Source organism: Pseudomonas sp. O39 (assembly GCF_045447295.1).
In the GTDB taxonomy this organism is placed as follows: Bacteria; Pseudomonadota; Gammaproteobacteria; order Pseudomonadales; family Pseudomonadaceae; genus Aquipseudomonas; species Aquipseudomonas antarctica_A.
In genome coordinates, this window is record NZ_JBJGXV010000003.1 from 341353 (window position 1) to 397396 (window position 56044).

At 60.1% G+C, this 56044-nt stretch carries 57 protein-coding genes (2 of these 57 running past the window's edge); 27 read left to right on the top strand and 30 right to left on the bottom strand.

Going from position 1 to position 56044, the window contains the following annotated elements; all coding sequences use genetic code 11:
* The 6 genes from ACI77D_RS06410 to arcD (ACI77D_RS06435) all read right to left on the bottom strand — a co-directional run.
* Positions 1 to 1380, bottom strand: the 5' portion of a protein-coding gene (locus ACI77D_RS06410; RefSeq protein WP_064453907.1) for a sigma-54-dependent transcriptional regulator. The gene continues 129 nt to the left of window position 1, outside the view; the window shows 1380 of its 1509 coding nt (coding positions 1–1380); its start codon is at positions 1378 to 1380; its stop codon lies beyond the left edge, outside the window.
* A gap of 185 nt (positions 1381 to 1565) precedes the next feature.
* On the bottom strand, positions 1566 to 1928 hold the full coding sequence (locus ACI77D_RS06415) for a DUF5064 family protein (RefSeq protein ID WP_064453906.1): 363 nt from the start codon (positions 1926 to 1928) through the stop codon (positions 1566 to 1568).
* A gap of 18 nt (positions 1929 to 1946) precedes the next feature.
* Positions 1947 to 2876 carry a carbamate kinase gene (gene arcC / locus ACI77D_RS06420; RefSeq protein WP_064453905.1) on the bottom strand — a complete coding sequence of 310 codons (930 nt, stop codon included), beginning with the start codon at positions 2874 to 2876 and terminating at the stop codon, positions 1947 to 1949.
* 163 nt (positions 2877 to 3039) lie between these two features.
* Entirely contained in the window at positions 3040 to 4050 is a 1011-nt protein-coding gene (locus ACI77D_RS06425) for an ornithine carbamoyltransferase (protein ID WP_064453904.1), read from the bottom strand.
* 179 nt (positions 4051 to 4229) lie between these two features.
* Positions 4230 to 5486: an arginine deiminase gene (gene arcA / locus ACI77D_RS06430; RefSeq protein ID WP_262666162.1), complete on the bottom strand. Its 1257-nt coding sequence runs from the start codon at positions 5484 to 5486 to the stop codon at positions 4230 to 4232.
* A 23-nt stretch (positions 5487 to 5509) separates the two neighbouring features.
* Positions 5510 to 6937, bottom strand: coding sequence for an arginine-ornithine antiporter (gene arcD / locus ACI77D_RS06435; RefSeq protein WP_064453902.1), 1428 nt, complete (start codon positions 6935 to 6937; stop codon positions 5510 to 5512).
* Between the two features lie 445 nt (positions 6938 to 7382).
* Between arcD (ACI77D_RS06435) and arcD (ACI77D_RS06440) the strand changes: the two genes are divergently transcribed.
* Together arcD (ACI77D_RS06440) and ACI77D_RS06445 are read left to right on the top strand one after the other, a co-directional pair.
* Positions 7383 to 8810: an arginine-ornithine antiporter gene (gene arcD / locus ACI77D_RS06440; protein ID WP_407016257.1), complete on the top strand. Its 1428-nt coding sequence runs from the start codon at positions 7383 to 7385 to the stop codon at positions 8808 to 8810.
* Complete coding sequence (locus ACI77D_RS06445) at positions 8807 to 9670, top strand: DNA-3-methyladenine glycosylase family protein (protein ID WP_407016258.1); 864 nt, start codon at positions 8807 to 8809, stop codon at positions 9668 to 9670. Before arcD (ACI77D_RS06440) ends, ACI77D_RS06445 begins: the two co-directional genes overlap by 4 nt.
* 115 nt (positions 9671 to 9785) lie before the next feature.
* Here the strand turns inward: ACI77D_RS06445 and ACI77D_RS06450 are convergent, their stop codons facing one another.
* The 7 genes from ACI77D_RS06450 to ACI77D_RS06480 form a co-directional block, all read right to left on the bottom strand.
* Positions 9786 to 11135, bottom strand: a complete 1350-nt coding sequence (locus ACI77D_RS06450; RefSeq protein ID WP_407016259.1) for a CoA transferase — start codon at positions 11133 to 11135, stop codon at positions 9786 to 9788.
* Positions 11136 to 11175: 40 nt separating this feature from the next.
* Positions 11176 to 12519: a HAMP domain-containing sensor histidine kinase gene (locus tag ACI77D_RS06455; RefSeq protein ID WP_064453898.1), complete on the bottom strand. Its 1344-nt coding sequence runs from the start codon at positions 12517 to 12519 to the stop codon at positions 11176 to 11178.
* A 67-nt stretch (positions 12520 to 12586) separates the two neighbouring features.
* On the bottom strand, positions 12587 to 13051 hold the full coding sequence (locus tag ACI77D_RS06460) for an LTXXQ domain-containing protein (protein ID WP_017139156.1): 465 nt from the start codon (positions 13049 to 13051) through the stop codon (positions 12587 to 12589).
* 145 nt (positions 13052 to 13196) lie between these two features.
* Positions 13197 to 13874, bottom strand: a complete 678-nt coding sequence (locus ACI77D_RS06465; protein WP_064453897.1) for a response regulator transcription factor — start codon at positions 13872 to 13874, stop codon at positions 13197 to 13199.
* A gap of 7 nt (positions 13875 to 13881) precedes the next feature.
* A complete protein-coding gene (locus ACI77D_RS06470; RefSeq protein ID WP_064453896.1) occupies positions 13882 to 14289 on the bottom strand; it encodes a hypothetical protein in 408 nt (135 codons plus the stop codon).
* Between the two features lie 120 nt (positions 14290 to 14409).
* Positions 14410 to 14709 (bottom strand): YciI family protein, encoded by a 300-nt coding sequence (locus tag ACI77D_RS06475; protein ID WP_015885584.1) that lies wholly within the window; start codon positions 14707 to 14709, stop codon positions 14410 to 14412.
* A 1-nt stretch (position 14710) separates the two neighbouring features.
* Positions 14711 to 15307 carry a septation protein A gene (locus ACI77D_RS06480; protein ID WP_064453895.1) on the bottom strand — a complete coding sequence of 199 codons (597 nt, stop codon included), beginning with the start codon at positions 15305 to 15307 and terminating at the stop codon, positions 14711 to 14713.
* Between the two features lie 87 nt (positions 15308 to 15394).
* Here ACI77D_RS06480 and ACI77D_RS06485 point away from each other — a divergent pair, with 87 nt between their 5' ends.
* The 6 genes from ACI77D_RS06485 (at position 15395) to rluB (ending at position 20414) form a co-directional block, all read left to right on the top strand.
* Positions 15395 to 16258 carry a PHP domain-containing protein gene (locus tag ACI77D_RS06485; RefSeq protein ID WP_064453894.1) on the top strand — a complete coding sequence of 288 codons (864 nt, stop codon included), beginning with the start codon at positions 15395 to 15397 and terminating at the stop codon, positions 16256 to 16258.
* Between the two features lie 13 nt (positions 16259 to 16271).
* Positions 16272 to 16901: an L-threonylcarbamoyladenylate synthase gene (locus tag ACI77D_RS06490; protein ID WP_064453893.1), complete on the top strand. Its 630-nt coding sequence runs from the start codon at positions 16272 to 16274 to the stop codon at positions 16899 to 16901.
* Between the two features lie 120 nt (positions 16902 to 17021).
* Complete coding sequence (locus ACI77D_RS06495) at positions 17022 to 17720, top strand: ScpA family protein (RefSeq protein ID WP_169875663.1); 699 nt, start codon at positions 17022 to 17024, stop codon at positions 17718 to 17720.
* 12 nt (positions 17721 to 17732) lie between these two features.
* Positions 17733 to 18707, top strand: a complete 975-nt coding sequence (gene scpB, locus ACI77D_RS06500; RefSeq protein WP_053257719.1) for an SMC-Scp complex subunit ScpB — start codon at positions 17733 to 17735, stop codon at positions 18705 to 18707.
* Between the two features lie 126 nt (positions 18708 to 18833).
* Positions 18834 to 19025 carry a DUF1289 domain-containing protein gene (locus ACI77D_RS06505; protein WP_005790815.1) on the top strand — a complete coding sequence of 64 codons (192 nt, stop codon included), beginning with the start codon at positions 18834 to 18836 and terminating at the stop codon, positions 19023 to 19025.
* Between the two features lie 144 nt (positions 19026 to 19169).
* Positions 19170 to 20414 carry a 23S rRNA pseudouridine(2605) synthase RluB gene (gene rluB, locus ACI77D_RS06510; protein WP_262666156.1) on the top strand — a complete coding sequence of 415 codons (1245 nt, stop codon included), beginning with the start codon at positions 19170 to 19172 and terminating at the stop codon, positions 20412 to 20414.
* A 195-nt stretch (positions 20415 to 20609) separates the two neighbouring features.
* Here rluB and ACI77D_RS06515 read toward each other — a convergent pair whose 3' ends face one another.
* Positions 20610 to 21569, bottom strand: coding sequence for a hypothetical protein (locus ACI77D_RS06515; RefSeq protein WP_064453889.1), 960 nt, complete (start codon positions 21567 to 21569; stop codon positions 20610 to 20612).
* A 73-nt stretch (positions 21570 to 21642) separates the two neighbouring features.
* A complete protein-coding gene (locus ACI77D_RS06520; protein ID WP_003175756.1) occupies positions 21643 to 21780 on the bottom strand; it encodes a hypothetical protein in 138 nt (45 codons plus the stop codon).
* Between the two features lie 647 nt (positions 21781 to 22427).
* On the opposite strand from ACI77D_RS06520, the gene ACI77D_RS06525 reads away from it, so the two are divergent.
* The 3 genes from ACI77D_RS06525 (at position 22428) to arfB (ending at position 25065) form a co-directional block, all read left to right on the top strand.
* A complete protein-coding gene (locus ACI77D_RS06525; protein WP_064453888.1) occupies positions 22428 to 23849 on the top strand; it encodes an amino acid permease in 1422 nt (473 codons plus the stop codon).
* 106 nt (positions 23850 to 23955) lie between these two features.
* Positions 23956 to 24639, top strand: a complete 684-nt coding sequence (locus tag ACI77D_RS06530; protein ID WP_407016260.1) for a pentapeptide repeat-containing protein — start codon at positions 23956 to 23958, stop codon at positions 24637 to 24639.
* A 12-nt stretch (positions 24640 to 24651) separates the two neighbouring features.
* Entirely contained in the window at positions 24652 to 25065 is a 414-nt protein-coding gene (gene arfB, locus ACI77D_RS06535) for an alternative ribosome rescue aminoacyl-tRNA hydrolase ArfB (RefSeq protein ID WP_017847165.1), read from the top strand.
* Here arfB and ACI77D_RS06540 read toward each other — a convergent pair.
* From ACI77D_RS06540 to ACI77D_RS06550, 3 genes are all read right to left on the bottom strand, one after another.
* Positions 25062 to 26258 (bottom strand): MFS transporter, encoded by a 1197-nt coding sequence (locus ACI77D_RS06540; protein WP_128589816.1) that lies wholly within the window; start codon positions 26256 to 26258, stop codon positions 25062 to 25064. The genes arfB and ACI77D_RS06540 overlap by 4 nt on opposite strands.
* 103 nt (positions 26259 to 26361) lie before the next feature.
* On the bottom strand, positions 26362 to 26556 hold the full coding sequence (locus tag ACI77D_RS06545; protein WP_064453885.1) for a hypothetical protein: 195 nt from the start codon (positions 26554 to 26556) through the stop codon (positions 26362 to 26364).
* Positions 26557 to 26954: 398 nt separating this feature from the next.
* Positions 26955 to 27266, bottom strand: coding sequence for a DUF962 domain-containing protein (locus ACI77D_RS06550; protein WP_064455004.1), 312 nt, complete (start codon positions 27264 to 27266; stop codon positions 26955 to 26957).
* Positions 27267 to 27426: 160 nt separating this feature from the next.
* On the opposite strand from ACI77D_RS06550, the gene ACI77D_RS06555 reads away from it, so the two are divergent.
* Positions 27427 to 28485 (top strand): AraC family transcriptional regulator, encoded by a 1059-nt coding sequence (locus ACI77D_RS06555; RefSeq protein WP_407016261.1) that lies wholly within the window; start codon positions 27427 to 27429, stop codon positions 28483 to 28485.
* On the opposite strand, the gene ACI77D_RS06560 is transcribed toward ACI77D_RS06555, so the two are convergent.
* The 7 genes from ACI77D_RS06560 to ACI77D_RS06590 form a co-directional block, all read right to left on the bottom strand.
* Positions 28442 to 29896 (bottom strand): TrkH family potassium uptake protein, encoded by a 1455-nt coding sequence (locus ACI77D_RS06560; RefSeq protein ID WP_064453883.1) that lies wholly within the window; start codon positions 29894 to 29896, stop codon positions 28442 to 28444. The genes ACI77D_RS06555 and ACI77D_RS06560 overlap by 44 nt on opposite strands.
* A gap of 248 nt (positions 29897 to 30144) precedes the next feature.
* Positions 30145 to 31479 (bottom strand): imelysin family protein, encoded by a 1335-nt coding sequence (locus tag ACI77D_RS06565; RefSeq protein ID WP_064453882.1) that lies wholly within the window; start codon positions 31477 to 31479, stop codon positions 30145 to 30147.
* Positions 31480 to 31606: 127 nt separating this feature from the next.
* Positions 31607 to 33658: a putative bifunctional diguanylate cyclase/phosphodiesterase gene (locus ACI77D_RS06570; RefSeq protein WP_407016262.1), complete on the bottom strand. Its 2052-nt coding sequence runs from the start codon at positions 33656 to 33658 to the stop codon at positions 31607 to 31609.
* Positions 33659 to 33829: 171 nt separating this feature from the next.
* A complete protein-coding gene (locus ACI77D_RS06575; RefSeq protein ID WP_156526303.1) occupies positions 33830 to 33997 on the bottom strand; it encodes a hypothetical protein in 168 nt (55 codons plus the stop codon).
* Positions 33998 to 34154: 157 nt separating this feature from the next.
* A complete protein-coding gene (locus tag ACI77D_RS06580) occupies positions 34155 to 34751 on the bottom strand; it encodes a superoxide dismutase (protein WP_003212997.1) in 597 nt (198 codons plus the stop codon).
* A 178-nt stretch (positions 34752 to 34929) separates the two neighbouring features.
* Positions 34930 to 35529 carry a LysE/ArgO family amino acid transporter gene (locus ACI77D_RS06585; protein WP_064453880.1) on the bottom strand — a complete coding sequence of 200 codons (600 nt, stop codon included), beginning with the start codon at positions 35527 to 35529 and terminating at the stop codon, positions 34930 to 34932.
* Positions 35530 to 35534: 5 nt separating this feature from the next.
* The gene (locus tag ACI77D_RS06590; protein ID WP_407016263.1) at positions 35535 to 35936 is read right to left on the bottom strand and encodes an ACT domain-containing protein; all 402 of its coding nucleotides are present in this window, start codon (positions 35934 to 35936) and stop codon (positions 35535 to 35537) included.
* Between the two features lie 100 nt (positions 35937 to 36036).
* On the opposite strand from ACI77D_RS06590, the gene ACI77D_RS06595 reads away from it, so the two are divergent.
* The 10 genes from ACI77D_RS06595 (at position 36037) to ACI77D_RS06640 (ending at position 47141) form a co-directional block, all read left to right on the top strand.
* Positions 36037 to 36933 carry a LysR family transcriptional regulator ArgP gene (locus ACI77D_RS06595; RefSeq protein ID WP_064453878.1) on the top strand — a complete coding sequence of 299 codons (897 nt, stop codon included), beginning with the start codon at positions 36037 to 36039 and terminating at the stop codon, positions 36931 to 36933.
* 98 nt (positions 36934 to 37031) lie between these two features.
* On the top strand, positions 37032 to 38030 hold the full coding sequence (locus tag ACI77D_RS06600) for an NAD(P)-dependent oxidoreductase (protein WP_064453877.1): 999 nt from the start codon (positions 37032 to 37034) through the stop codon (positions 38028 to 38030).
* Between the two features lie 127 nt (positions 38031 to 38157).
* Positions 38158 to 38982 carry an ATPase gene (locus ACI77D_RS06605; protein ID WP_407016264.1) on the top strand — a complete coding sequence of 275 codons (825 nt, stop codon included), beginning with the start codon at positions 38158 to 38160 and terminating at the stop codon, positions 38980 to 38982.
* A 115-nt stretch (positions 38983 to 39097) separates the two neighbouring features.
* Positions 39098 to 40357, top strand: coding sequence for an AGE family epimerase/isomerase (locus ACI77D_RS06610; protein ID WP_407016265.1), 1260 nt, complete (start codon positions 39098 to 39100; stop codon positions 40355 to 40357).
* Between the two features lie 104 nt (positions 40358 to 40461).
* The gene (locus tag ACI77D_RS06615) at positions 40462 to 41748 is read left to right on the top strand and encodes an ABC transporter substrate-binding protein (protein WP_221295545.1); all 1287 of its coding nucleotides are present in this window, start codon (positions 40462 to 40464) and stop codon (positions 41746 to 41748) included.
* Positions 41749 to 41849: 101 nt separating this feature from the next.
* On the top strand, positions 41850 to 42758 hold the full coding sequence (locus ACI77D_RS06620; RefSeq protein WP_053257700.1) for a carbohydrate ABC transporter permease: 909 nt from the start codon (positions 41850 to 41852) through the stop codon (positions 42756 to 42758).
* Positions 42751 to 43596: a carbohydrate ABC transporter permease gene (locus ACI77D_RS06625; RefSeq protein ID WP_053257699.1), complete on the top strand. Its 846-nt coding sequence runs from the start codon at positions 42751 to 42753 to the stop codon at positions 43594 to 43596. The genes ACI77D_RS06620 and ACI77D_RS06625 overlap by 8 nt, the downstream gene beginning before the upstream one ends.
* A gap of 2 nt (positions 43597 to 43598) precedes the next feature.
* On the top strand, positions 43599 to 44759 hold the full coding sequence (locus ACI77D_RS06630; protein ID WP_407016266.1) for an ABC transporter ATP-binding protein: 1161 nt from the start codon (positions 43599 to 43601) through the stop codon (positions 44757 to 44759).
* An 86-nt stretch (positions 44760 to 44845) separates the two neighbouring features.
* Positions 44846 to 46192, top strand: coding sequence for a carbohydrate porin (locus ACI77D_RS06635; RefSeq protein ID WP_221295543.1), 1347 nt, complete (start codon positions 44846 to 44848; stop codon positions 46190 to 46192).
* A gap of 103 nt (positions 46193 to 46295) precedes the next feature.
* A complete protein-coding gene (locus ACI77D_RS06640; RefSeq protein WP_064453870.1) occupies positions 46296 to 47141 on the top strand; it encodes a D-hexose-6-phosphate mutarotase in 846 nt (281 codons plus the stop codon).
* A gap of 130 nt (positions 47142 to 47271) precedes the next feature.
* Here ACI77D_RS06640 and ACI77D_RS06645 read toward each other — a convergent pair whose 3' ends face one another.
* Positions 47272 to 48132: a MurR/RpiR family transcriptional regulator gene (locus tag ACI77D_RS06645; protein WP_169875662.1), complete on the bottom strand. Its 861-nt coding sequence runs from the start codon at positions 48130 to 48132 to the stop codon at positions 47272 to 47274.
* Between the two features lie 219 nt (positions 48133 to 48351).
* Here ACI77D_RS06645 and zwf point away from each other — a divergent pair, with 219 nt between their 5' ends.
* From zwf to ACI77D_RS06660, 3 genes are read left to right on the top strand one after another with little or no spacing between them, the layout of a single operon-like run.
* A complete protein-coding gene (gene zwf, locus ACI77D_RS06650; protein ID WP_064453869.1) occupies positions 48352 to 49818 on the top strand; it encodes a glucose-6-phosphate dehydrogenase in 1467 nt (488 codons plus the stop codon).
* Positions 49805 to 50518, top strand: coding sequence for a 6-phosphogluconolactonase (pgl, locus tag ACI77D_RS06655; protein WP_221295541.1), 714 nt, complete (start codon positions 49805 to 49807; stop codon positions 50516 to 50518). Before zwf ends, pgl begins: the two co-directional genes overlap by 14 nt.
* Positions 50519 to 50535: 17 nt before the next feature.
* Positions 50536 to 51201 (top strand): bifunctional 4-hydroxy-2-oxoglutarate aldolase/2-dehydro-3-deoxy-phosphogluconate aldolase, encoded by a 666-nt coding sequence (locus tag ACI77D_RS06660; protein WP_078738792.1) that lies wholly within the window; start codon positions 50536 to 50538, stop codon positions 51199 to 51201.
* A gap of 218 nt (positions 51202 to 51419) precedes the next feature.
* Here ACI77D_RS06660 and ACI77D_RS06665 read toward each other — a convergent pair whose 3' ends face one another.
* Both ACI77D_RS06665 and ACI77D_RS06670 read right to left on the bottom strand, forming a co-directional pair.
* Positions 51420 to 52595 carry an aminotransferase class V-fold PLP-dependent enzyme gene (locus tag ACI77D_RS06665; protein ID WP_407016267.1) on the bottom strand — a complete coding sequence of 392 codons (1176 nt, stop codon included), beginning with the start codon at positions 52593 to 52595 and terminating at the stop codon, positions 51420 to 51422.
* Between the two features lie 11 nt (positions 52596 to 52606).
* A complete protein-coding gene (locus ACI77D_RS06670) occupies positions 52607 to 52843 on the bottom strand; it encodes a DUF3820 family protein (RefSeq protein WP_017139191.1) in 237 nt (78 codons plus the stop codon).
* Between the two features lie 204 nt (positions 52844 to 53047).
* Between ACI77D_RS06670 and ACI77D_RS06675 the strand changes: the two genes are divergently transcribed.
* The gene (locus ACI77D_RS06675; RefSeq protein WP_083357075.1) at positions 53048 to 53515 is read left to right on the top strand and encodes a PA2169 family four-helix-bundle protein; all 468 of its coding nucleotides are present in this window, start codon (positions 53048 to 53050) and stop codon (positions 53513 to 53515) included.
* A gap of 137 nt (positions 53516 to 53652) precedes the next feature.
* Here the strand turns inward: ACI77D_RS06675 and ACI77D_RS06680 are convergent, their stop codons facing one another.
* Positions 53653 to 54123, bottom strand: a complete 471-nt coding sequence (locus ACI77D_RS06680) for a MaoC family dehydratase (protein ID WP_024077080.1) — start codon at positions 54121 to 54123, stop codon at positions 53653 to 53655.
* Between the two features lie 71 nt (positions 54124 to 54194).
* A complete protein-coding gene (locus ACI77D_RS06685; protein WP_407016268.1) occupies positions 54195 to 55139 on the bottom strand; it encodes an alpha/beta hydrolase in 945 nt (314 codons plus the stop codon).
* A gap of 222 nt (positions 55140 to 55361) precedes the next feature.
* Between ACI77D_RS06685 and fadD2 the strand changes: the two genes are divergently transcribed.
* Positions 55362 to 56044: the 5' portion of a long-chain-fatty-acid--CoA ligase FadD2 gene (fadD2, locus tag ACI77D_RS06690; RefSeq protein ID WP_221295539.1), read on the top strand. 1006 nt of this gene lie beyond the right edge of the window; the window shows 683 of its 1689 coding nt (coding positions 1–683); its start codon is at positions 55362 to 55364; the stop codon falls past the right edge of the window.

Sequence of the window (56044 nt, forward strand, 5' to 3'; positions counted from 1 at the left end):
GAAGTCTTCCACCGCCTGTTCCAGGCTGTCGACCTCGCCGTCGTTTTGGCGGGCTACCGAGGTGCCGGCGATGTCCAGGTCGCCGATGTCCACCAGGCTGCTTTCGCAGATGGCGGCGGCGCGGAAGATCACGTTCTGCAACTGGCGCACATTGCCCGGCCAGCGGTTGCCCAACAGCGCCGGGTAAGTGCCCGGTGCCAGACGGCACACGGGGCGCTGGATCTGTGCACAGGCCTGCTGCATGAAGTAGCGGGCGAGCAGCAGAATGTCCTGGCCGCGTTCACGCAGCGGCGGGACTTCGACGTTGAGCACATTGAGGCGGTAGAACAGGTCTTCGCGAAAGGTGCCCTCGCTGACCATCTTTTCCAGGTCGCGGTGGGTGGCGCTGAGAATGCGCACATTGACCTTCACTTCGCGGTCACCGCCCACGCGGCGGAAGCTGCCGTCATTGAGAAACCGCAACAGCTTGGCCTGCAAGTATGGCGACATTTCGCCGATTTCATCCAGGAATACGGTGCCCTGGTTGGCCAGTTCCATCAGCCCAGGTTTGCCACCGCGTTGCGCACCGGTAAAGGCGCCCGGGGCATAACCGAACAGCTCGCTTTCGGCGAGGTTTTCCGGCAATGCCGCGCAGTTCAGGGCCAGGAACGGCGCACTGTGGCGTGCGCTGATGGCGTGACAGGCGCGCGCCACCAGCTCTTTGCCTGTGCCGGTTTCGCCTTGGATCAACAGCGGGGCATCCAACGCCGCCACCCGTTGCGCACGCGCCTTCAGGGTGCGAATTGCTGGCGACTCGCCCAACAGCGCGTCAAACCCTTCGGCATGGTCGTGGTGCAGCGCCGACAACTGTTCGCCGATCCGGTTGGGTGGGTACAGGGTGAGCAGGGCGCCGGCGTCGGTGATCGGCGTGGCGTCGAGCAGCAGGGTCTGGCCATTGACGCTGATCTCGCGCAGAGGCAGGCGAAAGCCTTGCTCCAGCAAGGTGTCCAACAGCGCCGGGTCGTTGAACAGTTCGCTGATGCTTTCCCCGGCCGGCTCGCGGCCGTACAGGGCGATCAGCGCCGGGTTGGCCAGCAGGATCTTGCCCGCGCTGTCCACGGCCAGCACCGGGTCGGTCATGGCGGCCAGCAGGGCATCGAGTTGCAGGTGGCGGCGTTGGCCGGGGAGGATATCCACCACGGTGACCGCCTGCACGCCGTGCACGCTGAACAACGCGTCGCGCAGTTCCTCCAGCACCTCGGCGCTGAGGGTCGGCGCGTCGATGTAGACGTTGGGCGGCACCATCTCCACTGCATCCAGATTGAGATTGCGCCCACCGAGCAAGGCCAGGACTTCCTGGGTAATGCCGACGCGGTCGATGAAGCTGACGTGGATACGCATGGGGTGCTGGCAATTCTGGGGAGCGAGAGGTGGCAAGTATGCCTGACAGGCGATGGAGATCAAAAATGTGGGAGCTGGCTTGCCTGCGATCGCGGTAGGTCAGCCACCAGAATTAGTGACTGAAAGTGAGCTATCGCAGGCAAGCCAGCTCCCACATTGGAACTGTTTTGCCTGTTAAAAGGGGCTTACCCCAGGTGTTCCGGCTTGATGGGGTCTCCCGCCTTCACATCCAACTGATGCCGCACATCTTCAAACATCAAATCGTACTGTTTATGCATCGTGCCATTGAGCGTCGCAACCTTCGGCATCCCATAGTTCTGCGCGATTTTCATTGCGTGCCTGGCGAAGTCGAAAGATTGATCCTTGGGCAAGAAGAACTCCTCCTTGAGCTCCTTGCCTTGCACCGAGCCGTGCATCTTGAAGAGCATTCCCTTGCCTTCCTCTGGATCCTGGCTGACTTCGTAGTCGATACACAGGTTGTAGCTGTAGTCGTCCTTGTTGAGCGCGTGGCGTTCGATGTGCAGGTGACCAGGTTCAAAGGTGGCCATAGGCATTTCTCCTCTACTTCACAGGTAACTGATCCCGGGTTTGGCCGTGCTGATGCGTGTGCCGGCGCTGCCCTGGACGATGGCTTCGATGTCCGAGAGTGAACCGATGACGGCGGTTTTGCCAGTCTGGCGGGCGAACTCACACGCCGCTTGCACCTTCGGCCCCATGGAGCCGGCGGCGAAGCCGAGTTTTTCCATTGCGTCGGGGTGAGCCTGGGCGATGGCCTTCTGGGTTGGCTTGCCGAAGTCGATAAAGGCCGCGTTGACGTCGGTGGCGATCACCAGCAGATCGGCGTCCAGTTGCGCGGCTAACAGCGAGGAACACAGGTCTTTGTCGATGACTGCCTCAATGCCGCGCAGTGTGCCGTCTTCGCCATACATCGTTGGAATCCCGCCGCCACCGGCGCAGATCACGATGGCGCTTTTTTCCAGCAACCACTTGATTGGGCGAATTTCGAAGATGCGTTTCGGGCGCGGGCTCGCCACCACGCGGCGGTATTTATCGCCATCGGGGGCGATGGCCCAGCCTTTTTCGGCAGCGAGCTTTTCGGCTTCGGCTTTGGTGTACACCGGGCCGATAGGCTTGGTGGGGTTCTTGAAGGCCGGGTCTTTGGGGTCCACTTCCACTTGGGTGAGCAGGGTCGCAAACGGCACTTCGAAGTCCAGCAGGTTGCCCAGTTCCTGTTCGATGATGTAGCCGATCATGCCTTCGGTTTCAGCGCCCAGCACGTCCAGCGGGTAAGGCGAAACCTGGGTGTAGGCAGCTGCCTGCAACGACAGCAGGCCGACTTGCGGGCCATTGCCGTGGGCGATCACCAGCTCGTTGCCGGGGTGGATCTTGGCGATCTGTTCGGTGGCGATTCGGATATTGGCGCGTTGGTTGTCCGCCGTCATGGGTTCACCACGGCGGAGCAGGGCGTTACCGCCCAGTGCAACGACGATACGCATAATAAATGTCCTTCTAGAATTCAGCGAGGTCTCCGAGCGAAGAGCAATCAGTGTGGGAGCCGGGCTTGCCCGCGATGGCATCACCCAGGTATTCCTGAGAAACCGAGGTGCCCGCATCGCAGGCAAGCCAGCTCCCACACCGACTGTGTTTCGACAGTGAGGGTTAGATATCCGCGAGCGCCGACACCAGGATCGCCTTGATGGTGTGCATGCGGTTTTCCGCTTGCTCAAACGCGATGTTGGCCGGCGACTCGAACACGTCCTCGGTCACTTCCACACCATTGGCCAGGTTTGGGTAGCGCGCAGCGATGTCCTTGCCGACCTTGGTTTCGCTGTTATGGAACGCCGGCAGGCAGTGCATGAACTTCACGCGAGGGTTGCCCGAGGCCTTCATCATCTTGGCGTTGACCTGGTACGGCAGCAGTTGCTCGATACGCTCGTCCCACGCTTCCACCGGCTCGCCCATCGACACCCAGATATCGGTGTGGATGAAGTCGACGCCTTTGACCGCCTCTTTCGGGTCTTCGGTGATGGTGATGCGTGCGCCGCTTTCTTCGGCGAACGCCTGGCACTGCTTGATGAAATCTTCATGCGGCCACAACGCTTTCGGCGCGCCGATGCGCACGTCCATGCCCAGCTTGGCGCCGATCATCAGCAGCGAATTGCCCATGTTGTAACGCGCGTCGCCCAGGTAGGCGTAGCTGATGTCATGCAGCGGCTTGTCGCTGTGTTCGCGCATGGTCAGGGTGTCGGCGATCATTTGCGTCGGGTGGAATTCGGCGGTGAGGCCGTTGAACACCGGCACGCCGGCGAACTTGGCCAACTCTTCGACGATTTCCTGCTCAAAGCCACGGTACTCGATGGCGTCGAACATCCGGCCCAAGACGCGGGCAGTGTCTTTCATGCTTTCTTTGTGGCCGATTTGCGACGACACCGGGTCGATATAGGTGACGTGGGCGCCCTGGTCATGGGCCGCCACTTCGAACGCGCAGCGGGTGCGAGTCGAGGTTTTTTCGAAGATCAGCGCGATGTTTTTGCCCTGCAGGTGCGGACGCTCGGTGCCAGTGTATTTGGCGCGCTTGAGGTCGCGGGACAGGTCCAGCAGGTAGTTGAGCTCGCGAGTGGTGTGGTGCATCAGCGAGAGCAGGCTGCGGTTGCGCATATTAAAAGCCATGATGGATCTCCTTCCCCGACACTGTGAAAGCTACTGCGCTTGGAAATCCTGCGTTAAAAACAGGCTCGGAATGCTCATTTACAACCAGTAAACTCCGCTTCCTCGCCTGTTTTTTCCTTGTCTTTCCTACGCTCGCTACGCTTTCACAGCGCCGGGTCGTAATAAGTTAAAAGTTAGGGTTAGTAGTCGATTGGGTCGCGGATGATCGGGCAGGTCATGCAGTGGCCGCCGCCACGGCCGCGGCCGAGTTCACCGGCGCTGATGGTGATGACTTCCACACCGGCCTTGCGCAGCAGGGTGTTGGTGTAGGTGTTGCGGTCGTAACCGATCACCACGCCAGGCTCCAGCGCCACCACGTTGTTGCCGTCATCCCATTGCTCGCGCTCGGCGGCGAAGCTGTTGCCGCCGGTCTCGACCACACGCAGCGCCTTGAGGTTGAGCGCTGCGGCCACGGTTTCGAGGAAGTTGGTTTTCTCCCGTTGGATATCGATGCCGTGTGGCTTGCTGTCATCAGGGCGCAGGGTGAAGGGAATGATCTGGTTGACCACTTCGGGGAAGATGGTGACCAGGTCGCGGTCGCAGAAGCTGAACACGGTGTCCAGGTGCATCGCCGCGCGGGACTTCGGCAGGCCGGCAACGATCACGCGTTCCACAGCTTTGTTTTTGAACAGGTTGCGTGCCAGTTGGCCAATCGCCTGGTGGGACGAACGTTCGCCCATGCCGATCAGCACGACACCATTGCCAATTGGCATGACGTCGCCGCCTTCCAGCGTGGCGGCACCGTGTTCCTGGTCGGGGTCGCCGTACCAGATCTGGAAGTCTGCGTTAGTGAACTCGGGGTGGAATTTGTAGATGGCCGAGGCCAGCAGGGTTTCCTGGCGTCGCGCCGGCCAGTACATAGGGTTCAGCGTCACGCCGCCGTAGATCCAGCAGGTAGTGTCGCGAGTGAACTGCGTGTTCGGCAGCGGCGGCAGAATGAAGCTTGCGTGGCCGAGGAAGTCGCGGAACATCTCGATGGTCTTGCCACCGAAACTGCTCGGCAGGTCATCGGCCGACACGCCACCAATCAGGAACTCGCTGATTTTGCGCGGCTCCAGGCTGCGCAGCCAGGCGCTGACTTCATCGATCAGGCCCAGGCCAACCGTATTCGCGGTGATCTTGCGTTGCAGGATCCAGTCCAGGGCTTCGGGGATGGTGACGATATCGGTCAGCAGGTTGTGCATTTCCAGCACATCAATGTCCCGCTCGCGCATCTTGGTGACGAAGTCGAAATGATCGCGCTTGGCCTGGGCGACCCACAGCACGTCATCAAACAGCAGTTCATCGCAGTTGTTGGGGGTCAGCCGCTGGTGGGCCAAACCTGGGGAGCACACCATGACTTTACGCAGTTTGCCGGCTTCGGAATGTACGCCGTACTTCACTTTTTCCGTGGTCATTACAGATCCTCCAGTGAGAACAATTACAGTGTCAGGAAGCCGGCGTAGAGCCCGTAGGCCGCCACCAGGGCGCCCACGACTACCGCGGCGAATATCAGCTTCTCGACGTTGGTGAAAATCGGTTTGCCCAGTTCATGCTTGGCCTTGGCGAACAGGATCGCGCCAGGCGCGTAGAGCAGGGCGGACAGCAGCAGGTACTTGGTGCCACCGGCGTAGAGCAGCCAGATCGCGTAGATCAGGGCGACGGCGCCGATGAACAGGTCTTTCTTGCGTTCGCGCAGCGCGTTTTCGTAGGTCTCACCGCGCACCGCCAGCAGCAAGGCGTAGGCTGCCGACCACAGGTAGGGCACCAGGATCATCGACGTGGCGAGGTAAATCAGCGACAGGTAAGTGCTGGCGGAAAACAGTGTGATCACCAGGAACACCTGCACCATCGCGTTGGTCAGCCACAGGGCGTTGACCGGCACATGGTTGGCATTTTCCTTACGCAGGAACTCCGGCATGGTGTGGTCCTTGGCGGCGGCGAACATGATCTCCGCGCACAGCAACACCCACGACAGCAGCGCCCCCAGCAGGGAGATGATCAAGCCGACGCTGATCAGCACCGCGCCCCAGTGACCGACTACATGCTCCAGCACGGCGGCCATCGACGGGTTCTGCAATTTGGCCAATTCCGGTTGGGTCATGATCCCCAGGGACAGCACGTTCACCAGCATCAGGAACAGCAGCACGGTGATAAAACCGATGACGGTAGCCTTGCCCACGTCGGAGCGTTTTTCCGCACGGGACGAGAAGATGCTCGCGCCTTCGATGCCGATGAATACCCACACGGTAACCAGCATCATGTTGCGCACCTGGTTCATCACACTGCCCAGGTCCGGGTTTTTCACGCCCCAGATATCGGCGGTGAAAATGTCCAGTTTGAACGCGAACACGGCGATCAGCACGAACAGCACCAGCGGCACCACCTTGGCGACGGTGGTCACCAGGTTGATGAACGCGGCTTCCTTGATCCCGCGCAGCACCAGAAAGTGCACGGCCCACAGCAATACCGAGGCGCCAATCACCGCCGCAGGCGTGTTGCCTTCGCCGAAGATCGGAAAGAAGTAACCGAGGGTGCTGAACAGCAACACGAAGTACCCGACGTTGCCCAGCCAGGCACTGATCCAGTACCCCCAGGCGGACGAGAAGCCCATGTAGTCGCCGAAGCCCGCCTTGGCATAGGCATACACCCCGCCGTCGAGGTCAGGCTTGCGATTGGCCAGGGTCTGGAACACGAAAGCGAGGGTCAGCATGCCGATGGCGGTAATCACCCAACCGATCAGCACCGCGCCGACATCGGCACTGGCCGCCATATTTTGCGGAAGTGAGAAGATCCCGCCGCCAATCATTGAACCCACGACCAGGGCAACCAGTGCGCCCAGTCGAAGTTTTCCGGGAGATTCAGACATTGCATGACTCCAATGCAGGAGAAGAGAGACCACAGAATAATTCTGTGCGCTGATCAAACAGCTGACTTAGATCACGTCATTGGCACATTTCATTGTGAATTAATGACTTAGAGGGGAAACACTTGAGGGGCACTTTTCTCGGGAAGACGCTCTCTAGAGCGGTCTCTGCGTGATGACTAATGATTTAGTCCGTGTGATGGACGTTTGAAACTAGTCTGTTTTGCAGAATATGCAAACTTTTAAACAACGCGCCGAGAAGCTCGCTAGATAGCGGCCAAAGGCCTGCGTCTTTAAATTGTTAATAAGCCTAAACTTTACAAACTTTCATGCCGTTATGTTATGAGCCTGTGGGTTTTATTACCGTCTTAAATAAACGTTGCACTCGCTGAATGAATTAGTTGAGTACACGGTTGTCCGCTCAATTATTGTTTCTGTAGGAGTTGTTATGTCTGAATCGGTCGAGAAACTCCGTCTCAGCGCGCTGATCGCCCTGGTGGTGGGCTCGATGATCGGCGGTGGGATTTTCTCCTTGCCACAAAACATGGCCGCGCGCGCCGGAGTGGGCGCCGTGTTGATCGGCTGGGCGATCACCGCCGTCGGCATGTTGACCCTGGCCTTCGTGTTCCAGACGCTGGCCAATCGCAAACCTGAACTGGATGCCGGGGTGTATGCCTACGCCAAAGCCGGTTTTGGCGATTACATGGGCTTCTCGTCCGCCTGGGGGTACTGGATCAGTGCCTGGATGGGCAACGTCGGTTATTTCGTGTTGCTGTTCAGCACCCTGGGTTACTTCTTCCCGGTGTTCGGCCAGGGCAATACGCCGGTCGCTATTGGCTGCGCGTCGCTGTTGTTGTGGGCCGTGCATTTTCTGGTGTTGCGCGGCATCAAGGAGGCGGCGTTCATCAACCAGATCACCACCGTGGCGAAGATCGTGCCGCTGGTGATGTTTGTGGTCATCAGCGCCGTCGCGTTCAAGGCCGATATCTTCACCCGCGATATCTGGGGCTTGGGCAATCCGCAATTCGGCAGCGTGGTTGATCAGGTGCTCAACATGATGCTGGTCACCGTGTTCGTCTTCATCGGCATTGAGGGCGCCAGTGTGTATTCGGCGCGGGCCGAGAAACGCTCGGATGTAGGCCGGGCCACGCTGATCGGGTTTCTTGGGGTGCTGGCGCTGCTGGTGCTGGTGAATGTGTTGTCGCTGGGGATCATGAGCCAGCCGGAACTGGCGCAATTGCAGAACCCATCCTTGGCTGGTGTGCTGGAACATATTGTCGGACCTTGGGGCGCGGTGGCGATCAGCATCGGCCTGGCGTTGTCGTTGCTGGGGGCTTTGCTGTCCTGGGCGCTGCTGTGCGCAGAAATTCTTTACGCCACGGCCCATGACAAGACCATGCCGGCCTTCCTGAAAAAGGAAAACGCCAACCAGGTGCCGGCCAACGCGTTGTGGCTGACGAACGTAATGATCCAGGTTTTCCTGGTCATCACGCTGTTTTCCCACAGCACTTACACCAACCTCATCTACCTGGCCTCGTCAATGATTCTGGTGCCCTACCTGTGGTCGGCAGCCTATGCAGTGCTGTTGAGCGGGCGCGGCGAAACCTATGACGGCGCCCCGCGCCAGCGCTGCAAGGATTTGCTGGTCAGCCTGATTGCCCTCGGCTACGCGGTATGGCTGCTGTACGCAGGCGGCTTGAAGTACCTGCTGCTCTCGGCACTGCTGTATGCGCCCGGTGTGATTCTATTTGCCCTGGCCAAGCGCGAGCAGGGCCAGCCCTTGTTTACCCACATGGAAAAAGGCATTTTCAGTTGCGTGGTCGCGGGCGCGGGGCTGGCGGCGTATGGGCTGTACAGCGGGGTATTGTCGTTGTGAGACTGGCGTATCAGCCACCCTATGACTGGGCGGCGATGGTGGACTTTTTATCCTTGCGGGCAATCAGCGGGTTGGAGATTGTCGAGGCCGGTGTGTATCGGCGCAGCATCAGCGTCGCAGGTTCCCACGGCTGGATCAGTGTTGCGCCGGGGACCGGGGATTGGCTGGAGGTCGACGTCGAGTTTCCTGACACCGCCGCGCTTCCCGAGATCGAGCGGCGCTTGAGGGCGATGTTCGATGTGGATGCCCAGCCGCAGTTGATCAATGCGCAACTGGCCGCCGACCCGTTAATGGCGCAGCTTGTTGCTGGCCGTCCTGGCCTGCGCGTGCCGGGTGCGTGGGACGGTCTGGAACTGGCGATTCGTGCCGTGCTGGGGCAACAGATCACGGTGGTGGCGGCCATTCGCCTGGCGGGTAAATTGGTGGCGCAGTATGGCCAGCCGTTGCACACGCCACACGCCGGTATCACCCATGTTTTCCCGACGCCCGACGTCTTGGCAGCGGCGGACCTGGCGACGTTGGGCATGCCCAAGGCTCGGGGTCGCACCTTATCGGGTGTTGCCCAGGCTTTATTGGATGACCCGCAGTTATTTGAGCCCAAAGCCAGCCTGAAGGAGGGCGTGGCGCGGCTGGTGGCGTTGCCGGGAATCGGCGACTGGACTGCGCAGTACATCGCCATGCGCCAGTTGCGCGAGCCGGATGCGTTTGCCTCGGGGGATATCGGATTGATCAATGCGCTGGCGGCGTTGGAAGGTGGGCCGGTAACCGCGCGCGCATTGTTGGCGCGGGCTGAGGCGTGGCGGCCTTTGCGGGCGTATGCCGCGCAGCACTTGTGGACGTCGTTAAGTCGGGCGGATTGATAGCGTCTGCCAGGGCCTCTTCGCGAGCAAGCCCGCACCCACATTTTGACCGTATTCCAAAGGATGTACTCGGTAAAGTGTGGGAGCGGGCTTGCTCGCGAAAGAGGTTTTCAAATCACCACTGTGGCCGATGCGACCCCAATTCCCCCGCTGGCAAATCCCACTGCAAAGGCGTGCCACTGATGGTCACCGGCGCGAGCAAACGATGGGCCTGGCCCCAGGCCGTTTGCTCCACCACCACACCCTGATCGCCCGCGTCTTCAGCCCGCAACGCCGGTTGCTCCGGCACTTGCCCGGCCTCCACCAACAGCTTCGCGGTGCGTGCCAACGACAACCGCGCCGAACCGCCACGCCCGGTTTTCAAGCGCTCGCTTAACGCCTGAATCGCACTGGCCGCCATCAAATACCCGGTGGCGTGATCCAGCGCCTGCAACGGCAGCGGCACCGGTTTATCCGACTGTTTCCAGGCCATGCCCGCGTCAGCAATCCCGCAGCTCATCTGCACCAGGCTGTCGAAGCCGCGACGATTACGCCATGGGCCGCTCCAGCCGTAGGCATTGAGGCTTACGTCGATCAAGCCGGGGGCGAGGGTTTGCAGGTCATCGGCGCAGTAGCCGAGTTGCTCCAGGGCATCGGCGCGGTAGCCGTGGAACAGAATGTCGGCCTCTTTGAGCAGGCTTTCGAAAATCTGCCGGTCCTGGGGGCTTTTCAGGTCCAGGCGAGCGCAGCGTTTGCCCAGGGTCATTTCCGGCACCACGCCCGGCTCGTTCCAGCTGGGTGAGTCGATGCGCAGGACATCGGCGCCAAGGCCGGCGAGGAAACGACTGGCCACGGGGCCGGCCAGTACGCGGGTCAGGTCCAGCACCTTGATGCCGGCCAACGGCCGCGCCACGGAACCGAGCCAGGGTTTGTCGGCCGTAGCATCGAAGGTCCGGCGCTGCACCAGGTCCTGCGCATTGACCGCCAACCCCTGCGGATGGGTTTGCCAGGCCTGCCATGAACGCATCTGCGCTGCGCAGCCGCCTTCATCGACAATCGCCTGTTCCAGTTCTGCCGCGTTCCACGTTGCGACGTGGCTGGCCATCTCGGCACGGTCATTGACCTTGCCGAGTACGCGCTCGGCGGCCGCGCGGTGATGGGGCGCATTGGTGTGTAAACGAATCCAGCCATCGGCGCAGGCATAGTCGCCGGCGACCGGGTCCCACAGCGGCGGTACTTGCCAACCCACCGGGCGAATCGAGGACGAGAACCAGAAGGAGGCTAGGCGCCGGTCCACGCTGACGCTGGGCAAGCGCCCGGTCTGCTGCTGAACAAGTTGGGCGACGGCTTGGCCGGCGGCACCGAGACTGGCGGCCGCCAGTTCGGTCACGGCGAAGGTCGAGGGCAGGGCGCCGGCTTCGGTAAAGGTCAGCGCGACTTGCGGTAAATCGAGTGCGGCTTGGATGGGAGTCAGCAGGTCAGTCATCAAAGGCCCTCCGTAAGAGAAGGGCCACTATAGAAGATCCTCACACGGGTGTGACAACTCCGGGCACCAGCGGCAGGTCGATGCTGGCGATAAAACCGCCGTCGGGGTGATTGGCCAGGATCAGGCTGCCACCATGGCGCTCTGCTGCGCGACGCGCAATCGCCAGGCCCAGGCCGTGACCTTGGGCCGTCTGGCCGGGCGCGCGGTAGAACGGCTCGCCGAGTTGGCTCAGGTGTTCGGCGTCAACGCCTTGGCCATGGTCGCGCACGCTGATCAGAATGCGCTCGCCCTGGCGTTGGGCCTTCAACTCAATCGGCTGGCCTGGCGGGTTGAAACGTTGGGCGTTGCGCAGCAAGTTATCCACTGCGCGTTCGATCATGGTCGGCCAGCCCTTAAGGTGCAGCTCGTTGTCAGCCGACAGCTGCACCGTCTGGTCCGGGGCACCGAGTTGGGCGTCCTTTTGCAGGGTTTTGAGCAGTGGGTTGAGGTCCACCTCTTCCGCACTGGCGTTGTCGGCATCGACGCGGGCCAATACCAGAATTTCGCTGATCAGCGCTTCCAGGCGGTCGCATTCGCGGGTCAGGCGCGGCCAGAGCTTTTCCCGTTCTTCGGGGCTGGCGCGTTCGGCCAGGGCCAGGGCGATGCGCAAGCGGGCGAGGGGCGAGCGCAGTTCGTGGGACACGTCCCGCAGCAACTGGCGCTGGCTGCCGATCAGGCTTTGCAGGCGCGCGCCCATGCGGTTGAAGTCAGTGGCCAGCACGCCGAACTCATCGCGCCGGTTAGCCAGCTGCGCCAGGCTGTTCTGCTGGTAGGTGGCTTGGCCAAGGTCATGCACCGCGCCGCGCAGTCGGCTGAGCGGGCGGGTAATGGACAGCGTCACCAGCAAACTGAACAGTGTCAGCACCACCAGCGCAATCGCCAGCGCGCTCAAGGGCCAGGTCAGGCTGCTGCGGTGCCATTCGTCGAGTTCCGGGTGCGGAATGCGGTAGATCAGCAGGTAGGTGTCGCCGGTTTTTTCACTGGTGTACTCGGCGGTCAGCCGGCGCCAGGGCAGGTGGCCGTCCTTGCTGTCATTCTGCCGAGCTTCGAAGGCGGCGGCGCGCTTCGGGAAGGTGCCACGCACTACCGGCTCGCCGCTTTCATTCAGCACTTGCACGTCGATGTGATACTGGCGCTTACGCTGTTGCAGTAAGTCCTGGGCGGCGTCTTCGCCTTGCGCTTCGTAGAGTTGGGTCCACTCTTGCGCCAGGTTGTTGAGGCCGGGGTGGCGGCTGAGAATCCAGGCGTCCTGGTTGAGCATATGCCCAAGCAGGATCGACAACCCGGCAACCAAGGCGATGGCCAGCCAGAAACTGGCCAGGATGCGCCAGAACAATGAACGCACAGGAAACCCTCAAACAGGAAAAGCCCAGCGGCGAGGGCCACTGGGCTGGGTAGGTAACGCTAGAGCATTATTGCGCTTTTTGCGGCTGTTGCGCTTTCCAGGCCTGGAATTCCTTCCACTCGGCGCGGCGCTCGGCCTGTTTCTTGACGATCTCGTCGAATTTCTTCTGTTGATCGGGTTTCAGCACGGCACGGATGTCAGCCTGGGTTTTCTGTTTGCCGGCGGCGATTTCATCCTGCATGGCTTTCTGGTCAGCGGCTGGCAGTTTGTCCAGGTACTTTTTGACCAGGTCTTTGCGGGCGTGCCATTGGTCACCCATCAATTTGCCGATTTGCTGGCGCTGTTCCTTGGTCAGGTCCAACTGGCTGAAGGGGCCGCCTTTGCCACGCGGACCGTGTTCACCGCCGTGGCCCGGGCCACCCATCATGTGGCCTTCTGGGCCGCCCATCGGGCCTGGGCCTTCTGGCATAGCGGCCATGGCAACGGTCGGCAGGGCAGCGGCGAACATCAGAGCGATAAGGGTCTTGCGCATGGTGATTCTCCTGTCTCTATTCCGGTGAGTCCGGATGTGAGTAGATTACGGAGATCAAGGTCAGCGGCGGTCAGGGGACGGTAAAGCTTGGGTAAAGAGGGGTTTGGGGGGAACTGACAAAACCGGGAGCCACAGGCTCCCGATTTCAGAGGCTGTAGTAATAGCCCCGGCTACGCAGTGCCACGATCCGTGGCCGGCCATCCGGGTGCGGGCCGATTTTCTTGCGCAGGTTGCTGACGTGCATGTCCAGGCTGCGATCGTAAAGGGTCAGCTTGCGGCCGAGGGCGATCTGCGCCAGTTCCTGCTTGTCCAGCGGTTCGCCGGGCTGGCGCAGCAAGGCTTCCAGCAGGCGGCTTTCGGAGACGGTAAGGGCAAATTCCTGCTCATCGATGGTGACCACGCCACGCACCGGGCTGAAGCACAGATCACCCAGTTCCAGCTGGCTCGACACGGCAGCCGGGTGGCTGCGGCGCAGCACGGCGCGCAGGCGGGCGGTGAGCTCGCGTGGGTCGCAGGGTTTGGCCAGGTAATCGTCCGCGCCCAGTTCCAGGCCGAGAATCCGGTCCAGTGGCTCGCCTCGGGCCGAGAGCATCAACACCGGCAATTCCGGGTGGTCGCTGCGCAATTGTTTGAGCAACTCCAGGCCACTGCCATCGGGCAGCATCACGTCGAGTACCACCGCCGCGGGGGCGCTGTCGGCCAAGGCTTTGCGGGCGCTCAAGCCGTCGTGGCAGGCGCGCACCTGGAAACCTTCCTGGCTTAGCCAACTGGTCAGCAGCTCGCAGAGCTCCTGGTCATCATCTATCAGTAACAGCTCGCTCATGACTCACTCAATTTAGCCATTGTCGACGGCGACGGTGCCCACCGCTGGCGAAGATCCCGCACAGCAACGCGATCAGTGCGACGGCACCGCCGGTGACAAACCACTGCTGTTGCTCGGTCAGCCATCGGGTCAAGGTGCCGCCCTGTGTTTCTTTGAGTTGCTGGGCCAGGCGTTGGTTCTCCTGACGCAAGCGACTCAGTTGGGCGCTTTCACGCGCAGTATCTGCGCTTTGCAGTTGTTTGCTCAGTTCTTCACGCAGCCGTTCGCTTTCTTTCAAGCGTTGCTGCAACTCGGTGATCTGGCTGCCGGCACTCAAGGACAGGGGCGTGGAGCTGCCGGTGTTCGAGGTTTCTTCAGCGTGGGCGGTAGCCCCGATCATTAACACTGCCAACAAACACAACTGACGTAAGCGCATCGGAACTCCTGATTCCACACGAATATTCAGAACGTTGTCGGCAGGTTACCGAGAATAATGAGCAATTAGGAGCGCGCCGAACGCAATTGGTTCGGCGCGATCCAGCTCACGAACGGTAGGTCAAGGCAGGACTTGCTTGAACGGCTTTATCACCACGTCAGCGTAGACGCCCGCCGCCACATACGGGTCGGCTTTGGCCCAGGCCTGGGCGTCGGCGAGGGAGGCAAATTCGGCGACGATCAGGCTGCCTGTGAAACCGGCGTCGCCCGGGTCATTGCTGTCCACTGCCGGATGTGGGCCAGCCAGTACGATGCGGCCTTCGGCTTGCAGCTGTTTCAGACGCTCGACGTGAGCCGGGCGTACAGACAGGCGTTTTTCCAGCGAGTTGGCAACGTCGGTAGCAATGATGGCGTAAAGCATGTCAGTCCTCGGTTTTTGGCGTAGTAGAGTCAGTGTCATGCAGGTGGCGCGACAGGTAGATACCCTGGCCGACCAGGAACAAGACGGTCATGCCCAGGCTGCCGAACACCTTGAAGTCGACCCAGTAGTCCTGGAAGGTAAAGGCCACGAACAGGTTGGCGGCGCCGCAGAACAGGAAAAACACGATCCAGGCCACGTTCAAACGCGTCCATACCGGTTCGGGCAGGGTCAGTGCGTGGCCCATGATCCGCTTGATCAACAGGCGGTCACCGATGAAATGGCTGCCGATGAACGCCAGGGCGAACAGCCAGTTCACCACCGGGGCTTTCCATTTAAGGAAGGTTTCGCTGTGGAAGGCCAGGGTCAGGCTGCCGAAGACCAGGCAGGCGACCAGGGTCAGCCATTGGCTTTTCTCGAGTTTGCGCTGGGAGATGAAGATGGCGCCGTAGACCACTACCGAGCTGATGATCAGCACGGCGGTGGCACTGTAGATGCCCCCGATTGTCAGCTCATGGCCGGCGAGATCGATGACCCTGGGGTCGAGTTTGTAAACGATGAAAAACAGCAACAGCGGGATGAAGTCGATGAATTGTTTCACAGTAAGAGCCAGAAGCTGGATGTGGCGGCATAATAACAAACATCCTTGGTAGCGAAAGCGCCAGCTGACTTGAGGTTACACACTTCCGTGAATGTTGATTTGCACTGCCACAGCACGGCCTCCGACGGCGCCCTGGCGCCCGCGGTACTGGTTGCGCGTGCGTTTGAAAAAGGCGTGCGAGTCCTTTCGTTGACCGACCACGACACCCTCGAAGGGCTCGATGAAGCCCGCGAAGCGGCCCATGGCCTGGGGATGCAATTGGTTAACGGCGTGGAATTGTCCTGCACCTGGGGCGGCGCCACCATTCATGTGCTCGGCTACGGCTTCGATCAAAACGCCCCGGCTTTAGTGGCAGCCATTGCTCAATTGCACGATGGCCGCTGGCTGCGGTCCGAAGAAATAAGCCGCAAGCTCAGCCTCAAAGGCATGCCCAATGCGCTGGACGGCGCCCGCGCCATCCAGCAAGAACTGGGAGACAGCGGCAACGCACCGGCCCGTCCGCACTTTGCCGATTGGATGGTGCGTGAAGGTTTTGTCAAGGATCGCGCCGAAGCCTTTCGTAAATGGCTGGGGGCCGGCAAGTTGGGCGACGTCAAGCAACACTGGCCGACCCTGGAAGATACCGTCGGGACCCTGCGGGCCTCCGGGGCCTGGGTCAGCCTGGCGCATCCCTGGCATTACGATTTCACCCGCAGCAAGCGCCGCAAGCTGATTGCCGACTATATTGGAGCGGGCGGCCACGCAATTGAAGTGGTCAACGGGCATCAACCCGCCGAACAGGTGGGTAGCCTGGCGATTCTTGCGCGCGAATTTGGTCTGCTGGTCAGCGCCGGCAGTGATTTTCATGGCCCAGGCGGCTGGTCCGAGATTGGCGAATATCGCCAGGTCCCGGACGACCTGCCGCTTTTGTGGGGGCGATTCAAGCATGACCCCATTATTGCCACCGTCTGAACAGGTAGAACACGTGAGTCAATTCTTCCAGATTCATCCGGAAAACCCTCAAGCGCGCCTGATCAAACAGGCCGTGGAGATCATTCGCGCCGGTGGCGTGGTGATCTACCCAACGGATTCGTCCTACGCAATTGGTTGCCAGATCGGCGACAAGAGCGCGGTAGAGCGCGTAAGACGCCTGCGTGACCTCGACAAGAACCACAACTTCGCGTTGATCTGCAGCGACCTGTCCCAGTTGGGCCTGTTCGCCAAGGTCGACACCGGCACGTTCCGCCTGCTCAAGGCCCACACGCCGGGGCCCTACACGTTCATTCTGAATGCCACCCGCGAAGTGCCGCGCCTGTTGCTGCACCCGAAGAAGCGCACCATCGGCTTGCGGGTGCCGGAACACCCGATTGCCCTGGCATTGCTCGCTGAACTGGGCGAGCCGTTGATGAGTGTGTCGTTGATCTTGCCCGGTGAAACCGAGCCGCTGTACGACCCGCACGAAATGCGCCGCCTGCTGGAAAAACACGTCGACCTGATCATCGACGGCGGCTACGGCGGCAACAAGGCCTCCACCGTGATCAACCTCGCTGACGGTGAACCGGAAGTGGTACGAGTGGGCTGCGGCGACCCAACGCCATTCATGGTCGAGGCCTGAATGTCGGTCGTGGAAACCGTCGACAGCCAGGCCGGTGCCCAGCAGGAACTGCCATTTGCCATGGTCTACGGCCAGGCGGTCATGGAAATGCCGCTGGACTTGTATATCCCGCCCGATGCACTGGAGGTCTTCCTTGAAGCCTTCGAAGGCCCGCTGGACTTGCTGCTGTACCTGATCCGCAAGCAGAACATCAACATCCTCGACATCCCAGTGGCGGAAATCACTCGCCAATACATGGGCTATGTCGAGCTGATGCAGTCGGTGCGCCTGGAGCTGGCCGCTGAATACCTGGTGATGGCCGCCATGCTGGCCGAGATCAAGTCGCGCATGCTGTTGCCGCGCTCGGAAACCATCGAAGCGGAAGAAGACGACCCGCGCGCCGAACTGATCCGTCGCCTGCAGGAGTACGAACGCTTCAAGGCGGCCGCCGAAGGCATCGACGGCTTGAGCCGCGTTGGCCGTGATGTGGTGGTGCCCAAGCTCGACGCCCCGGAAGCCCGGGCGCGCAAGTTGTTGCCGGACGTCAGCCTGGAGGAGTTGTTGATGTCCATGGCCGAGGTGCTGCGCCGTGGCGACATGTTTGAAAGCCACCAGGTCAGCCGCGAGGCCTTGTCGACCCGTGAGCGTATGAGTGATGTGCTCGAACGCCTCAAGGGCGGCGGCTTTGTGCCGTTTGTTGAGCTGTTTACCAAAGAAGAAGGGCGCCTGGGGGTGGTGGTGACCTTTATGGCGATCCTTGAACTGGTCAAGGAGTCCTTGGTCGAGCTGGTCCAGAATGAGCCTTTTGCGGCTATCCACGTGCGGGCGCGAGCCGAATAAAGAGCTGAATCGATGAATTTGACTGAACCCCGCGAACTGGCCCCGTTGCTGGAAGCCTTTCTCCTGGCCTCGGGTAAACCGCAATCCCTGGAGCGCTTGTTCGAACTCTTTGAAGAGGCTGAACGTCCTGAGCCGCCGGTGTTCAAGAAGGCGCTGGAGATTTTGCGCAAGTCCTGCGACGGCCGCGCCTTTGAGCTGCGCGAAGTAGCGTCGGGTTATCGCCTGCAGATCCGTGAGAAGTTTTCCCCGTGGGTCGGCCGCTTGTGGGAAGAGCGCCCGCAGCGTTATTCGCGGGCGATGCTCGAGACCATGGCGCTGATCGCCTATCGCCAGCCGATCACGCGCGGCGAAATCGAAGATGTGCGCGGCGTGGCGGTCAACAGCCATATCGTCAAGACGTTGCTGGAGCGCGAGTGGATTCGTATCGTCGGTTACCGCGATGTGCCCGGCAAACCGGCGATGTTCGCCACCACCAAAGTGTTCCTCGACCATTTCAACCTGAAAAACCTCGACGACCTGCCGCCGCTGGCTGAGCTGCGCGAGATGGAGCCGGACCCGGTGCTGGACTTCGACGACGCGCCGGTCCCCGCCAGCCTGCAAGAGCTGGCCGACGCCACGGCCGAGCCGGAAGAGCCGAAGGACGAAACCAGTTTCCACACCTTGTTGCTGGAATTGGACGACATGGAGCAGGGAATCAAGACCGACTTCGACGACTTGTTGCGGGATGGGGCTGCCGAGCCTGAAACCCAGGTGAACGTTGAAACGGTGCCTGAGGTCGACATTGAAGTTGAGTCTGAGCCCGGGCCTGAGGTCGACATTGAAGTTGAGCCTGAGCCTGAGGAAGACATCCTCGGTGTCGCCGAGGCCCGTGAGAAACTCCTGGCTGCCGTCGCCGCCCTCGAACAACCGCCGTTGAGCGACGAGGAAGACGAAGCCCGGGCGCTGGCTGAGGCCATCGAGGCCGAGCGGCGTCAGTTCGAAGACTGACGCCGCGTCAAAATGTGGGAGCTGGGTTGCCTGCGATACAGGCGACTCGGTCTTTGTGTTTCACCGAGGTGACGCCATCGCAGGCGAGCAGCTCCCACAGAAAACCCGTTGCCTGGGAGGATTCAAATGAGTTCAACCAAAGACCCCTGCATCAGCATCTGCAAGTTCAGCGATGACATCTGCGTCGGCTGCGGCCGCAGCAAGCGCGAGATCCGCGCCTGGAAGAAACTCGACAAGGTCGACAAACGCACGGTTTTGGCCGAAGCCGAGCTGCGCCTGCTGGCGCTGGGCGCCACCGGTCGGCGGAAAAGCAAATGACTGCGCCCTAATCGACTAGTCTCTGATGCGCAACGCGCGCCATGCGCGTATGATTCGCGACCCTTTGGCGAGTTATTCGCCCAAAGCCCCGCTTTCAACACTCTTCAGGCCACGCCTGAATCGACCCACCGGGAGGTGCTTAAGATGAACGACCAAGACCAGAACGACAGCCAGGAAATCGGCCCAGCAGGTGAAAAACTGCAAAAGGTGCTGGCACGTATCGGCGTGGGCTCACGCCGCGACGTCGAAGCCTGGATCACCCAGAAGCGCATCAAGGTCAACGGCGTTGAAGCCACCCTTGGCCAGCGCGTCGACCTGCACGATGCAATCACCATTGATGGCAAGGTCATCAAGCGTGAAGAGGCCGCCGAATCGGTGCGCCGCGTCATCATGTACAACAAGCCCGATGGCGAGATCTGCACCCGTGACGACCCGGAAGGCCGTCCGACCGTGTTCGACAAGATGCCTAAGCCCAAAGAAGGCCGCTGGATCAACATCGGTCGTCTGGACATCAACACCACCGGCTTGCTGATGTTCACCACTGACGGTGAACTGGCTAACCGCCTGATGCACCCTTCCTACGAGATGGACCGTGAATACGCGGTGCGTGTGCGTGGCGAAGTCGATGACGAGATGATCGAGCGCTTGAAAGCCGGCGTAGTCCTTGAAGACGGCCCGGCCAAGTTCACCGACATCAAGCAGGCGCCAGGTGGCGAAGGTTTCAACCACTGGTACCACTGCGTGGTGATGGAAGGCCGTAACCGTGAAGTACGTCGCCTGTGGGAATCCCAGGGCCTGGTGGTCAGCCGCCTGAAGCGCGTGCGTTTCGGCCCGGTGTTCTTGAACTCCGACCTGCCGATGGGCCGCTGGCGCGAAATGAGCCAGTACGAAGTTGACATCCTCAGCGCTGAAGTTGGCCTGACGCCGGTCGCGATGCCGCAGATGAACGCCAAGAGCAAAGACAAGCTTGAGCGTATGCAGCGTAAATCGTCGCGCCCTGTGGCCCGTACCGAACGCGTTGCCCGTACCCTGCGCCCGGCACTGAATGCACCGGCCACCGGCGGTCGTATCTCCCGTGAGCCGCAGATCGAAGGCGAGCGCCGCCCAACCGCGCCGTCCCGTCAGGAAGGCGAGCGTGCTCCACGCGCACCGCGTCCAGCGGGCCGTGGCGAAGCGCCAACCGGCGGTCGCGGTAACCGTGGCGAAGGCCGTGGTGCTCCGGCATCCGATCGCCCAGCCGACAGCGCCAACACCAAGCGTCCAGCCAAGCCAGCGCCGAAAAAGCGCCCAGGCCTGAAACTGGTTGCGGACGAGCCGTCGGGCAAGCGCCGTGGCGCCCCGGCCGGTTCCGGCCAGCGCCCGGGTTTTGGTCGCAAGAAGCCGCAGTGATGTAAGTGCTGCACAAAAACGCCAACCTTAGGGTTGGCGTTTTTTTTTTGCTCTGAATTTGCAATGCAATCAACTGTGGGAGCGGGCTTGCTCGCGAATGCGGTGTGTCAGTTGATGCATGTGCAAGCTGATACACCGCATTCGCGAGCAAGCCCGCTCCCACATTTAGATCTCAGTTGACTTCGAAATCGGCTTTCAGAACGCAAAAGTCCCGTCAAACACCGGCTTGTCATCCAGCGCCAACACCCCGCTGGCAAAGATCAGGTCCAAGTGATGGCTGCCTTTCTGCCCACCGCCCAACCCCAGGTGCAAACCGCAATGGCGCTCCTCGAAGCCTGCATTGCGCGCATACAAATCCTTGACCCCTTCATTGGTGCCAATCCCCAACTCCTCCACGCGCCGGTTGGACGGGTTGGCGTTCAGGTATTTGTTGAAATCCTCTGCCAGCCCCGGCACGTCGCTGGCCACGCTGCAAATCGTCGAATTCTCGATCCACAGTTCCAACGGTGATTGCAGCACGCCGTATTTGCGCGCAAACGGGATGGTGCTGAGGAAGGTGCCGACAAACCGCACCTGGCCATTGATGGCTTCGCTGTGGGTGGCAATTTCGCCCGGCGCCAGGTCGTGGTTGCCGACGCCGTTGATGTTGGTCCACTTCTTGATGCTGCTCATCGGCGCTTCAAGGCGTGAGCCGTGTTTGTCGGTGAAGCTCAGCACGTTGGCTTGGGACATGCGGCGGATCAGCGTGGCGTTGAGGTCGGCAATGCGCTGCGGCTCGACGCTGAAGGTGTCGTAGAAGTAGTCGCCGTAATCCTTGAACAGCAGGGATTTCTTCCAGTGCTCCGCCATCACGCCTTGCAGGGCGCGGATAAAATCCGGGCCTTCGGCGCGTGGGTTGGGCAGGGTCGAGGAATCGTAGAGAAACAGGTACAGGTCGCAGGCTTCGATGGCCTGGGCCAGGGTGTCGCTGGCGGCCAGGTCCAGGCGCTGCACCTGGAAATTGAATCGGGCGGCACTGCCGTGGGTAATTGCCTGGGCGATGGCGTCGTAGCGTTCGGTATGGCCCAGTAGCACGGTAGGGCGGCTCAGGCCGTTAAGAGCCGGGTGGTGCGCGAGGTAGTAGAGAAAGTGTTCGACGGCGCGGGCCTTGTCCATGACGGGTGTCCTTCTGTGCCTTGGGTAAGGGGGCAGGTGCCGTGCACAGCACCTGCCGGATGCCTGCCGGGTGTTAGAAAGGCCACATCGCGGTGCCAAACGGCACAACGGCATCGGCTTGCATCATTTCAACGGCGGCCTCATGGGTCGGCGCTTCAAACCAATCGTCGAGTTGCAGTTCGGTTTCCAGGTCGTTTTCCAGTGCTTGCATGGTGTATCTCCTAGAGGACGTTGTTTGAGAACGGCTTGCCAACGGGCTTCGCTGGCAAGTGAAAGAACCTAGGAGAGTGTGTTTCGGAATGCAAAATATTTATTGACACGGTCTCATTTGGATTTTTTCTTCTGTTTTTTTGACGCTGTCTTTTATTCAGAAAAAACAACGGACTGGAGCGGATAACCGACCGGAAATTTCCGACTGACATTTTTCCGTTTTCAGACAGTTGAAGCTTGGCTGTAACGCTTATTTTCCGTGCTGTAACGATTAATTTACGAGAAAGGCGCGCAATGATTGAGGCGTAAGAGGCTGTAAGGAATGCCTGACAGATTGTCACAGGCGTCTTCCGGGGTCGGCCCGAAGCTGTCGAGCGGTGTACAATGCGCCGCGTTTTACTGTGACCCCCTTGCGTACCTACGCAAAAGGCCAAGACCTCAGGGTTTACCCACCCTGATCACTCCGCCTGGCCACGAGCCGGACGGGTTCGATTTCGTCACAGATAAAAACAAACAGGTGACGCATGACCGTTAGAAAGACGCTGTACTCCTGGTGCCTGCGCTGGGGTTTGAGCAGCGCTGCTTGAGTCGAGACTCAAGGCAGCAACGTGCATTCAACATCATCAAACCTTGCGTGAGACCCTTTTCATGAGTGGACCCCATTCCTCTTCAGGCGAGCTGAAACGCGGCCTGAAAAATCGGCATATCCAGTTGATCGCCCTCGGGGGCGCCATCGGCACCGGCCTGTTCCTGGGCTCGGCCGGGGTGCTCAAATCCGCCGGCCCGTCGATGATCCTGGGCTATGCCATCTGCGGCTTTATCGCCTTCATGATCATGCGCCAGCTCGGCGAAATGATCGTCGAAGAGCCGGTCGCCGGCTCCTTCAGCCATTTTGCCCACAAGTACTGGGGCGGTTTCGCCGGCTTCCTGTCGGGCTGGAACTGCTGGATTCTGTACATTCTGGTCGGCATGTCGGAGCTGACCGCTGTCGGCAAGTACGTGCACTACTGGTGGCCGGAGATTCCGACCTGGGTTTCGGCAGCGGCGTTTTTCGTGTTGATCAACTTGATTAACCTGGCCAACGTCAAAGTCTTTGGTGAGGCCGAATTCTGGTTCGCCATTATCAAGGTAGTGGCCATCGTCGGCATGATCGCCCTTGGCAGCTATTTGCTGGTCAGCGGCACCGGCGGCCCACAAGCCTCGGTGAGTAACCTGTGGGACCACGGTGGGTTCTTCCCGCACGGTGTGGGCGGATTGGTGATGGCCATGGCGATCATCATGTTCTCGTTCGGCGGTCTGGAAATGCTCGGTTTTACCGCCGCCGAAGCCGACCAGCCACGCACTGTGATCCCCAAAGCGATCAATCAGGTCATCTATCGCATCCTGATTTTCTACATCGGCGCTCTGGTGGTGCTGTTGTCGCTCACGCCTTGGGACAGCCTGCTGGCAAGCCTCAACGCGTCCGGCGATGCCTACAGCGGCAGCCCGTTCGTGCAGGTGTTCTCGATGCTGGGCAGCAACACTGCCGCGCACATCCTCAACTTCGTGGTGCTGACCGCAGCGCTGTCGGTGTACAACAGCGGCACCTACTGCAACAGCCGCATGTTGCTGGGCATGGCTGAGCAGGGCGATGCGCCCAAGGCATTGGCGAAGATCGACAAGCGCGGTGTGCCGGTGCGTTCGATCCTGGCCTCGGCGGCGATCACCCTGGTGGCGGTGCTGATGAACTACCTGATCCCGCAGCATGCGCTGGAACTGCTGATGTCGCTGGTAGTGGCTACGCTGGTGATCAACTGGGCGATGATCAGCTTCTCCCACTTCAAGTTCCGCCAGCACATGAACCGCACCGGCCAAGTGCCGCTGTTCAAGGCACTGTGGTATCCCTACGGTAACTATATCTGCCTGGCATTCGTCGCGTTTATCCTGGTGATCATGCTGATGATCCCGGGGATTCAGGTGTCGGTGTACGCCATCCCGGTGTGGGTGGCGTTCATGGGGCTGTGCTACTGGATCAAGAACAAGCGCAAGGCGCAAACGGTTCAGAACACAGTGCGGACGGTTCTGGAGTAGGGCGTTTCGCGTAAATAGAAAACCCGGCACTTTGCCGGGTTTTTTGTTGGCGTGGGCGGGTTAGACTCGCCCCCTCGTTTTAAACAGACCCTTGCCCGGAGGCCCCATGCAGCACACAGATATCGACGGCGGCACCTTGCAGCGCTCTGATCTGGAAGACCTGATCGACCAGCACAACGGCCCGTTGCGGCTGATGGGCGTCGACTTGAGTGGTGCCGATCTGTCGCGAATGGTGCTGGACCACTGGGTGTTCGAACGCTGCATTCTGGTCCAGACTTCTTTTCTCGGCTCGCGCCTTGAAGGCACTCAGTGGATCAGTTGCCGCGCGGCCCATGCGGTATTCGAAGCGGCGAACCTGCTGGAAGCGCAGTTCAACAGCTGCGACCTGAACAACACCCGCTGGCAGCGCAGCAAATTGTCCCAAGCGAGTTTTGCCCACTGCAAGCTGACCGGCGCCAACTTCACTCACTGTGCGTCGCTGGGGCTGAGCTTCAGTGAAACCCGGCTCAACAGTGCATTTTTGTCCGGTTTGTCGTTTGCGCGAACCGTGCTGAATAACCTGGATTTCTCCGACAGCGACTTGTCGGATGCAGACTTTCGCAAGGCGCAATTGATCGAATGCAGCCTCGCTCACGCCCGTATCAACGGCGCCAATTTCGCTGGCGCCGACTTGCGCGGTGCGGATTTGAGCGGCTTTCGCCTCAATGATGCCAAACTGTTCAAAGGCGCCGTGATTTCCAAAGCCCAGGCGTCGATGTTGTTGTCCGAGTTGGGCTTGTCCGTTGCCTAAGGTTTTTGAGTGATGCTGGTAATTTCCAACAACGTGCACCTGCCCGATGCCGAGATCGAGCTGACCGCCATTCGCGCCCAGGGCGCCGGTGGGCAAAACGTCAACAAGGTGTCGAGCGCGGTGCACCTGCGGTTTGATATTCCGGCGTCATCGTTGCCGGAGTTCTACAAGGAGCGGCTGCTGGCGCTGCGTGACAGCCGTATCACCAGTGACGGCGTGCTGGTGCTCAAGGCCCAGCAATACCGGACTCAGGAACAGAATCGCGCGGATGCGCTGGAGCGCCTGGTGGAATTGATCCTCAGCGCCACCAAGGTCGAGAAGAAGCGCCGCCCGACCAAGCCCACCCTGGGCTCGAAAAAGCGTCGCCTGGAATCCAAGACCAAGCGCGGCAGCATCAAGGCCGGGCGCGGCAAGGTGGATTTCTAAGCGTCGCGTGCTTCGCGGGCCTTGGGCGCTTGCCGGTACAAATACACACTCAGCAGCAAACCGCCCAAGGCGGCGAGGGCGGCGAACAGGAAGATCGACGCAAAACCAAAGCCTGCCGCCACCGCTCCCGCCAGCGGGCCGGTGATACCCAGCGACAAGTCGATAAACAGTGAATAAGCCCCTACCGCCGCACCGCGGCTGGAGGCTGGCACCAGGTTGACGGCCTCCACCCCCAGCGCCGGAAATACCAGGGAAAAACCAAAGCCGCTCAACGCCGCACCGGCCAAGGCCAGGTGGGCGTCCGGCGCGAGCCACAGCAGCAGTAGGCCGAAGATTTCCACCGACAGGCAGGCAATCGCCACGCGAAAGCCGCCGATACGGTTGATCAAATTGCCGAACAGCAGGCGTGCACCGATAAAACTGGCGCCGAACAGGCTCAGTGCCCACACCGCGTTGTCCCAATGTTGGGTGGTGTAATACAGGGTGATAAACGTGGCGATGGTGCCAAAGCCGATCGAGCCCAGCGCCAACGCGCAGCCGTGGGGCAGCACCCGGCCCAGCACGTTCATGAACGGCAGGCGTACGCCGGCCACGATGGGCGCCGCTTCCTTGTTCCAGGCCAGCAGCACGCCGACGACCGCCAGCAGGATGATGCTGACGCCCATGCTCCACAGCCCGAAGTGACTGACCAGCAGCACCCCCAGCGGTGCGCCGACGGCCAGCGCGCCATAACTGGCGATGCCGTTCCACGAGATAACCTTGGCCGTATTGGCGGCGCCGACGCGGCCGATCCCCCAGCCGATGGCGCCCGAGCCCACCAGGCTTTCCGCGCTGCCGAGTACCAGTCGCCCGATCAGCAGGCTGACCAGGCTGAAGGCCGGCAAGCTGGAAAACCACGCCGCCAGCAACATGAACACGCCACTCAGGCCGCAACCGACCAAGCCGATCAGCACTGCGCGCTTGCTGCCCAGGTTGTCGATGATTTTGCCGGCGTACGGACGGCTCAGCAGCGTGGCCAGGTATTGCACGCTGATCACCAGCCCGGCGATCACTGCGCCATAGCCCAGTTGGCTATGGACATAGCCCGGCAAAACGGCCAGGGGAATGCCGATGTTCAGGTAGCCAATAAAGGTGAACAGCACGATGGAAACGACTTGCAGCGTGACCGCCATGGGGCGCTGGGTATCTGGCATGGGAGAGGTCCACTGTCGCAGCAGGTAAAAGATAGGCTGCTAATGATACCGGCGCTGGGGCCGGGCCGGGCGGCAAAACGTCAAAAACTTCAGATCACAACCATCAGGATTTGGCGGGCGCCAGCATTTGCGTGGTCACCAGGGCGGCCAAGGCATTTTCCTGGGTGCCGAAGCGCTTGAGCAGCAGGGCTTGTTTGTCGGCGCTGAGGCGGTTCCAGACTTCGATCATCTGCAAGGCAGCGTCGAGAACAGCAGCATCCGGGGTATCGGAAGGGGTGTTGGGGGAGTCATCGGTCATGGCGGGTATCTCATCATTCAGGCAGTGTGGAAAGCGCTTGAAGGGGCGCTTTCCACACGGTCTGGTACGGCGTCAGTCCTGGCTTTTGCTGTCGACTGGTTTTGCTTCTTTGGCCTCAGGCTGTTTGTTGCTGGCCTGCTGCGGTGTTGGCTGCTCAGTTGGGTGCAGGCTTGGGAAGGGGAGATTAGGTATCTCGTGCATCGTCGTCGCTCCTCGCAAGATCTGTTTTTTCAATCGCAGGTGATTCCGCGCTCTCAAAAAGCCTTGGCAGGATACAGCACTGAAAATGACAAAAAGAATTTTATGTCAGCTTATGTACGAATTTTCATGCTTTTACACAAGTGACAAGAGGTCACACCCTGAAACGGCACCTTCCTCAAGAAAGGCACCTTTAGCGGTTAGAAAGGCACCTTGCCCACAATCATGTCGCGGTACATCACAAAATCGCCCAGCAAGCTGTAGAACGGGTGTTGAAACGTGGCCGGGCGGTTCTTTTCAAAGAAGAAGTGGCCGACCCAGGCAAAGCTGTAACCCGCGATTGGCAACGCCAGCAGCAGGCCCAATGAGCCGCGGCCGATGGCATACGCCAGAATGCCGATCACCAGGGTGGTGCCTATAAAATGCAGGCGCCGGCAGGTGCTGTTGCCATGTTCGCTCAGGTAATAAGGGTAGAACTCGGCGAAGCTATTGAATTGTTTGAGGTTTTCCACGGTGGCCGGCCCTTGGGTGGTTGTGCCGCCCAACAGATGTTCGGCGGGGAGCTTATTTGAGTCTAGAGTGAGCACTGGTAACAGCCAGTGACAATAGATGCCACTTTAGTATCCTTGGCTTCCTGGCTGCCGTTTAAGCCTGCTTTTTTAAGAAGACGCCATGAGCGAACGAACAACTTCTGCAAGCTGGGCGCTGGGGATAGTCAAGGCGTTGGAAATGGACGGGCTGGATTGCCGCGTCTTGTTCAAGCAACTCGGCCTGGACTACGCCGCCCTCAGTGACCCCGATGCACGTTTCCCCCAGGACTCCATGACTCGCCTCTGGCAACGCGCGGTGGAGCTGTCGGGCAACCCGGCGATTGGCCTGAACATGGGCAAGGTGGTGCGCCCGGCGTCGTTTCATGTGGCCGGTTATGCCTTGATGTCCAGCAACACCCTGGCCGAAGGCTTTATGCGCCTGGTGCGCTATCAGCGGATCATTGCCGAAAGCGCCGACCTGAGTTTCCGACTGTTACCTGAGGGCTATGCGCTGATTCTGACGGTGCACGGCGATCACCTCCCGCCCACCCGACAAAGTGCCGAAGCCTCGCTGGCCAGTGCACTGGCGCTGTGCGGCTGGTTGACCGGCCGCACCCTGCAACCACGCAAGGTAATGTTACAAGGCGATCAACCGGCAGACCTCGCGCCCTACAAGCAAGCCTTCCACGCCCCCCTTGAGTTCAATGCGCCCTATGACGCGCTGATTTTCGAGCAGGCTGACATGGATGAACCGCTGCCCACGGCCAACGAGGCCATGGCGCTGTTGCACGATCGGTTTGCCGGTGAGTACCTGGCACGGTTTTCCGAGAGCCGCGTGACCCACAAGGCGCGCCAGGTGTTGTGCCGCCTGCTACCCCAGGGCGAACCCAAGCGCGAAGTGGTCGCCCAGACCTTGCACCTGTCCCAGCGCACCTTGCAGCGGCGTTTGCAGGAAGAGGGCACCAGTTTCCAGACGTTGCTCGACGACACGCGCCGCGAACTCGCCGAGCAATACCTCGCGCAGCCGAGTATGACCTTGCTGGAAATTGCCTACCTGTTGGGCTTTGCCGACCCGAGCAATTTCTTCCGCGCCTTTCGCCGCTGGTTCGACGCCACGCCCGGCGAATACCGGACGCGGCTGCTGCGAGCGCCGACGGTCAGTGGCGCCAAAACGCCGGAATGCACAGAACAAAGACTGTAATAATCTCCAGTCGCCCCAGCAGCATGCCGAGCGACAAGATCCACTTGGCCGCATCCGGCAGGCTGGCGAAGTTACCGGCCGGGCCGATGGTCTCGCCCAGGCCCGGGCCTACACCCGATACGGTACTGGCGGCGCCGGTCAACGCAGTCATCCAGTCCAGCCCCAACAGCGAAAGGGCCAGTGCGATTGCACAAATGGTGATGGCGAAGAAAAACGAGAAAGTCAGAATCGACCGCACGATCTCTTCGTCGAGACGGTGGCCGTTGTACTTCTGCTTGATCACGGCACGCGGATGAATCAACTGGTTCAAGTTGGCCTTGAGCAGGATATACGCGACCTGGAACCGGAAGATCTTGATACCGCCCGCCGTAGAGCCCGAGCAGCCGCCGACAAAGCCCAAGTAGAAGAACAACATCAGTGAGAAGTTGCCCCAGATGCTGTAGTCCCCCAGCGCGAAGCCGGTGGTGGTGACCACTGAGGTAACGTTAACCGCTACATGGCGTAGCGCGTCGAGCCAATGCAAATCGGTAGTCCACCAGTACCAGGTACCGAGTACCAGCCAGGTCACGACCAACAGCCCGAGCAAGCCTTGCACCTGCTGATCCTTGATCAGCGCCCGGCGATTGCCGCGCAATGTCGCGACATACAGGGTGAACGGTAAGCTGCCGAGGATCATCACGACCACCGCTACCCAGTGCACCGCCGGTTGTTTCCAGTGGGCCAGGGATTCATCGGAGGTGGAAAAACCACCGGTGGAAATTGCTGACATCGCGTGGTTGATCGCATCGAACAAGCCCATCCCGGCCCACCAGAATGCGAGGCTGCCGAGGATGGTGATGCCCACATACGCCGCCACAATCAGCCGCGCCACCATGTGCGAGCGTGGCATGACCTTTTCCGAGCGGTCCGAGGATTCGGTCTGAAACAGGCGCATGCCACCAATGCGCAGCAGCGGCAGGATCGCCACCGCCATGCCGATAAAGCCGATGCCGCCAAGCCAGTGCAGCAGCGAGCGCCATATCAGAATGCCGGGAGACATGCTGTCCAGCCCGCTCAACACGGTGGAGCCGGTGGCGGTGATGCCCGACATGCTTTCAAAGAACGAGTCGGTGTAGCTGATGTGCTGGGTCAGCAAAAACGGCAGCGCGGCGAAGATGCATACCACCAGCCAACTGCTGACGGTCAGCAGGTACATGTCCCGGGGGCGCAGGTGTATGTGCTCGGGGCGGCCGGGGAGGACCAGGGCCAGGCCGGCGAGGAAGGTAATCAGGCTGGCCCAGAGGAATGAGGGCAGGTCGCTGGTGCGTTCGAATATCACCAGGGTGGCCATCGGGACGACCATGGCGATCGCGAGTGTGATCAGGAAGATGCCGAGGATGAAACCGATGATACGTAGGGTCGGCAACGCCATGAAATTTGCTCGGAGTGACGGTTAAAGGCGCCATTCTACCTGCGTAAACCGAGGGCTCAAAGGCGACGCGGTAAAATGTGGGAGCGGGCTTGCTCGCGAAGGCGGTGGTTCAGTGAGAAATCAATTGGCTGACACGCCGTATTCGCGAGCGAGCCCGCTCCCACACAAGCTCTGTGGCGTTTGACGAGGCCTGGAAGGCAGGCACAAAAAAGGCGACCCGAAGGCCGCCTCATTTAATCCAGCACTGATCAGAACTCGTGATCAGCGTTATCCGGGTTCAAGTCGCTGATGCCCAGCTTGCCCGCAGCTGTTTCAATCGCCCCGGTCTGCTTGACCAAGGCCGCAATCGCGTCACGCACGATCTGGTTGCCTGCATCGTTACCCGCAGCAATCAGCTGGTCGTAATGCTCGCCGTTGTTGGCGTGGTCCACCATGACCTGAATCTTCGCTTCAGTGGCCGCAAGGTCAGCCTTCAGCGCCGCGTCGGCCGCCGGGTCAGCCTTGGCCACCAGGGACGACAGGCTGGCGCCGGTCATCTTGGTGCCGTCGGTGCGGGTGTACTCGCCCAGGTAGACGTTGCGAATGCCCTTGGCGTCGTAGAAGTGCGAGTTGTGGGTGTTATCGCTGAAGCAATCCTGCTCGTCTTCCGGCGAGTTGGCTTCCAGGGACACCTTCATGCGCTCGCCGGCCAGCTCGCCCAGGGACAGGCTGCCCATGCCGAACAACATTTTGCGCAGGCCGTCGGTGGCAGGTTCTGCCTCCAGGGTGGCGCGGTAGTTGTCTTCGACGTTGGGCTTCCAGTTGCCGACCATTTCTTCCAGGTCGCTGACCAGCAACTGAGTCACGGCACGCAGGTAGGTGCGACGGCGCTCGTTGTGACCGCCGGTTGCGCCGTCGCCGGTCATGTAGTCCGACGCCGGGCGGTTGCCCGCGCCAGGGCCGGTGCCGTTGAGGTCCTGGCCCCAGAGCAGGAATTCAATGGCGTGGTAGCCGGTGGCGACGTTGGCTTCGGAACCGCCCAGCTCATTGAGGCTGGCGAGTTTTTCCGGGGTGATTTCCTTGACGTCGACCTTGTCTTCGCCGACCTGGATCTCGTTGTTGGCGATGATGTTGGCGTTGGCACCGGGGTTGCCCAGCGCGTGCTCGTAGGATTTGTCGACGTAGTCGATCAGGCCTTCGTCCAGGGGCCAGGCGTTCACCTGGCCTTCCCAGTCGTCGATGATGGTGTTACCGAAACGGAACACTTCGCTCTGCAGGTACGGCACGCGAGCGGCGATCCAGGCGGTACGGGCCGCTTTCAGGGTTTGGTCGTTCGGGTTGGCGAGGAAGGTGTCGATTGCGGTTTGCAGGGTTTTCGCGGTGGATTCCGCGTCGCTGTACACCGCGAACACCATGTCAGCGTAATGCGCGACCACGGCCTTGGCGGCAGCTTCGTCGACCTGGCCTGCAGGCGTGGCAGCCGCTGGAGCGGTGGTGCTGGCAGCCGGGGTCGGCGCGGCGGCCTTGTCTTTACCTTCGCCGCAACCAGCGAGAGAAATGGCAATGGCCAGCAGACTGGCGGTGGCCAGGGGCATACGAATCATGGCGAACATCCTGCTTCGGTTGTTGATAGGGCGCGCGGGGGAGCGCAAAAACTGCGACATAATGCGAAAGATTTGCATTTTGTGTAAAGGTTTATACGAGGGAAATATTTAGTATCGTTTTGTCAGGTCAGAGAATCGCCGCGTTGTCGCGTTCGGACTGTTTCAAATAAGCCGCTAACTCGCGGGCCTGCAGCGGTTTGCTGTAGTGGTAACCCTGGCCCTCATGGCAGCCCTCGGAAATGATGTAAGCCTCCTGCTCGGCAGTTTCCACGCCTTCGGCAATCACTTGCATGCCCAGGCTTTTGCCCAGTTGGATGATGGCGCGCACGATGGTTGCGTCGTCGTCATCATCCAGCAGGTCCTGAACGAAGCTCTTGTCGATCTTGATCTTGTCCAGAGGCAGGCTTTTCAGGTAGCTCAGGGATGAGTAGCCGGTACCGAAGTCATCAATGGCGATCAGCGCCCCGGAGCGACGCAGGCTCAGCAAGTGCTGGGCGGCGGTGCTGATGTCTTCCATCAGGCCGGTCTCGGTCACTTCCAGCTCCAGGCTGCGGGGTGGCAAGCGGTAGATCTGCATCAGGTTGTTGACCACCCGCGGCAACTCGGTGTGGTGCAACTGCACGGTGGACAGGTTGACCGCCATGCGCAACCCGGTAAAGCCCAGGTCATGCCATTCGCGCAACTGTCGGCAGGCCTGGTCCAGCACCCATTCGCCAATAGGGATAATGGTGCCGTTCTGTTCCGCCAGCGGGATAAACAAGTCCGGCGGCACCAGGCCATGTTCCGGGTGCTGCCAGCGAATCAGCGCTTCCACACCGACCACGCGGTGGTCGCGGTAGCTGATTTGCGGCTGATACACCAGGTGGAACTGGTCACGGCTAAGGGCATCGCGCAGGTCTTTTTCCAATTCGCGGCGTCGGCGCATTTCACTGTCGACGCTGGCGATGTAGAACTGATAGCGGTTGCGGGAGCGGCTCTTGGCCAGGGTCATGGTTTGTTCGGCTTTTTGCAGCAGCTTTTCGGTGCTGTCGCCGTCTTCCGGGAACAAGGTGATGCCAATGGTGGCGCGCAGGCGAATGTGATCCTGATCGAGGGCGAATTCCGCTTCCAGGTCGTCCAGGATGCTTTGCGCCAGTTCGGCCGCTTCGTAGGGCTGGTCGATATCGGCCTGCACCAGGGCGAACTGGTCGCCGCCGAGGCGGGCGAGGGCGCCGAGACGACCGCTGTGAGCGCGCAGACGTTCGGCCAAGGCCAGCAATAACTTGTCGCCGGCCTGGTAAGTGAACTGTTCATTGACGCTTTTGAAGTCGTCCAACCCTACGCATAGCACTGCCACACGACGTTGCCGGCGACCGGCGTCGATCAGGATCTTGTCCAATTGCTCCTGCAACTTCTGACGATTGGGCAGGCCGGTGAGAAAGTCGTACTGGGCCATGCGCAGCAGGCTGGATTCCGCCTCATGGCGCAGGTGGGTATTGCGTTCGATGGATTCGAGCAACTGGTTGGCCGTGTTGATCCACAGCCCCAGTTCGTTGCGTTCGTGACCTTTGATCTGGGGGATCTTGTGTTCGCTGGGCCGGTCCGGGTTGATCGAGGTCAAGTGCTCGATAATCCGCGACAACGGTTTGGTCAGCAGCCAGTGGTAGACCAGGTACAGCACCAGGCCCATGGCCAGGGCGCGCAGCACGCCGGAAATAAAAATGATCACCGAGCTGACAATAAAGCTTTTGCCGTAGGTGGCGGTGTCCAGGGTAATGCTCAGGTCGCCGTAATATTCGCTGTAGGGGCCCTTGCCGACCAGCGCCGTGGTAAATGTACGTTCCTGGCCAAGTATCAGGTCGGTCAACCAGCGGGTGGGCGATTGCTGCAACGCGCGGCTTTTTTCTGCGAGCATGGTTTCGTTGGGATGGCCGATGGAGGCCAGGCGCACGGCGTCGTCCTGAAACAGGCCTTCGATCACCTGCATGCCCATTTCGCGATCCAGGCTATAGACGGCCTGGGTAGACGGGTCGCGAAACATGTCGAGGATGCGCTGGGCATCACCGGCCACGGCCTGGCGCGTCTTGTAAGCATCAAACACGATCTGCGCCACGCTCAGCGCAACGCCCACGATCAATGCCGACAGCAGCACAACCCGTAGCAACTTCACCGACAAGCTGTTTTTGAGTTCCAGCTTCAAAGGGTCATTCCTTGTTCCATGCGGGTGGCCTCAATATGCCATGAGTATTGGCAATCTCGTGATGGCAGTCAAAGGGACATTAATGGCGAAGGGGGCGAGGGCGTTGGCGGGCGTTGTTGGAAGGGCGACGGATCGGTGTCCGCCGCTCTGGGACCGATGGGGGCTTACTGCTTAAAACGTTATCTGCGAGCCGTGATTTAGTGCTTCCTTGGCAAATTCCACTGTTTTACTCGCTACGTCGCTTGCGGCCTTGATACCGGCCTCTGCGGCTTTTGCGGCCAGTGGCAGGGCTACTGCGGCGACGGGGGCCATGGCACCCAATGCTGCTAATTCGATCATGCTGAAATCTCCGAGGTGGATGGAAAAGAGGCGACAAGCCTCTCGACACCTGAGTGGCGAAGCCTGCTGGGCAGTTCCATGTGTCCTCAGCGGTTACCGGAAATTTCCCATAAAAAAAGCCCGGCAATCGCCGGGCTCTTTCTACTGCAAGTGCTACTTAGGCAGTGAAGGTCTTGCCTTCGAACTGCTCAGCCACGAACTTCCAGTTGACCAGGTTCCAGAACGCTTCCACATACTTTGGACGCACGTTGCGGTAGTCGATGTAGTAAGCGTGTTCCCAGACGTCGCAGGTCAGCAGCGGGGTATCGCCGCTGGTCAGCGGGTTGCCGGCGCCGATGGTGCTGGCCAGAGCCAGGGAACCGTCAGCTTTTTTCACCAGCCAGCCCCAACCGGAACCGAAGGTGCCGACGGAAGTCTTGGTGAATTCTTCTTTGAACTTGTCGAACGAACCGAATGCAGCGTTGATCGCCTCAGCCAGTGCGCCGGTAGGTTGACCGCCGGCGTTTGGCGCCAGGCAGTTCCAGTAGAAAGTGTGGTTCCAGACCTGAGCGGCGTTGTTGAAGATGCCGCCCGAAGAAGACTTGACGATCTCTTCCAGGGTCTTGCCTTCGAACTCGGTGCCTGGCACCAGGTTGTTCAGGTTCACGACATAGGTGTTGTGGTGCTTGTCGTGGTGATACTCCAGGGTTTCCTTGGAGATGTGCGGCTGCAGGGCATCGTGTGCGTAGGGCAGCGGCGGCAATTCGAAAGCCATGATGATTCTCCTAATCAGGTCAGTTGCGGTGAGCGCAAGGCCGATCACGGGCGGCCAAACAAGCGCCGGGGAGTTTGTACTCTTTGCGGCGCAGGGTCCGGATCATAGCACCGGGGGTGCGGCAAAACCACGCAACAACTGTGTGGGATAGAGGTTCCAGAGCGTTTTGGAATATTCATCAAGCACTGATCAGTTGATAGGCCACGCTGAACATCATCACCGCCACTAAAAGGTCCAGCAGGCGCCATGTCGCGGGGCGTGCCAGCCAGGGCGCCAACCACGCCGCGCCGAGTGCCAGCGTGGCAAACCACAGGAACGAAGCGCTGGCGGCGCCTGCCACGTAAGCGCCGGGTTCGGTTTGTTGAGCGCCCAGCGAGCCGATCAACAACACGGTGTCCAGATAGACATGGGGGTTGAGCAGTGTCACCGCCAAGGCGCTGAGCAGTACGGCGCGCAATGAACGCACCTTGAGGTGTTGCCCTTGTCCCAGGCTTTGCCTGGAAAACGCCCGACGCAGCGCCAAGGTGCCGTACCACAACAGGAACGCCGCACCGCCCCAGCGGGCAATCGCCAGCAACAGAGGGTTTTGCGCCAGTACCGTCGCCAGGCCAAATACCCCGGCAGCCACCAGAATCGCATCGCACACGATGCACAATGCCGCGACCGGCAGGTGATGTTCACGGCGCAGACTTTGCGCCAGTACGAAGGCGTTCTGGGTGCCGATCGCCATGATCAGGCCCAAAGCCACCAGCAGTCCGTTCACATAGCTTTGCCACATAGGATTTACTCCGCGTCCGCTGCCAGTTGGCGCAAGACGTCCATGGCCCGCTCGGCATCGGCGCGGCCGACAAACAGATGGTCGTGGTAATAGCCGGCAATCACGTTGCAACTGATACCGGCGTTGCCCAGTGCACTGGCGAACGCCGCCGTCAGGCCTACGGCTTCAAGGGCGGAATGCACATTCAAAGTGATCCATGCGGCAACGTACTCGAACGCCAGACCGGCCTGCTCCGCCTGCTGACGCTCCAGAATCAGCGTCAGGCCTTCCTGCTCGCGAAAGCTGCCAATCACCTCGCAACCTGCCGGAATACGGTGGTCGGGCAGGGTGCAGAACACATAGTCGCCGTCATTGAGCTGCGGGCTCATGCTGCGCAGCAAGGTTGCCAGGGCGGTTTCGCCAGCCATGTGAAAGATCCTTAATAAAGAGAGAAGCCATGCTGGTCATTCTCTCGGGCTACGCTGTATAAGAAAAACAAATATTGCTGATCGCCCATTAGAGAAACTGATGTTCGACTATAAATTGCTTTCTGCCCTGGCCGCAGTGGTGGAACAAGCCGGCTTCGAACGAGGTGCCCAGGTGCTGGGCCTGTCGCAGTCGGCGATTTCCCAGCGCATCAAGTTGCTCGAGGCGCGCATTGGCCAACCGGTGCTGGTGCGGGCCACTCCGCCGACACCCACCGATATTGGTCGGCGCCTGCTCAACCATGTGCAACAAGTACGCTTGCTCGAACGCGACCTGCAAAGCCAGGTGCCGGCGCTGGACGAGGAGGGCATGCCCGAGCGCCTGCGCATCGCCTTGAATGCCGACAGCCTCGCCACCTGGTGGGCCGAGGCCGTCAGCGGCTTTTGCGCCGAGCAGCATTTGTTGCTCGACCTGGTGGTGGAAGACCAGACCGTCGGCCTCAAACGCATGCGCGCCGGGGAAGTGGCCGCCTGTATCTGCGCCAGCGAGCGCCCGGTGGCCGGCGCGCGTAGCCTGTTGCTCGGGGCCATGCGATATCGGGCGCTGGCCAGCCCGGCCTTTATTGCCCGGCATTTTCCGCAGGGTGTGCGTGCCGATCAATTGGCCCGAACGCCGGCGTTGGTGTTCGGCCCGGATGATTTCCTGCAGCACCGTTACCTGGCTTCTTTGGGTGTGGATGGCGGTTTCGAGCACCATTTATGCCCATCGTCTGAAGGCTTTATTCGTTTGACCGAAGCCGGCCTGGGCTGGGGCCTCGTGCCCGAATTACAGGTGCGCGACCAACTGCAAACCGGCGTATTGGTGGAGTTATTGCCAGATAAGCCCATCGATGTGCCGCTGTACTGGCATCATTGGCGCAGTGGCGGGCAATTGTTGGGCCTGTTGACCGACCATCTGGCCCAGGCGTGTGGCCAGTGGTTGGTGCCCTATCAGCAGTAACAAGCGTCAAGCTGCAAGCTGCAAGAGAAAAGCTTGCGGATCGTTTTTAACTTGTGGCTTGAAGCTTGACGCTGGCAGCTGCATCCGTAGGAGGCTACATGAAGATTCTGGTCACCGGCGCAAGCGGCTTCATCGGCGGACGCTTCGCGCGTTTCGCCCTGGAGCAGGGCCTGGACGTGCGGGTCAACGGGCGACGCGCCGAAGGTGTAGAGCACCTGGTACGGCGCGGCGCCGAGTTTATCCAGGGTGATTTGAGTGATGCCGACCTGGTGCGCGAACTGTGCCGTGATGTCGAAGCCGTGGTGCATTGCGCCGGTGCCGTCGGGTTGTGGGGCAAGTATCAGGACTTCCATCAGGGCAACGTGCTGGTCACCGAAAACGTCGTCGAGGCCTGCCTCAAGCAGCGCGTCGGGCGCCTGGTGCACCTGTCCTCGCCGTCGATCTACTTTGACGGGCGCGACCACCTGGGGCTGACCGAAGAACAGGTGCCCAAGCGCTTCAAACATCCTTACGCCGCCACCAAATACCTGGCGGAACAGAAGGTGTTCGGTGCCCAGGAATTCGGCCTTGAAGTGCTGGCCCTGCGCCCGCGTTTTGTTACCGGGGCCGGAGACATGAGCATCTTCCCGCGGTTGCTGAAAATGCAGCGCAAGAACCGCCTGGCCATCGTCGGCGACGGCCTGAACAAGGTCGACTTCACCAGTGTGCATAACCTCAATGAAGCGTTGCTCAGCAGTTTGCTGGCGACCGGTTCGGCGCTGGGCAAGGCCTACAACATCAGCAACGGCACGCCGGTGCCAGTGTGGGATGTGGTGAACTACGTGATGCGCCAAATGGACATGCCCCAGGTTACCCGTTATCGGTCCTACGGCCTGTCCTACAGCGTGGCCGCGTTGAACGAGGCATTCTGTGCGATGTGGCCGGGGCGTCCGGAGCCGGCCTTGTCGCGCCTGGGCATGCAAGTGATGAACAAAGATTTCACCCTCGACATCAGCCGCGCGAGGCATTATCTCGACTATGAGCCCAAGGTCAGTCTGTGGGCTGCCCTCGACGAGTTTTGCAGTTGGTGGAAAGCGCAGGATCCCGGGCTTAAGTAAGCTCACAACCGGCAACACATCGGGAACCGAATTCGCGGTTCCGGGTCGATCAGTGCGGCGCGAACGCGGTTTATACTCACGTCGCTCGGCTTTTCAGGTCGCCATCTCACCGATTCAGGGTTGATTCATGCGTAACGATGCTAAAGACGATTTCGACAATGTTCCCAGCCTGCGGGCCGATCTTGGGGACGACGATGATTTCGAGCCGTCTCCCGCCACGTCCGTGCGCTCGCGCAATACGCCAGTGGTCAAGGTCAAGAGCGCCAGCACCGGCCCGCTGTGGGCATTGGTCGGCGCACTGCTGATCGCCTTCGCGGGCCTTGCCTGGTGGAGCTTCCAGCAAATTTCCCTGATGGGGCAGCAGTTGGTTGCCACCCAGGAAAGCTTTGCGCGTATCAGCGAAGAAGCGGCAGGGCGCCTGCAGGACATTTCCGGCAAGGTCGTGGCCAGCGAAGCCAACGTGAACAACGGCAGCGAAGCGCTCAAGCTGCAGATCAAGCAGTTGGAGACCCAGTTGCTGGAGCAAGGCAAGCAACAAGTCGGCGTCGCCGGCCAGGCGACCGCACTGGATCAGCGCCTGGCGCAAATGAGCGCCAGCACCGCCGAACTGTCGAGTGCGAACGCCAAGCTACAGGGCCAGGTGCAGGCCCTGACGGACGCCGTGGCTGGCCTCAAGGCGGCACAAGGCGACGTCAAGGAGTTGTCCGCCGACGTGGCTGCGCTGAAGAAACAAGGCAATCCGAGCGCAGCCATCGCGCGCCTGGAGCAGGACCTTGTAGTCCTCAAGAGCGCGCAGGACAACCCGTCTACCAATAGTGATGCGCCGACCAATAAAGAGTTCGACGTGTTCCGTATCCAGACCACGCGCAACATCACCACGTTGCAGAGCCAGGTGCAGAATCTGAATCAGCGCCTGAATGCACCGGCAGCCATTACGCCGCTCGGTCAGTAAGCGCTGCGCGGGAAATGTCACCGGGTGGTGACATTTCCCATCCCCTTCGTTACTTGCCCCTACCTCGCCCTTGTTTAGACTCCGGTCATCCCACAAAAAATAAAAAGGGCTACCCATGACTACGCAACCACTGCCTGCCAGCAGTTGGCTGAACGCACCTGCCCATCACGCTTGGCTCGCCAATGAAGGCCAGCGCCTGCTGTCATTCGCCAAAGCCTCCCGCTTGCCGGACGGCTTCGGCAACCTGGACGACAAAGGCCAATTAACGGCCGACGCCCACGCCGAAACCATGAACACCGCCCGCATGACCCACAGCTTCGCCATGGCCCACGCCATGGGCTTGCCCGGTTACGCCGAGCTGGTCGCGCACGGTGTTGCGGCCCTCAGTGGCCCGTTGCGCGATAGCGCGCACGGCGGTTGGTTCGCGACCCCCAACGCCGTCGATGGCAACCGTGGCAAGGCCGCGTACCTGCACGCTTTCGTGGCCCTGGCCGCGAGTTCTGCGGTGGTGGCCGGTGTTCCCGGTGCACAGAGCCTGTTGAATGACGCCGTGCACATCATCGACCAGTTTTTCTGGAGCGAGGAGGAGGGCGTGATGCTCGAGTCCTTTGCCCAGGACTGGAGCGCGGTCGAGGCTTATCGCGGCGCCAACAGCAACATGCACGCCACCGAAGCTTTCCTGGCCCTGGCTGATGTGACCTGCGACACGCTCTGGCTGGACCGCGCGTTGCGCATCGTCGAGCGCGTCATCCACACGCACGCCGCCGGCAACCGGTTCATGGTGATCGAGCATTTTGACGCGCAGTGGAAACCCTTGCTCGGTTACAACGAGGACAACCCCGCCGACGGCTTTCGTCCCTACGGCATCACCCCGGGCCACGGCTTTGAGTGGGCGCGGTTGGTGCTGCATCTGGAAGCGGCGCGCCAGCAGGCCGGCCTGGCAACGCCAGAGTGGCTGTTGAACGACGCCAGGGGCTTGTTCGCCAGCGCCTGTGAATACGCCTGGGCGGTGGATGGCGCTCCCGGCATCGTCTACACCCTCGATTGGAGCCAGCGCCCGGTGGTGCGCGAGCGCCTGCATTGGACTCACGCCGAAGCCAGCGCCGCTGCCCAGGCGTTGCTCAAACGCACGGGCGAACGGCATTACGAGACCTGGTATCGGTGTTTTTGGGAGTTTTGCGAAACTCACTTTATCGACCGGATACACGGCAGTTGGCACCACGAACTCAGCCCGCACAACCAGCCCAGCAGCAAGATCTGGGGTGGCAAACCGGACCTGTACCATGCCTGGCAAGCGGTATTGCTGCCTGCGCTACCCTTGGCGCCAAGCATGGCCAGTGCGATCGGAGCGGGCATGAATGTCACCAGTTGGTGACATTTGTGCGTCCCTTTGTTACCTGCGTCTTAAAAATCCATGTTTAAACTCCGTGCAGCGCAAGCTCTAGACTTGCATGCATAACAACAAGAAAAGGTACTCAGATGAACGCGATTAATCGCCTCGCCGTTGCTATTTCCATTGCCTCGTTGTTTCCCCTCAGTGCATTTGCCGCCGACTCGAAAGGGACGGTTGAAGTTGTGCATTGGTGGACCTCTGGCGGTGAGAAAGCGGCAGTAGATGTCCTGAAGGCCCAAGTTGAGAAAGACGGCTTCACCTGGAAAGACGGTGCCGTCGCAGGTGGCGGTGGCGCCACTGCCATGACTGTGCTGAAAAGCCGCGCAGTGGCTGGCAACCCGCCAGGCGTTGCCCAGATCAAAGGCCCGGACATCCAGGAATGGGCGTCCACCGGCTTGCTCGACACCGACGTGCTCAAAGACGTCGCCAAAGAAGAAAAGTGGGACTCCCTGCTCGACAAGAAAGTCTCCGATACCGTGAAGTACGAAGGTAACTACGTTGCCGTACCGGTCAACATCCACCGCGTAAACTGGCTGTGGATCAACCCGGAAGTCTTCAAGAAAGCCGGTATCACCAAGAACCCGACCACCCTCGAAGAATTCTACGCAGCGGGCGACAAGCTCAAGGCCGCGGGCTTTATTCCGCTTGCCCACGGTGGCCAGCCTTGGCAGGACAGCACCGTATTTGAAGCCGTCGTTCTGTCGGTGATGGGTGCCGATGGCTACAAGAAAGCCCTGGTCGACCTGGATAATGACGCGCTGACCGGCCCGCAAATGGTCAAGGCCCTGACCGAGCTGAAGAAAGTCGCGACCTATATGGACGTCGACGGCAAAGGCCAGGACTGGAACCTCGAAGCCGGCAAGGTCATCAATGGCAAGGCCGGTATGCAGATCATGGGTGACTGGGCCAAGTCCGAATGGACCGCGGCCAAGAAAGTCGCCGGCAAAGACTACGAGTGCGTAGCCTTCCCGGGCACCGACAAAGCCTTCACCTACAACATCGACTCCCTGGCGGTTTTCAAGGTCAAAGACAAGGGCACTCAGGCGGGCCAGCAGGACATCGCCAAAGTCGTGTTGGGTGAAAACTTCCAGAAAGTCTTCAGCATCAACAAAGGCTCGATCCCGGTTCGAAACGACATGCTCCATGAAATGGACAAGCTCGGCTTCGACTCCTGCGCCCAGACCGCGGCCAAGGACTTCCTTGCCGACGCCCAGACTGGCGGCCTGCAGCCAAGCATGGCGCACAACATGGCCACCACGCTGGCGGTACAAGGTGCGTTCTTTGATGTCGTGACCAACTACATCAACGACCCGAAAGCCGACCCGGCCGACACCGCCAAGAAACTCGGCGCTGCGATCAAGTCTGCCAAATAAGCTACAAGCTGCAAGTTAACAGCTGCAAGTGGCGTGCTGCCTGTCTTGCCGCTTGTAGCTTGTAACTTGCAGCGGCCTTTATTCTTCTATTGGATTTTCCCATGAGTTCTGTTGCTGTGTTCAGCAAGGCCTCGCCGTTCGATGCACTGCAGCGCTGGCTCCCTAAACTGGTGCTGGCGCCCAGCATGTTCATCGTTCTGGTGGGCTTCTACGGCTACATCCTGTGGACGTTCGTTCTGTCGTTCACCACGTCCACGTTCCTGCCAAGCTACAAATGGGCAGGCCTTGCGCAATACGCGCGGTTGTTCGACAACGACCGCTGGTGGGTAGCGAGCAAGAACCTGGCTGTTTTTGGCGGCATGTTTATCGGCATCACCCTGGTGATTGGCGTGACGCTGGCGATCTTTCTCGACCAGAAAATCCGTCGCGAAGGCTTTATCCGCACCATTTACCTGTACCCGATGGCGCTCTCGATGATCGTGACCGGTACGGCCTGGAAATGGCTGCTCAACCCGGGCATGGGCCTGGACAAACTCCTGCGTGACTGGGGCTGGGAAGGCTTCCGCCTGGACTGGCTGATCGACCCCGATCGCGTCGTCTACTGCCTGGTGATTGCTGCGGTATGGCAAGCCTCCGGGTTCATCATGGCGATGTTTCTCGCCGGCCTGCGCGGCGTTGATCAGTCGATCATCCGTGCCGCCCAGATCGACGGCGCCAGCCTGCCGCGCATCTACTGGAGCGTGGTGCTGCCAAGCCTGCGTCCGGTGTTCTTCAGTGCGGTGATGATCCTGGCGCACATTGCGATCAAGAGCTTTGACCTGGTCGCCGCAATGACGGCCGGTGGCCCGGGCTACTCGTCCGACCTGCCTGCCATGTTCATGTACTCGTTCACCTTCAGTCGTGGCCAGATGGGCATGGGCTCGGCCAGTGCAATCCTGATGCTCGGCGCGATCCTCGCGATCATCGTGCCTTACCTGTACTCCGAGCTGAGGACCAAGCGTAATGACTAGTCTCGCCTCCAAACCGTCCATCAGCCTGAGCCGCATCGCGATTTACGCGGTGCTGATTCTCGCTGTGCTGCTTTACCTGGTGCCGCTGGTGGTGATGCTGCTGACCAGCTTCAAGACCCCGGAAGACATCAGCACCGGCAACCTGCTGAGCTGGCCGACCGTGGTCACCGGCATTGGCTGGGTCAAGGCCTGGGCCACGGTAGACGGCTACTTCTGGAACTCGATCAAGATCACTGTTCCGGCCGTACTGATCTCCACCGCCATCGGTGCGTTGAACGGCTACGTGTTGTCGTTCTGGCGCTTCAAAGGCTCGCAGCTGTTCTTCGGCCTGCTGCTGTTCGGCTGCTTCCTGCCGTTCCAGACCGTGCTGCTGCCGGCGTCGTTCACCCTCGGCAAGATGGGCCTGGCCAGCACCACCACGGGCCTGGTGTTTGTGCACGTGGTCTACGGGCTGGCATTTACCACACTGTTCTTCCGTAACTACTACGTCAGCATTCCAGATGCGCTGATCAAGGCGGCACGGCTGGACGGTGCAGGTTTCTTCACCATCTTCCGGCTGATCATTCTGCCGATGTCGACGCCGATCATCATGGTCTGCCTGATCTGGCAGTTCACCCAGATCTGGAACGACTTCCTGTTCGGTGTGGTGTTCTCCAGCGGCGACTCGCAGCCCATCACGGTGGCGCTGAACAACCTGGTCAACACCAGCACCGGGGCCAAGGAATATAACGTGGATATGGCGGCGGCGATGATCGCCGGGCTGCCGACCCTGCTGGTCTATGTGATCGCAGGCAAGTATTTCGTGCGCGGCCTTACGGCCGGCGCGGTCAAGGGGTAATCATGGCTACGCTTGAACTTCGCAATGTAAACAAGACCTATGGCGCCGGCCTGCCCGACACCTTGAAGAACATCGAACTGTCGATCAAGGAAGGCGAATTCCTGATTCTGGTCGGCCCTTCGGGGTGTGGTAAATCCACACTGATGAACTGCATCGCCGGTCTGGAAACCATTACCGGCGGCGCCATCATGATCGGCGATCAGGATGTGAGCGGCATGAGCCCCAAGGACCGTGACATCGCCATGGTGTTTCAGTCCTACGCGCTGTACCCGACCATGAGCGTGCGCGAGAACATCGAGTTCGGCCTCAAAATCCGCAAGATGCCTCAGGCGGACATCGACGCCGAAGTGGCGCGTGTGGCCAAGCTGCTGCAGATCGAACACCTGCTTAACCGCAAGCCAGGCCAACTGTCCGGTGGCCAGCAACAGCGTGTGGCAATGGGCCGTGCCCTGGCGCGTCGGCCGAAGATCTACCTGTTCGACGAACCGCTGTCCAACCTCGACGCCAAGCTGCGGGTCGAGATGCGTACCGAAATGAAACTGATGCACCAGCGCCTCAAAACCACCACCGTCTACGTCACGCACGACCAGATCGAAGCGATGACCCTGGGCGACAAAGTGGCGGTGATGAAGGACGGCATCATCCAGCAATTCGGTACGCCGAAAGAGATCTATAACGACCCGGCCAACCTTTTTGTGGCAAGCTTTATCGGTTCACCACCGATGAACTTCATTCCGCTGCGCCTGCAGCGCAAGGATGGCAAATTGGTGGCGCTGCTCGACAGCGGCCAGGCCCGTTGCGAGCTGCCGCTGGGTATGAATGACGCCGGCCTTGAAGATCGCGATGTGATCCTGGGCCTGCGCCCGGAGCAAATAGTGCTGGCCACGGCTGAAGCGAATGGTTCGTCGAGCATTCGTGCCGAAGTCCAGGTCACTGAGCCGACCGGTCCTGACACGTTGGTGTTCGTGCAACTCAACGACACCAAGGTCTGCTGCCGCCTCGCGCCGGACGTTGCACCGCAGGTCGGTGAGACCCTGACCCTGCAATTCGACCCGGCCAAGGTATTGCTGTTCGACGCCAAGACCGGCGAACGCTTGGGCACTGCTGCCTCATTGCCTGCCCACGGGCATGCCGACAACGTGGCCCAATTCAAAGGCCGCTGAAGCAGATAACTTGTTGTTTTGGTTAAAAAAAAGTAACCCGCGTTAGATAAAAACAGTTAAATAACAATAAAGACGAGGATGTAGGGATGAAAAAGCAACACAACAACACTCGGCTGATCTGCCAACTGTCAGCAGCAGCAGCCCTGGTATTGTCCGCCAATGCGATGGCGGCCGATGCATTCAGCGCCGACTCCAAATGGATGACCGGTGATTGGGGTGGCGAGCGTACCAAGCTGATCGAGCAAGGTATCGACATCAAGGCTGACTACGTAGGGGAAATGGGCGCCAACCTGCACGGCGGCTATAACGACGACAAGACCGGCCGTTACTCCGACCAGTTCGGGTTGGGCGTAGCGCTGGATCTGCAAAAGCTGTGGGGCTGGGACAACACCCAGGCCAAGATCCAGTTGACTAACCGTAATGGCCAAAACATCTCCAACGATCGTATTGGTGACCCGCGTGCCGGCACGCTGAGTTCGTCGATGGAAGTCTACGGTCGTGGCCACATGGTGCGTCTGACCCAGTTCTGGATTCAGCACCAGATGTTCGATAACAAGCTGGATGTGAAGCTCGGCTACTTCGGTGAAGGCGAAGACTTCAACACCTTCCCTTGCGAATTCCAGAACCTGTCGTTCTGCGGTTCCCAAGTGGGTAACTACGTCAATACCTGGTACAACTGGCCGGTCGCGCAGGCCGCTATCCGCGTGAAGTACAACATCACGCCTGAGCTGTATGCACAAATCGGTGCGTACAACCAGAACCCGTCGCAGCTTGAGCACGGCAATGGCTTCAAGCTCAGCGGCAGCGGCACCAAGGGCACCGTGATTCCGGTGGAATTGGTCTGGTCGCCGAAGGTCAATGGCCTGCCAGGCGAATACCGCGTGGGTTACTACAAGAGCGCCGCGGATGCCAGCGACGTACGTGAAGACGTCAACGGCAACGATGCTGCCACCACAGGCTTGGCTTACCGTACCCGTAGCAGCAAATCCGGCTATTGGGGCGTTGTGCAGCAGCAACTCACCACCCATAACGGCGACGCTTCGCGCGGCCTGAACATCGCGGCCAACGCCACCTTCCACGACAAGGACACCAACCTCGTCGATAACTATCAGTCGTTGATGCTGGTGTACAAAGGCCCATTCGATGCGCGTCCAAAAGATGACGTCGGTATCGGTTTCTCCCGTATCCATGTCAACCAGGACGTGAGGAAAAACGCAGAGTTGCTGAACGCAGCCGGTGGTTTCACCGACTACGACCAAGCGGGCTACGCGCCGCTGCGTGACACCGAGTACAACACTGAAATCAACTACGGCTTCCACGTCACTAACTGGCTGACCGTGCGTCCTAACCTGCAATACGTTACCCACCCAGGTGGCGTCGATAAAGTCGACAACGCGTTGGTAGCCGGCCTGAAGATTCAGTCTACGTTCTAACGCTGTTGCGATAAGCTCCTTCTCTCTGTGCGCATTTTGCGGGTAGCCATGGCTATCCGCTTTTTTTTGGGCAGCACTGTGAAGTTATTCAGGACCGTGGCACATGCATGAGCATCCGCTGCAACGCTTTTTCAAATCCCTGCGTGAACGCCCTGTGTTTGCCTGGGAGCGCTTTCAGATGCGCGATGTGTTGGTGATCGACCATCCGCTGTGCCAGGCGGTGTTCAGCCGTCAGGGCGCGCAATTGCTGCACTTTCAGCCACGCGGCCAGAAACCCTGGCTGTGGTGTGCGGCCAAGTGGCCGCAAGTCGGCGCCATCCGTGGTGGCGTGCCGGTCTGCTGGCCGTGGTATGGGCGCCATCCGAGCGAAAACGCGTGGCCGTCCCATGGTTGGGCGCGGCTGATCGACTGGAAACTGCTCGACAGCAGCACCGACGACGATGGCGTGCGCCTGCACTGGCAATTGCAATTGTGCGACTGGCAGGTCGACCTGCACGCGCACTTGGGCGACACCCTGGAATTGCGCCTGTGCACCGAGCACCAGGACGAGTTGCCGTGCCAGTTGAGCCATGCGTTGCACGCCTATTGGCGTATCGGCAACGTCGGTGAGGTAGCGCTGTCTGGGCTCGACGGGGCGCAAGGTTATGATCAGCTCAATCGCCAGGTGTGCCAGCAGGACGGCGAGTTACGGGTGGACGGCGGGTGCCAGCGGGTGTTCCAGCACGAGGGTGAGCTGCACCTCAAGGACCATGCCTGGCAGCGCGAATTGTGCATCGACACCGGCGACAGCGCCGACACCGTGGTGTGGCACCCCGGCAGCCGGCCGTTACTGGGCGTGAGCTTTAACGAGGCGTCGGGGTTCGTGTGTGTGGAGTCGGCGATGGCCGGGGCGAGCCTGGCGCCGGGGGAGAGGGCGCACTTGAGTCTGCAGGCGAGGGCGGGTGTTTAGCGGTGTTGCTGATGGCGCCATCGCGGGCAAGCCCGCTCCCACATTTTGACCGGGCCCCACTTTGGAATACGGTCGAATGTGGGAGCGGGCTTGCTCGCGAAAGGGTCGGTACTGTTGGTAGAGATTCCTGCTAGTTGAACTCATCCCCCACCGGATACCGGCTGTCATTCAAGCTCTCTTTAATCTTGCGCAAGTGCGGCTGGAAATCCACGCCACGGCGCAAGGTCATGCCCGTTGCCAGCACATCCAGCACCGTCAACTGAATGATCCGCGAGGTCATCGGCATATAGATGTCGGTGTCTTCCGGCAGCGGAATGTTCAGGCTCACCGTGCTGGCCTTGGCCAGCGGCGAGTTTTCGGCGGTGACGCCCAGCACCGAGGCGCCGTTTTCCCGTGCGATACGCGCCACTTCCACCAACTCACGGGTACGCCCGGTGTAGGAAATAATCACGAACAGCTCGCCGGTATGCGCCACCGACGCGATCATGCGTTGCATCAGTACGTCGGCATGGGCGGTGACGGACAGGTTGAAGCGGAAAAACTTGTGCAGCGCATCCATGGCGACCGGCGCCGACGCGCCCAGGCCGAAGAAGTGGATCTGCCGCGCCTGAATCAACAGGTCCACGGCCTTGCTGATCAGGGCCGGGTCCAGGGCCTGACAGGCGCTGTCCAGCGAGGCAATGGCGCTGCCAAAGATCTTCTGCGTGTAGGCCTCAGGGTTATCATCGGCTTCCACGGCGCGGCTGACATACGCCGCACCGCTGGCCAAACTTTGCGCCAGCTGCAATTTAAGTTCAGGGTAACCGCTGACACCGAACGAACGGCAGAAACGGTTGACCGTCGGTTCACTGACCGAGGCGGCTTGGGCGAGGGCTGCGATAGAGAAGCGGGTCGCCTGCTGCGGGTTGAGCAGGATGACCTCGGCGACTTTTTTCTCAGCCTTGTTCAATTCTTCGAGGCGGTTCCGGATTTGTTCCAGAAGATTTCGCACGCGGTCCATTCAGTCTTTCCTTCGGGCGACGATGCAAATAAAGGGCGGTAACCCATCGACGAGTGGCCCTTTGCGGTGGCCTATCCTACTGAGGGTAGCTGAACACCACCACTCGGAATGCGTATTTTGGGAAAATGTTGTGGTTATTACTACATTTTTCCTTGAGTGATGCCTTGAAAAAAGGTATTTGTAGCTTAACTTGATAAAAGAACAAACATCATGCCTTTGATAACCGTAGAACCCTGCACCTTTGCCCTGTTTGGCGCCTTGGGTGATCTGGCGCTGCGCAAGTTATTTCCTGCACTCTATCAACTCGATGGCGCCGGGCTCCTGCACGACGACACGCGCATCCTGGCATTGGCCCGTGAAGCCGGGTCCGAGCAAGAGCACCTGGCCCATATCGAAAAAGAACTGCGTAAATACGTCGGCAATGAACTGGATGAAGCCGTGGCAGCGCGCTTCCTCGCACGCCTGGCCTACGTGCACGTCGATTTCATGAACGCCGATGACTACGTCATCCTGGCCGCAAAAGTCGGTGCCGAACAACGTCTGATCGCCTATTTCGCCACGCCTGCGGCGGTGTATGGCGCCATCTGCGAAAACCTGGCCAAGGTCGGCCTGGCGGAAAACACCCGTGTGGTGCTGGAAAAGCCCATCGGTTCGGACCTGGAATCCTCGCGCAAGGTCAACGACGCCGTGGCGCAGTTTTTCCCGGAAAACCGCACGTACCGCATCGACCACTATCTGGGCAAAGAGACCGTCCAGAACCTGATCGCCCTGCGTTTCGCCAACAGCCTGTTCGAAACCCAGTGGAACCAGAACTACATCTCCCACGTGGAAATCACCGTGGCCGAGCAAGTTGGTATCGAAGGCCGTTGGGGTTACTTCGACAAGGCCGGCCAACTGCGGGACATGATCCAGAACCACCTGCTGCAACTGCTCTGCCTGATTGCCATGGACCCGCCGGCCGACCTGTCCGCCGACAGCATCCGTGACGAGAAGGTCAAGGTACTCAAGGCCCTGGCGCCGATCAGTCCGGAAGGCTTGACCACTCAAGTGGTGCGCGGCCAATACATCGCCGGCTACAGCGCCGGCAAGCCGGTGCCGGGTTACCTGGAAGAAGAAAACTCCAACACCCAGAGCGACACCGAAACGTTCGTCGCCCTGCGTGCCGATATTCGTAACTGGCGTTGGGCCGGGGTGCCGTTCTACCTGCGCACCGGCAAACGCATGCCGCAAAAACTGTCGCAGATTGTCATCCACTTTAAAGAACCTTCGCACTACATTTTCGCGCCCGAGCAGCGCCTGCAGATCAGCAACAAACTGATCATTCGCCTGCAGCCGGACGAAGGTATTTCCTTGCGTGTGATGACCAAGGAGCAGGGCCTGGACAAGGGCATGCAACTGCGCAGCGGCCCGCTGCAACTGAATTTTTCCGACACCTATCGCAGCGCGCGGATCCCCGATGCCTACGAGCGGTTGTTGCTGGAAGTGATGCGCGGCAATCAGAACCTGTTTGTTCGCAAAGATGAAATCGAAGCCGCGTGGAAATGGTGTGACCAGTTGATCGCCGGGTGGAAAAAATCCGGTGATGCGCCCAAGCCGTATGCGGCCGGGTCCTGGGGGCCGATGAGCTCGATTGCACTGATCACGCGGGATGGGAGGTCTTGGTATGGCGATATCTGAATTGAAACTGCCTCAGGGTGTAACAGCCCATGAGTACCGCTCGCCGACGTTGCTGGCGGATGGCTTGGCCCATGACGTGGCTGGGCAATTGCGCACGGCCATCAGCGCCCGTGGCGCGGCCACGTTGGTGGTGTCCGGTGGTCGCAGCCCCGTGGCGTTTTTCCAGAACCTGGCCAAGCAAGACCTGGACTGGTCCAACGTCACCATCACCCTGGCCGATGAGCGTTGGGTGCCGGTTGAGCATGCTGACAGCAATGCCGGCCTGCTGAAGAAATACCTGCTGCAAGGGCCGGCGGCCAAGGCCACGTTCCTCAGCCTGTACAACGTTGCCGCAAATCTGGAAGACGCCGCCGAACTGGCCGATCGCCAGTTGGCCGAGCTGCAAGCCATTGATGTGCTGGTACTGGGCATGGGCGATGACGGCCACACCGCATCGCTGTTTCCCAACAGCCCGAACCTGAGCGAAGCATTGAAAGCTGATGGCACCCGCCGTTGCTGGCCGATGCTGGCCCCGAGCGTGCCGCACCAGCGCCTGACCATGAGTCGTGCACTGCTGGCCACGGCCCACTACACCGTGCTGTCGATTTCCGGCAGCTCGAAATTGACCACCTTGAGCGCCGCGCTGGCCAGTGACGACGTTGCTGCCATGCCGATTCGCGCGTTTTTGCAACCTACTTTAGAGATTTACTGGTGCCCATGAGCCAAGGATCAGCCGCTATGAAAAGCCCTCAACCGACCGTGTCCATGGCGGATAAAGTTGCCCTGATCGACAGCCTCTGCGCCAAGGCGCGGATCCTGCCGGTGATTACCATCGCCCGCGAACAGGACATCCTGCCGTTGGCCGATGCCCTGGCAGCCGGTGGCTTGACCGCATTGGAAGTGACCCTGCGTTCCGAGTTCGGCCTCAAGGCCATTCAGGTACTGCGTGAGCAACGCCCTGAACTGTGCACCGGTGCCGGCACCGTACTCGACCGTCATATGCTCGAAGCGGCGGAAGTGGCCGGCTCGCAATTTATCGTCACCCCAGGCATTACCCGCGACCTGCTGGAAGCCTCCGTGCACAGCCCGATCCCGCTGCTGCCAGGCATCAGCAATGCCTCAGGCATCATGGAAGGCTATGGCCTGGGTTATCGCCGCTTCAAGCTGTTCCCGGCTGAAGTCAGCGGCGGCGTGGCGGCCATCAAGGCCCTCGGCGGCCCGTTCGGCGAAGTGAAATTCTGCCCGACCGGCGGCGTGGGTCCGGCCAACATCAAACAGTACATGGCGTTGAAAAACGTAATGTGCGTGGGCGGTAGCTGGATGCTGGACCCGGAATGGGTCAAGAACGGCGACTGGGCACGCATCCAGGAAGTCACCGCACAGGCGCTGGCGCTGCTGGACTGATCTGATTTACCGAATCGTTGTTGCTGTGCTTAACGGCATTTTTGCGGTGCACTTGGTCGGTGTGCCGCTTTTTTTTGCCTGCGAAAAACTCGAATCCGATACCGATTAATGTGGGAGTGGGCTTGCTCGCGAATGCGCTGGTTCAGTTGGCATATTCGTTGACTGACACACCGTATTCGCGAGCAAGCCCGCTCCCACACAAGCCAGCTCCCACATTTTTAATCCGCGTTTAGTTCAGTGATCGCTTTGACCAGTACACCGATATCCGCCGCCGAAGTCACCATCCCCGGCGTCACTCGAATACACGTGCCAAACGCTGCCCCGACACGGGTAGTGGTGAACAGGTCGTACTCCTTGAGCAACCGGTCCGCCATCGCCTGCTGATCCCGGCCAATGAACTTGAATGCCGTGATCCCGCAATACAGCCGTGGGTCATCCGACGTCAGCACCTCTATCCCGGGCAATTGACGCACCTGGCTCACCCATAAGTCGCGCAGGTAATTGACGCGCGCGCCCTTGGCCGCCGAGCCACCCAATGAGCAGTGTTCCTCCATCACCAGCGGCAAGGTCATCAGGGCTGGAAAGTTCGGCGTGCTGTAGGGCGTACGAGCGCGCACGTCGTTGGCGGGATAGTGGAACTCGCCCATGTCCGGGTCGATATCCGCCAGGCGCTCAGGGGCTATATAGAGAAAGCCCAGGGTCAGCGGTGCGCCGATCCATTTATGCAGGTTGAAGCCGGCGAACTGAATGCCCAGTTCGGCAAGGTTGAACTCGATCTGGCCCAGGGCATGGGCACCGTCGAGTATCACGTCGACGCCATGCGTGCGTGCGGCGCTGGCGATTGCCGCGACCGGCATCACCAGCCCGGTACGGTGGGTGACGTGGGTGAGGGCCATCAGTTTGAGGCGCGGGTACCGCGCGAACGCATCGCGATACGTCTGCACCAGGCTGTCGACAGTGGCCGGGTGCGTGTGGGACACCTCGATCACCTCCACGCCCCGATAGCCTGCCAGCCAGCGCATCGCACCTTTGACCGTGTCGTATTCGAGGTCGCTGATCAGCACCTGGTCGCCCGGTTGCAGGCCGTTGTAGTTGCGGATCAATGACTGCAACGCTTCGGTGGCATTGCGGGTGAAGGCAATCGCCTCTGGGTCGGCGTCAATCAGCCCGGCCAGTTGGCCAAGGATCTCGACGTTTTGACCTTGCTCGAACCGTTGGCGCACATACAACGAGTTGCTGCGATTGATAAATGCAACGTGCTCCAGGTACTGCGCTCGTACTGCGCGGCTCATGCGCCCGAAATAGCCGTTTTCCAGATTGATCGGGCCAGGCTCCAGCTCATAGTGCTGGGCAATGGCCTGCCAGTGGCGTTCGTTATCTGCGTTCCTTGGCATGGCATTGGCTCTTAATGGCGAGGGGCGGGTTTGCCGTGTTTTACGCGTAGCGGTTCCAAGAGTTCGGACAGGCCGTTGTGGTCGATTTCCTGCATCAATGCCAGCAAACCGCCCAGCTCGCCGTGGGGGAAACCTTCACGGGCAAACCAGTTCAGGTAGGGGCCGGGCAGGTCGGCGATGATCCGTCCCTTGTATTTGCCGAAGGGCATTTCACGGGTGATCAGCAGTTCGAGTTTTTCGGGGTTCATGGGCTTCAGTGTTTGAGTCGAGACCTTGGAAAATACAGGCATTCTGCATGAAGGCCAAATGACAGATCATGCAAATAACGTACATACAGATGGTTCATTAAATTTTAAGTTATTGAAAAATAAAGAAAAATACTTTTTCAAAAACTTGGCACGGGCGCTGCAATCATTAAGACACGTTTCTTAACCCGCACAAGGAATTGAAAAATGACTGACATCAATAAAGAATCGATCTCCGTATTGAACGACCTGATCGAGACCAGCAAAGACGGCCAGAAAGGCTTCGCGACCTGTGCTGAAGACATCAAGCACCCAGAGCTCAAAGCCCTGTTCGTCAAGCGCTCCACCGACTGCGCCACCGCTGCCGCCGAATTGCAGACCGCTGTTAAAGCCCTGGGCGGCGACCCGGAAAAATCCGGTTCGGTTGCTGGCGCCTTGCACCGTGGCTGGGTCGACGTGAAGTCGCTGGTTACCGGTAAAGATGAAGAGGCTGTCCTGAACGAAGCCGAGCGCGGTGAAGACCACGCACTGAAGGCTTACAAGGAAGCGATCGAGAAGATCAACAAGCACAACCTGCTGGGTATTCGTGACCTGGTAGAGCGTCAGTTCCACGGAGCACAACGCAACCACGACCAGGTGAAAGCCCTGCGTAACCAGGCTCGCGCTCAGTCGTAAGACCTGCTGTGTAACAAATGCGGGAGCGGGCTTGCCCGCGAAGACGGTGGGTCAGTCAACCTCTAAGGTGACTCACCCACCGCTTTCGCGAGCAAGCCCGCTCCCACATGTGCTTGGTATTAACCCTGAAGCTGCAATCAGCCGATGCTGATCGGCGGCAACTCGGTCAAAGTCACGACCTGCTGCTTGCGTGGCGCGAGGATTTCCGCCTCGCCATCGACCACCAGCTCATCGCGCTGGTTGAATACACGGGTGGCAATGCGCACGCGAAATTTTGGCAACTTTTCGAGGATTTCCAGACGCACGGTCAGGGTGTCGCCGATTTTTACCGGCTTCTGAAAAGTCATCTGCTGGCCGATATAAATGGTGCCCGGCCCAGGCAACTCGCAGGCAACCGCCGCACTGATCAGGGCGCCGCTGAACATGCCGTGGGCGATACGCTCCTTGAACATGGTTGCTTTGGCGTACTCGGCATCCAGGTGCACGGGGTTATGGTCGCCGGACATGGCGGCGAACAACTGGATATCGCGCTCCTCGACGGTCTTGCTGTAGCTGGCGGTCTGGCCGACTTCGAGGGCTTCGTACGGGGTGTTGGTAACCTGAGTCATCTAAAGGTACATCCTGTGGCTAATCGCTAATTTAATTGGCTGATTCTAAAATCTTGATTTTAAACGTAAAGTTATTCGCAACGGGTCGGCCTGTGCAGCGCCAGTGTCTGGTCGAGCCATGTCAGTACATCCGCTGTGACTTCATCGCGGTTGGTTTCGTTGAACACTTCATGACGCGCCTGCGGGTAGATATTCAGTTGCAGGTTCTGGCAGCCGGCCTCGCGCAGTGCGTGGGCCAGGTTTTTGAGACGCTTGCCTTCACTCACCGGATCACATTCTCCGCCCATCACCAGGATCGGCAGGCCCGGGACGATCTGCTCGAGATTGGACGCTTTGCTGATTTGCTGCAAGCCGCCCAACAAGTCGATCCATAGCTGGTTGGTGCAGCGGAAACCACACAGCGGATCGTTGATGTATTTATCGACTTCATTCGGGTCGCGGCTGAGCCAATCAAACGCCGTGCGGTTGGGCTTGAACGCCTTGTTGAACGAGCCGAATGACAGGAACTCGATCGGTGCGCTGCGCCCGCGCAAGCCCTGGCGTGCCCGTTCGAGGCGAGCGATCACCCCGGCGGCGCGGTACAGCGCCACAGGCTGGAAGTTTGAACCGCTGAGAATCACCCCCTTCAAGCTGGCGCTGTGGTGCAACAGGTAGGCCTGGGCGATATAGCTGCCCATGCTGTGCCCCAGCAGAATGATCGGCAGCCCGGGCTGCTGTTGGCCGATGTGCTGGTTGAGGCTGGCAAGGTCGCCGACTACCTTGTTCCACCCATCCTTCTCGGCGTAGAGCCCCAGCGTGCCCTCGTCGGCGGTGCGGCCATGACCGCGCTGATCCAGCGCATACACGCCATAGCCGGCTGTGCACAACGCGTCGGCCAGGCCTGCATAACGCCCGCTGTGCTCGGCCATGCCGTGGGACAACATGATCATGGCCTTGGCGGGGCCTTCCGGCAGCCATTGATTGACGTACAGGCGGCTGCGGTCATTCGCGGTCAGCCAGAAGGTGCTGTGGTTCATGGCGCTTCCTTTGCTCGAGGTCGTTGCAGTGTATAGCTCATCCCCAGGCTTGCATCTGATCTGTGCAGGCCCTTGTAGGAAGATTCACGCAATTGATGACGCTGTTTCCTGTATTTGCCTGATTGGCCATAGCTGCTAACGTCCCCAAAGCTCCGCTTTTTATAGCAGCCTGCTTTTTACAGCTGCAGCGGCCGGACACACTCAGGTAAGAGGACAAGAATAATGCAACCTGATTTCTGGAATGACAAACGCGCGGCGGGCGTTCCCAATGACATCGACCTCAGCACCTACAAGTCGGTGATCGAAGTCTTCGAACGTTCCTGCAAGGCCTTTGCCGACCGTCCGGCATTCAGCAACATGGGCATCACCCTGACCTACGCTGAGCTTGAGCGCCAGAGTGCGGCGTTCGCCAGCTACCTGCAACAGCACACCGACCTCAAGCCTGGCGAGCGCATTGCGGTGCAGATGCCCAACGTGCTGCATTACCCGATTGCGGTGTTTGGCGCGTTGCGCGCCGGGCTCATCGTGGTCAACACCAACCCCTTGTACACCCCTCGCGAGATGCGCCACCAGTTCAAGGACGCTGGTGTGCGTGCGCTGGTCTACCTCAACCTGTTCGGTTCGCGCGTTCAGGAAGTGTGTACCGATACCGAGATCGACTACCTCATCGAAGCCAGGATGGGCGACTTCATGCCGGCCGCCAAGGGCTGGCTGATCAACACCGTGGTCGACAAGGTGAAGAAAATGGTCCCGGCCTACCACCTGCCACGGGCGGTATCGTTCAAGCGCGCGTTGCGCATGGGCGCAGGGCAGGGCCTGATTCGGCATCCGGTGACCCTGGATGACATCGCGGTGCTGCAATACACCGGCGGCACCACTGGACTGGCCAAGGGCGCGATGCTCAC

Coding starts and splice junctions, on each gene's coding strand:
- ACI77D_RS06415 (WP_064453906.1), bottom strand. CDS start 1,928: ATGGCCACCTTTGAACCTGGTCACCTGCACATCGAACGCCACGCGCTC.
- ACI77D_RS06575 (WP_156526303.1), bottom strand. CDS start 33,997: ATGATCGAATTAGCAGCATTGGGTGCCATGGCCCCCGTCGCCGCAGTA.
- rluB (WP_262666156.1), top strand. CDS start 19,170: ATGAACGACCAAGACCAGAACGACAGCCAGGAAATCGGCCCAGCAGGT.
- ACI77D_RS06615 (WP_221295545.1), top strand. CDS start 40,462: ATGAACGCGATTAATCGCCTCGCCGTTGCTATTTCCATTGCCTCGTTG.
- ACI77D_RS06635 (WP_221295543.1), top strand. CDS start 44,846: ATGAAAAAGCAACACAACAACACTCGGCTGATCTGCCAACTGTCAGCA.
- ACI77D_RS06560 (WP_064453883.1), bottom strand. CDS start 29,896: ATGGCGTTGCCGACCCTACGTATCATCGGTTTCATCCTCGGCATCTTC.
- ACI77D_RS06565 (WP_064453882.1), bottom strand. CDS start 31,479: ATGATTCGTATGCCCCTGGCCACCGCCAGTCTGCTGGCCATTGCCATT.
- arfB (WP_017847165.1), top strand. CDS start 24,652: ATGCTGGTAATTTCCAACAACGTGCACCTGCCCGATGCCGAGATCGAG.
- zwf (WP_064453869.1), top strand. CDS start 48,352: ATGCCTTTGATAACCGTAGAACCCTGCACCTTTGCCCTGTTTGGCGCC.
- ACI77D_RS06540 (WP_128589816.1), bottom strand. CDS start 26,258: ATGCCAGATACCCAGCGCCCCATGGCGGTCACGCTGCAAGTCGTTTCC.
- ACI77D_RS06545 (WP_064453885.1), bottom strand. CDS start 26,556: ATGACCGATGACTCCCCCAACACCCCTTCCGATACCCCGGATGCTGCT.
- arcD (WP_407016257.1), top strand. CDS start 7,383: ATGTCTGAATCGGTCGAGAAACTCCGTCTCAGCGCGCTGATCGCCCTG.
- arcC (WP_064453905.1), bottom strand. CDS start 2,876: ATGCGTATCGTCGTTGCACTGGGCGGTAACGCCCTGCTCCGCCGTGGT.
- ACI77D_RS06525 (WP_064453888.1), top strand. CDS start 22,428: ATGAGTGGACCCCATTCCTCTTCAGGCGAGCTGAAACGCGGCCTGAAA.
- ACI77D_RS06530 (WP_407016260.1), top strand. CDS start 23,956: ATGCAGCACACAGATATCGACGGCGGCACCTTGCAGCGCTCTGATCTG.
- ACI77D_RS06640 (WP_064453870.1), top strand. CDS start 46,296: ATGCATGAGCATCCGCTGCAACGCTTTTTCAAATCCCTGCGTGAACGC.
- arcD (WP_064453902.1), bottom strand. CDS start 6,937: ATGTCTGAATCTCCCGGAAAACTTCGACTGGGCGCACTGGTTGCCCTG.
- ACI77D_RS06580 (WP_003212997.1), bottom strand. CDS start 34,751: ATGGCTTTCGAATTGCCGCCGCTGCCCTACGCACACGATGCCCTGCAG.
- ACI77D_RS06665 (WP_407016267.1), bottom strand. CDS start 52,595: ATGCCAAGGAACGCAGATAACGAACGCCACTGGCAGGCCATTGCCCAG.
- ACI77D_RS06605 (WP_407016264.1), top strand. CDS start 38,158: ATGCGTAACGATGCTAAAGACGATTTCGACAATGTTCCCAGCCTGCGG.
- ACI77D_RS06450 (WP_407016259.1), bottom strand. CDS start 11,135: ATGACTGACCTGCTGACTCCCATCCAAGCCGCACTCGATTTACCGCAA.
- ACI77D_RS06675 (WP_083357075.1), top strand. CDS start 53,048: ATGACTGACATCAATAAAGAATCGATCTCCGTATTGAACGACCTGATC.
- ACI77D_RS06595 (WP_064453878.1), top strand. CDS start 36,037: ATGTTCGACTATAAATTGCTTTCTGCCCTGGCCGCAGTGGTGGAACAA.
- ACI77D_RS06625 (WP_053257699.1), top strand. CDS start 42,751: ATGACTAGTCTCGCCTCCAAACCGTCCATCAGCCTGAGCCGCATCGCG.
- ACI77D_RS06685 (WP_407016268.1), bottom strand. CDS start 55,139: ATGAACCACAGCACCTTCTGGCTGACCGCGAATGACCGCAGCCGCCTG.
- ACI77D_RS06555 (WP_407016261.1), top strand. CDS start 27,427: ATGAGCGAACGAACAACTTCTGCAAGCTGGGCGCTGGGGATAGTCAAG.
- ACI77D_RS06520 (WP_003175756.1), bottom strand. CDS start 21,780: ATGCAAGCACTGGAAAACGACCTGGAAACCGAACTGCAACTCGACGAT.
- ACI77D_RS06505 (WP_005790815.1), top strand. CDS start 18,834: ATGAGTTCAACCAAAGACCCCTGCATCAGCATCTGCAAGTTCAGCGAT.
- scpB (WP_053257719.1), top strand. CDS start 17,733: ATGAATTTGACTGAACCCCGCGAACTGGCCCCGTTGCTGGAAGCCTTT.
- arcA (WP_262666162.1), bottom strand. CDS start 5,486: ATGACCACGGAAAAAGTGAAGTACGGCGTACATTCCGAAGCCGGCAAA.
- ACI77D_RS06620 (WP_053257700.1), top strand. CDS start 41,850: ATGAGTTCTGTTGCTGTGTTCAGCAAGGCCTCGCCGTTCGATGCACTG.
- ACI77D_RS06680 (WP_024077080.1), bottom strand. CDS start 54,123: ATGACTCAGGTTACCAACACCCCGTACGAAGCCCTCGAAGTCGGCCAG.
- ACI77D_RS06590 (WP_407016263.1), bottom strand. CDS start 35,936: ATGGCTGGCGAAACCGCCCTGGCAACCTTGCTGCGCAGCATGAGCCCG.
- ACI77D_RS06515 (WP_064453889.1), bottom strand. CDS start 21,569: ATGGACAAGGCCCGCGCCGTCGAACACTTTCTCTACTACCTCGCGCAC.
- ACI77D_RS06660 (WP_078738792.1), top strand. CDS start 50,536: ATGAAAAGCCCTCAACCGACCGTGTCCATGGCGGATAAAGTTGCCCTG.
- pgl (WP_221295541.1), top strand. CDS start 49,805: ATGGCGATATCTGAATTGAAACTGCCTCAGGGTGTAACAGCCCATGAG.
- ACI77D_RS06460 (WP_017139156.1), bottom strand. CDS start 13,051: ATGCGCAAGACCCTTATCGCTCTGATGTTCGCCGCTGCCCTGCCGACC.
- ACI77D_RS06585 (WP_064453880.1), bottom strand. CDS start 35,529: ATGTGGCAAAGCTATGTGAACGGACTGCTGGTGGCTTTGGGCCTGATC.
- ACI77D_RS06425 (WP_064453904.1), bottom strand. CDS start 4,050: ATGGCTTTTAATATGCGCAACCGCAGCCTGCTCTCGCTGATGCACCAC.
- ACI77D_RS06475 (WP_015885584.1), bottom strand. CDS start 14,709: ATGCTTTACGCCATCATTGCTACCGACGTTGCCAACTCGCTGGAAAAA.
- ACI77D_RS06600 (WP_064453877.1), top strand. CDS start 37,032: ATGAAGATTCTGGTCACCGGCGCAAGCGGCTTCATCGGCGGACGCTTC.
- ACI77D_RS06470 (WP_064453896.1), bottom strand. CDS start 14,289: ATGCGCTTACGTCAGTTGTGTTTGTTGGCAGTGTTAATGATCGGGGCT.
- ACI77D_RS06465 (WP_064453897.1), bottom strand. CDS start 13,874: ATGAGCGAGCTGTTACTGATAGATGATGACCAGGAGCTCTGCGAGCTG.
- ACI77D_RS06630 (WP_407016266.1), top strand. CDS start 43,599: ATGGCTACGCTTGAACTTCGCAATGTAAACAAGACCTATGGCGCCGGC.
- ACI77D_RS06610 (WP_407016265.1), top strand. CDS start 39,098: ATGACTACGCAACCACTGCCTGCCAGCAGTTGGCTGAACGCACCTGCC.
- ACI77D_RS06670 (WP_017139191.1), bottom strand. CDS start 52,843: ATGAACCCCGAAAAACTCGAACTGCTGATCACCCGTGAAATGCCCTTC.